Annotated in this window: 50 protein-coding genes and 1 pseudogene (2 of these 51 only partly in view); 31 read left to right on the top strand and 20 right to left on the bottom strand. The window is 73.2% G+C overall.

The features are described from left to right. Nucleotides 1-642, bottom strand: the start of a protein-coding gene (locus tag ABZW10_RS23900; RefSeq protein WP_355369212.1) for a PQQ-binding-like beta-propeller repeat protein. Its footprint begins 1128 nt before the window's first position; the window shows 642 of its 1770 coding nt (coding positions 1-642); its start codon is at nucleotides 640-642; its stop codon lies off the left edge, out of view. Nucleotides 643-1098: 456 nt separating this feature from the next. Here ABZW10_RS23900 and ABZW10_RS23895 point away from each other — a divergent pair, with 456 nt between their 5' ends. From ABZW10_RS23895 to ABZW10_RS23885, 3 genes are all read left to right on the top strand, one after another. After that, the gene (locus ABZW10_RS23895; RefSeq protein ID WP_355369210.1) at nucleotides 1099-2283 is read left to right on the top strand and encodes an ROK family transcriptional regulator; all 1185 of its coding nucleotides are present in this window, start codon (nucleotides 1099-1101) and stop codon (nucleotides 2281-2283) included. A gap of 236 nt (nucleotides 2284-2519) precedes the next feature. Further along, a complete protein-coding gene (gene dxs, locus ABZW10_RS23890) occupies nucleotides 2520-4424 on the top strand; it encodes a 1-deoxy-D-xylulose-5-phosphate synthase (RefSeq protein WP_355369208.1) in 1905 nt (634 codons plus the stop codon). 134 nt (nucleotides 4425-4558) lie between these two features. Further along, the gene (locus tag ABZW10_RS23885) at nucleotides 4559-6100 is read left to right on the top strand and encodes a glycosyltransferase family 39 protein (RefSeq protein ID WP_355369206.1); all 1542 of its coding nucleotides are present in this window, start codon (nucleotides 4559-4561) and stop codon (nucleotides 6098-6100) included. A 66-nt stretch (nucleotides 6101-6166) separates the two neighbouring features. Here ABZW10_RS23885 and ABZW10_RS23880 read toward each other — a convergent pair whose 3' ends face one another. From ABZW10_RS23880 to ABZW10_RS23860, 5 genes are all read right to left on the bottom strand, one after another. Next, complete coding sequence (locus tag ABZW10_RS23880) at nucleotides 6167-8296, bottom strand: 3-hydroxyacyl-CoA dehydrogenase NAD-binding domain-containing protein (RefSeq protein ID WP_355369204.1); 2130 nt, start codon at nucleotides 8294-8296, stop codon at nucleotides 6167-6169. Nucleotides 8297-8298: 2 nt separating this feature from the next. Beyond that, nucleotides 8299-9543, bottom strand: coding sequence for an acetyl-CoA C-acyltransferase (locus ABZW10_RS23875; RefSeq protein ID WP_355369202.1), 1245 nt, complete (start codon nucleotides 9541-9543; stop codon nucleotides 8299-8301). A 267-nt stretch (nucleotides 9544-9810) separates the two neighbouring features. After that, complete coding sequence (locus tag ABZW10_RS23870) at nucleotides 9811-11064, bottom strand: HRDC domain-containing protein (protein WP_355369200.1); 1254 nt, start codon at nucleotides 11062-11064, stop codon at nucleotides 9811-9813. Between the two features lie 166 nt (nucleotides 11065-11230). Further along, nucleotides 11231-11947: a response regulator transcription factor gene (locus ABZW10_RS23865; RefSeq protein WP_355369198.1), complete on the bottom strand. Its 717-nt coding sequence runs from the start codon at nucleotides 11945-11947 to the stop codon at nucleotides 11231-11233. Nucleotides 11948-12265: 318 nt separating this feature from the next. After that, a complete protein-coding gene (locus ABZW10_RS23860) occupies nucleotides 12266-12928 on the bottom strand; it encodes a DUF3000 domain-containing protein (protein WP_355369196.1) in 663 nt (220 codons plus the stop codon). A gap of 259 nt (nucleotides 12929-13187) precedes the next feature. Here ABZW10_RS23860 and hemE point away from each other — a divergent pair, with 259 nt between their 5' ends. Then, nucleotides 13188-14201, top strand: coding sequence for a uroporphyrinogen decarboxylase (gene hemE / locus ABZW10_RS23855; RefSeq protein ID WP_355369234.1), 1014 nt, complete (start codon nucleotides 13188-13190; stop codon nucleotides 14199-14201). Between the two features lie 68 nt (nucleotides 14202-14269). Here the strand turns inward: hemE and ABZW10_RS23850 are convergent, their stop codons facing one another. Both ABZW10_RS23850 and ABZW10_RS23845 read right to left on the bottom strand, forming a co-directional pair. Beyond that, the gene (locus ABZW10_RS23850) at nucleotides 14270-15340 is read right to left on the bottom strand and encodes a DUF4349 domain-containing protein (protein ID WP_355369194.1); all 1071 of its coding nucleotides are present in this window, start codon (nucleotides 15338-15340) and stop codon (nucleotides 14270-14272) included. Between the two features lie 174 nt (nucleotides 15341-15514). Next, on the bottom strand, nucleotides 15515-15955 hold the full coding sequence (locus tag ABZW10_RS23845; RefSeq protein WP_355369192.1) for a DUF523 domain-containing protein: 441 nt from the start codon (nucleotides 15953-15955) through the stop codon (nucleotides 15515-15517). Nucleotides 15956-16010: 55 nt separating this feature from the next. Here ABZW10_RS23845 and ABZW10_RS23840 point away from each other — a divergent pair, with 55 nt between their 5' ends. From ABZW10_RS23840 to hemQ, 3 genes are read left to right on the top strand one after another with little or no spacing between them, the layout of a single operon-like run. Next, nucleotides 16011-16607, top strand: a complete 597-nt coding sequence (locus ABZW10_RS23840; RefSeq protein WP_355369190.1) for a Uma2 family endonuclease — start codon at nucleotides 16011-16013, stop codon at nucleotides 16605-16607. A 34-nt stretch (nucleotides 16608-16641) separates the two neighbouring features. Next, the gene (gene hemG, locus ABZW10_RS23835; protein WP_355369187.1) at nucleotides 16642-18075 is read left to right on the top strand and encodes a protoporphyrinogen oxidase; all 1434 of its coding nucleotides are present in this window, start codon (nucleotides 16642-16644) and stop codon (nucleotides 18073-18075) included. Beyond that, nucleotides 18072-18797: a hydrogen peroxide-dependent heme synthase gene (gene hemQ, locus ABZW10_RS23830; protein WP_355369185.1), complete on the top strand. Its 726-nt coding sequence runs from the start codon at nucleotides 18072-18074 to the stop codon at nucleotides 18795-18797. The genes hemG and hemQ overlap by 4 nt, the downstream gene beginning before the upstream one ends. Before the next feature lie 57 nt (nucleotides 18798-18854). Here the strand turns inward: hemQ and ABZW10_RS23825 are convergent, their stop codons facing one another. From ABZW10_RS23825 to ABZW10_RS23815, 3 genes and pseudogenes are all read right to left on the bottom strand, one after another. Continuing rightward, nucleotides 18855-19631, bottom strand: a complete 777-nt coding sequence (locus tag ABZW10_RS23825; RefSeq protein WP_355369183.1) for a TIGR04222 domain-containing membrane protein — start codon at nucleotides 19629-19631, stop codon at nucleotides 18855-18857. A 100-nt stretch (nucleotides 19632-19731) separates the two neighbouring features. Further along, complete coding sequence (locus tag ABZW10_RS23820) at nucleotides 19732-20823, bottom strand: TIGR04222 domain-containing membrane protein (protein WP_355369181.1); 1092 nt, start codon at nucleotides 20821-20823, stop codon at nucleotides 19732-19734. A gap of 93 nt (nucleotides 20824-20916) precedes the next feature. Next, nucleotides 20917-22328 (bottom strand): annotated as a pseudogene (locus tag ABZW10_RS23815) (DUF692 domain-containing protein). Between the two features lie 268 nt (nucleotides 22329-22596). On the opposite strand from ABZW10_RS23815, the gene ABZW10_RS23810 reads away from it, so the two are divergent. The 8 genes from ABZW10_RS23810 to ABZW10_RS23775 all read left to right on the top strand — a co-directional run bounded on the left by ABZW10_RS23810 (nucleotide 22597) and on the right by ABZW10_RS23775 (nucleotide 30263). Beyond that, nucleotides 22597-23547: a GNAT family N-acetyltransferase gene (locus ABZW10_RS23810; protein ID WP_355369179.1), complete on the top strand. Its 951-nt coding sequence runs from the start codon at nucleotides 22597-22599 to the stop codon at nucleotides 23545-23547. A 145-nt stretch (nucleotides 23548-23692) separates the two neighbouring features. Continuing rightward, a complete protein-coding gene (locus ABZW10_RS23805; RefSeq protein ID WP_355369177.1) occupies nucleotides 23693-24439 on the top strand; it encodes a hypothetical protein in 747 nt (248 codons plus the stop codon). A gap of 132 nt (nucleotides 24440-24571) precedes the next feature. Next, the gene (locus tag ABZW10_RS23800) at nucleotides 24572-25576 is read left to right on the top strand and encodes an MBL fold metallo-hydrolase (protein ID WP_355369175.1); all 1005 of its coding nucleotides are present in this window, start codon (nucleotides 24572-24574) and stop codon (nucleotides 25574-25576) included. Between the two features lie 78 nt (nucleotides 25577-25654). Continuing rightward, nucleotides 25655-27607 (top strand): ATP-binding protein, encoded by a 1953-nt coding sequence (locus tag ABZW10_RS23795; protein WP_355369173.1) that lies wholly within the window; start codon nucleotides 25655-25657, stop codon nucleotides 27605-27607. An 11-nt stretch (nucleotides 27608-27618) separates the two neighbouring features. Continuing rightward, a complete protein-coding gene (locus tag ABZW10_RS23790; protein ID WP_355369171.1) occupies nucleotides 27619-28071 on the top strand; it encodes a roadblock/LC7 domain-containing protein in 453 nt (150 codons plus the stop codon). After that, entirely contained in the window at nucleotides 28068-28430 is a 363-nt protein-coding gene (locus tag ABZW10_RS23785) for a DUF742 domain-containing protein (protein WP_355369169.1), read from the top strand. The genes ABZW10_RS23790 and ABZW10_RS23785 overlap by 4 nt, the downstream gene beginning before the upstream one ends. 61 nt (nucleotides 28431-28491) lie before the next feature. Beyond that, nucleotides 28492-29049 (top strand): ATP/GTP-binding protein, encoded by a 558-nt coding sequence (locus ABZW10_RS23780; RefSeq protein ID WP_355369232.1) that lies wholly within the window; start codon nucleotides 28492-28494, stop codon nucleotides 29047-29049. Continuing rightward, a complete protein-coding gene (locus ABZW10_RS23775; RefSeq protein ID WP_355369167.1) occupies nucleotides 29046-30263 on the top strand; it encodes a cytochrome P450 in 1218 nt (405 codons plus the stop codon). The genes ABZW10_RS23780 and ABZW10_RS23775 overlap by 4 nt, the downstream gene beginning before the upstream one ends. Nucleotides 30264-30322: 59 nt before the next feature. Here the strand turns inward: ABZW10_RS23775 and msrB are convergent, their stop codons facing one another. The 4 genes from msrB to ABZW10_RS23755 all read right to left on the bottom strand — a co-directional run bounded on the left by msrB (nucleotide 30323) and on the right by ABZW10_RS23755 (nucleotide 33637). Continuing rightward, nucleotides 30323-30727: a peptide-methionine (R)-S-oxide reductase MsrB gene (gene msrB / locus ABZW10_RS23770; RefSeq protein WP_355369165.1), complete on the bottom strand. Its 405-nt coding sequence runs from the start codon at nucleotides 30725-30727 to the stop codon at nucleotides 30323-30325. Nucleotides 30728-30748: 21 nt separating this feature from the next. Further along, complete coding sequence (gene murC / locus ABZW10_RS23765; protein WP_355369230.1) at nucleotides 30749-32131, bottom strand: UDP-N-acetylmuramate--L-alanine ligase; 1383 nt, start codon at nucleotides 32129-32131, stop codon at nucleotides 30749-30751. Between the two features lie 135 nt (nucleotides 32132-32266). Then, nucleotides 32267-32728, bottom strand: a complete 462-nt coding sequence (locus ABZW10_RS23760) for an indole-3-glycerol phosphate synthase (RefSeq protein WP_355369163.1) — start codon at nucleotides 32726-32728, stop codon at nucleotides 32267-32269. A 141-nt stretch (nucleotides 32729-32869) separates the two neighbouring features. Continuing rightward, a complete protein-coding gene (locus ABZW10_RS23755) occupies nucleotides 32870-33637 on the bottom strand; it encodes a pyrimidine reductase family protein (RefSeq protein ID WP_355369161.1) in 768 nt (255 codons plus the stop codon). A 76-nt stretch (nucleotides 33638-33713) separates the two neighbouring features. On the opposite strand from ABZW10_RS23755, the gene zapE reads away from it, so the two are divergent. From zapE to ABZW10_RS23730, 5 genes are all read left to right on the top strand, one after another. Next, nucleotides 33714-34769 carry a cell division protein ZapE gene (zapE, locus tag ABZW10_RS23750; protein WP_355369159.1) on the top strand — a complete coding sequence of 352 codons (1056 nt, stop codon included), beginning with the start codon at nucleotides 33714-33716 and terminating at the stop codon, nucleotides 34767-34769. 4 nt (nucleotides 34770-34773) lie between these two features. After that, the gene (locus ABZW10_RS23745; protein WP_355369157.1) at nucleotides 34774-34929 is read left to right on the top strand and encodes a hypothetical protein; all 156 of its coding nucleotides are present in this window, start codon (nucleotides 34774-34776) and stop codon (nucleotides 34927-34929) included. 44 nt (nucleotides 34930-34973) lie between these two features. After that, entirely contained in the window at nucleotides 34974-37073 is a 2100-nt protein-coding gene (gene uvrB, locus ABZW10_RS23740) for an excinuclease ABC subunit UvrB (RefSeq protein ID WP_355369155.1), read from the top strand. Nucleotides 37074-37367: 294 nt separating this feature from the next. Continuing rightward, nucleotides 37368-37949, top strand: a complete 582-nt coding sequence (locus ABZW10_RS23735; protein WP_355369153.1) for a TerD family protein — start codon at nucleotides 37368-37370, stop codon at nucleotides 37947-37949. A 247-nt stretch (nucleotides 37950-38196) separates the two neighbouring features. After that, the gene (locus ABZW10_RS23730) at nucleotides 38197-39180 is read left to right on the top strand and encodes a TerC family protein (protein ID WP_355369151.1); all 984 of its coding nucleotides are present in this window, start codon (nucleotides 38197-38199) and stop codon (nucleotides 39178-39180) included. A 75-nt stretch (nucleotides 39181-39255) separates the two neighbouring features. On the opposite strand, the gene ABZW10_RS23725 is transcribed toward ABZW10_RS23730, so the two are convergent. Both ABZW10_RS23725 and ABZW10_RS23720 read right to left on the bottom strand, forming a co-directional pair. Then, entirely contained in the window at nucleotides 39256-39909 is a 654-nt protein-coding gene (locus ABZW10_RS23725) for an MBL fold metallo-hydrolase (RefSeq protein ID WP_355369149.1), read from the bottom strand. Between the two features lie 58 nt (nucleotides 39910-39967). Beyond that, on the bottom strand, nucleotides 39968-40735 hold the full coding sequence (locus ABZW10_RS23720) for a maleylpyruvate isomerase family mycothiol-dependent enzyme (protein ID WP_355369147.1): 768 nt from the start codon (nucleotides 40733-40735) through the stop codon (nucleotides 39968-39970). 290 nt (nucleotides 40736-41025) lie between these two features. On the opposite strand from ABZW10_RS23720, the gene uvrA reads away from it, so the two are divergent. The 11 genes from uvrA to ABZW10_RS23665 all read left to right on the top strand — a co-directional run bounded on the left by uvrA (nucleotide 41026) and on the right by ABZW10_RS23665 (nucleotide 54217). Then, nucleotides 41026-43998: an excinuclease ABC subunit UvrA gene (gene uvrA, locus ABZW10_RS23715; RefSeq protein WP_355369145.1), complete on the top strand. Its 2973-nt coding sequence runs from the start codon at nucleotides 41026-41028 to the stop codon at nucleotides 43996-43998. A 143-nt stretch (nucleotides 43999-44141) separates the two neighbouring features. Beyond that, a complete protein-coding gene (locus tag ABZW10_RS23710) occupies nucleotides 44142-44597 on the top strand; it encodes a Rieske (2Fe-2S) protein (protein WP_355369143.1) in 456 nt (151 codons plus the stop codon). Nucleotides 44598-44648: 51 nt separating this feature from the next. After that, complete coding sequence (uvrC, locus tag ABZW10_RS23705) at nucleotides 44649-46700, top strand: excinuclease ABC subunit UvrC (RefSeq protein WP_355369141.1); 2052 nt, start codon at nucleotides 44649-44651, stop codon at nucleotides 46698-46700. Nucleotides 46701-46899: 199 nt separating this feature from the next. Continuing rightward, entirely contained in the window at nucleotides 46900-47730 is an 831-nt protein-coding gene (gene rapZ, locus ABZW10_RS23700) for an RNase adapter RapZ (protein ID WP_355369228.1), read from the top strand. 240 nt (nucleotides 47731-47970) lie between these two features. After that, on the top strand, nucleotides 47971-48942 hold the full coding sequence (yvcK, locus tag ABZW10_RS23695) for a uridine diphosphate-N-acetylglucosamine-binding protein YvcK (RefSeq protein ID WP_355369226.1): 972 nt from the start codon (nucleotides 47971-47973) through the stop codon (nucleotides 48940-48942). Continuing rightward, complete coding sequence (gene whiA / locus ABZW10_RS23690) at nucleotides 48933-49913, top strand: DNA-binding protein WhiA (RefSeq protein ID WP_209411690.1); 981 nt, start codon at nucleotides 48933-48935, stop codon at nucleotides 49911-49913. Before yvcK ends, whiA begins: the two co-directional genes overlap by 10 nt. A 335-nt stretch (nucleotides 49914-50248) precedes the next feature. After that, nucleotides 50249-51253, top strand: coding sequence for a type I glyceraldehyde-3-phosphate dehydrogenase (gap, locus tag ABZW10_RS23685; protein ID WP_355369138.1), 1005 nt, complete (start codon nucleotides 50249-50251; stop codon nucleotides 51251-51253). Between the two features lie 151 nt (nucleotides 51254-51404). Further along, complete coding sequence (locus ABZW10_RS23680) at nucleotides 51405-52607, top strand: phosphoglycerate kinase (RefSeq protein ID WP_355369136.1); 1203 nt, start codon at nucleotides 51405-51407, stop codon at nucleotides 52605-52607. Nucleotides 52608-52614: 7 nt separating this feature from the next. Next, the gene (gene tpiA, locus ABZW10_RS23675; RefSeq protein ID WP_355369134.1) at nucleotides 52615-53400 is read left to right on the top strand and encodes a triose-phosphate isomerase; all 786 of its coding nucleotides are present in this window, start codon (nucleotides 52615-52617) and stop codon (nucleotides 53398-53400) included. 87 nt (nucleotides 53401-53487) lie between these two features. After that, entirely contained in the window at nucleotides 53488-53724 is a 237-nt protein-coding gene (gene secG, locus ABZW10_RS23670) for a preprotein translocase subunit SecG (protein WP_355369132.1), read from the top strand. 157 nt (nucleotides 53725-53881) lie between these two features. Beyond that, a complete protein-coding gene (locus tag ABZW10_RS23665) occupies nucleotides 53882-54217 on the top strand; it encodes an RNA polymerase-binding protein RbpA (protein WP_207811681.1) in 336 nt (111 codons plus the stop codon). A 65-nt stretch (nucleotides 54218-54282) separates the two neighbouring features. Here the strand turns inward: ABZW10_RS23665 and pgl are convergent, their stop codons facing one another. The 3 genes in view from pgl to zwf are tightly spaced (each overlapping or abutting the next) and all read right to left on the bottom strand, a layout consistent with a single transcriptional unit that may run on beyond the window. Next, nucleotides 54283-55071, bottom strand: coding sequence for a 6-phosphogluconolactonase (gene pgl / locus ABZW10_RS23660; protein ID WP_355369131.1), 789 nt, complete (start codon nucleotides 55069-55071; stop codon nucleotides 54283-54285). Beyond that, nucleotides 55068-56177, bottom strand: coding sequence for a glucose-6-phosphate dehydrogenase assembly protein OpcA (gene opcA / locus ABZW10_RS23655; protein WP_355369130.1), 1110 nt, complete (start codon nucleotides 56175-56177; stop codon nucleotides 55068-55070). The genes pgl and opcA overlap by 4 nt, the downstream gene beginning before the upstream one ends. After that, nucleotides 56174-57513: the 3' portion of a glucose-6-phosphate dehydrogenase gene (zwf, locus tag ABZW10_RS23650; RefSeq protein ID WP_355369224.1), read on the bottom strand. 208 nt of this gene lie beyond the right edge of the window; only the last 1340 of its 1548 coding nucleotides appear in the window; its start codon lies off the right edge, out of view; it ends in the stop codon at nucleotides 56174-56176. Before zwf ends, opcA begins: the two co-directional genes overlap by 4 nt.

Raw genomic sequence — 57513 nt, 5'->3', positions numbered from 1 at the left:
GGCCGCCCAGCCCAGGTTGTAGGCGCCGGCCTTGCCGCCGCCCCCGCCGCCGGTGGTGCCGCCGGTGGCGGTCGTCGGCGGTGCGCTGATGCTGTTGCTGACGTCCGGCGTGGTTCCGCCGCCACCGGTGACCTGGCCGCCGGTGGTGCCGCCGGAGGCGGCCGGCGGGTCGTCCTTCTTCTTGTTGTCGTCGGTGAGCAGCACGACCAGCGCGGCGACGATGGCGATCGCCAGCACGCCGCCGATGATGCCGCCCCAGAGCATCACGGGGTTGCGCTGCTTCGGCGGGGCCGGCACCGGGGCGCCCGGGTAGCCGTAGCCGCCCTGCTGCGGGTAGCCGTACCCGGCCGCGCCGCCGTCGGCGGGCGGCGGGGCGGCGTAGCCGTACGGCTGCTGGCCCGCGGCCGGGGCGCCGAACTGCGGCTGGCCGGGTGCCGGGTCGTACGGGCCGACCGGTGCCGGTCCCTGGGCGGCTCCCTGCGCGGGGAAGGCGGGGGCGGTGGGCGCGTACGCGTAGCCGCCCGCCGCCGCGGCCGGCGGAGCGGGCGGAGCCGCCGGCGGGGCGGGCGGAGCGGCCGGGGCCGCCGGCGCGGCCTGGCCGGGGACCGCCGCCCCGTCGAGCTGTGTCTGCTGGTCCGCCACGGCCGCCGGGTCGACGCCGCCCGGCTTGCGTCCGAACGAGACGCCCCGGTTGTCCGGTCCGCCGCCGGGAGCTTCGCCAGCCCCCGGTATGGGGTGATCCCCTGCCATCTGATGCCCCGTCTTGTCTGGAAGCGTCCCGTGACCGGCGCACGTCCGTGTCCGGCGGGACGGGTGAGATTGGGCACCATCGTACGGGGGGCCGGTTTTCGGACCGGCGGCGGAACCCGCGACCCCGTCCGCCCCCGTGCCGACCTGGGGCGATGTCAACCCTCCGGCACCCCCGCCGACCTGGCCCGGGCCCGCCCTCCGCCCCCGCCGGCCGCTGTCGTGCCCCGGGCGTGCTCACCGGCCCTCCGCCGTCCCTCCGCCGTGCCTTCACCAAGAGACAGGCCCTAGGCTTCAGGACTTGAAGGGGACGCCCGGTGGAGGGGTCCCGCGCCCTTGGGAGGGTGGATCATGTCGACGGACACTCCGGGTTCGCAGTCCTCGCTGCACCGGGCCAACCTGGAGCGGGTGCTCCGCGCGGTGCGGATGGCCGGCTCGCTGACCCAGGCCGAGATCGCCCGCGGGACCGGCCTCTCGGCGGCCACCGTGTCCAACATCGTCCGGGAACTGAAGGAGAGCGGCACCGTCGTGGTCGCCGACACCTCCGCCGGCGGCCGGCGTGCCCGCAGCGTCTCGCTCAGCGGGGACGCGGGCATCGTGGTGGGGATCGATTTCGGCCACACCCATCTGAGGGTCGCCGTCGGCAATCTCGCCCACCGGGTGCTCGCCGAGGAGAGCGCCCCGATGGACGTCGACGTGTCCGCCGCGCAGGGCTTCGACCGTGCCGAAGCCCTGGTCGAGCGGCTGCTCGCGGAGGCCGGCTTCCGCGCCGACAAGGTGATCGGCGTGGGCCTGGGCGTCCCCGGCCCGATCGACGTGGAGACCGGCGCGCTGGGCTCCACCGCGATCCTGCCGGGCTGGACCGGCATCGCCCCCGGCCGCGAGCTGGCCGAGCGGCTCGGCCTGCCGGTGCACGTCGACAACGACGCCAACCTCGGCGCGCTCGGCGAGCTGGTCTGGGGCGCCGGCCGGGGCCTGAACGATCTCGCCTACATCAAGGTGGCCAGCGGCGTCGGCGCCGGCCTGGTGGTCAACGGGCACATCTACCGGGGGCCGGGCGGCACCGCCGGAGAGATCGGCCACATCACCCTGGACGAGGCCGGCCCGGTCTGCCGCTGCGGCAACCGGGGCTGCCTGGAGACCTTCGTCGGCTCCCGCTACCTCCTGAACCTGCTCACCCCCACCCTCGGCACCGGGCTCACCCTGCCCCGGGTGGTGGAGCTGGCCCACGAGGGCGACCTCGGCTGCCGCCGGGTGATCGCCGACGCCGGCCGGCAGATCGGCACCGGCGTGGCCACCCTGTGCAATCTGCTCAACCCGCGCCGGGTGATCCTCGGCGGCGACCTCGCCGAGGCCGGTGAGCTGGTGCTCGCGCCGATCCGCGACTCGGTGGCCCGCTACGCGATCCCCAGCGCCGCCCGCCAGCTGTCGGTGGTCCCGGGCACCCTGGGCGGCCGCGCCGAGGTCCTGGGCGCGCTCGCGCTGGTGATGAGCGAGGCCGGCGACTCCAGCGCGCTCGCGATCGCCCGCCCCTGACCGCCGTGGGCCGGTCCCGGGGCCCCGCCGTCCGGCCCGGCCGCGGCGCACCGACACGCCGGGTGCGCCCGTCCACTCGAAGGAGTGACCGCCGAGGTGACTGGCGCGTACCGGCCGTCGGTACCGGACACCCCGCCCGGTGTTCGGTAGGCGGACATTAGACTCGACCGGTCGACACCGGGCGGCGACGCCCGTCGGGCCCCCGCGGTCCGCGAACACTGAACGAGGAGGAACGGGTGGCCCTGCTGACCCGCATTCGGGGACCGCGCGATCTCGACCGGCTCACGCCCGGACAGCTGGCCGCCCTGGCCGAGGAGATCCGGACCTTCCTGGTGACCGAGGTCTCCAAGACGGGCGGCCACCTCGGCCCGAACCTCGGCGTGGTGGAGCTCACCATCGCGCTGCACCGGGTGTTCGACTCCCCGCGCGACCGCATCCTCTTCGACACCGGCCACCAGAGCTACGTCCACAAGCTGCTCACCGGCCGCCAGGACTTCTCCGGCCTGCGGACCAAGGACGGCCTGTCCGGCTACCCCTCGCGCGCCGAGTCCGAGCACGACGTGATCGAGAACTCGCACGCCTCCACCGTCCTCTCCTACGCCGACGGCCTGGCCAAGGCCAACGAGCTGCTCGGGAAGAACGACCCGGTGGTGGCCGTGATCGGCGACGGCGCGCTGACCGGCGGCATGGCCTGGGAGGCGCTCAACAACATCGCCGACGCCAAGGACCGCCCGCTCGTCATCGTCGTCAACGACAACGAGCGCTCCTACTCGCCGACCATCGGCGGCATGGCCAACCACCTCGCCACCCTGCGCACCACCCAGGGCTACGAGCGCTTCCTGTCCTGGGGCAAGGACGCGCTGCAGCGCACCCCGGTGGTCGGCCAGCAGCTCTTCGAGACCCTGCACGGCGCCAAGAAGGGCCTCAAGGACTTCATCGCCCCGCAGGGCATGTTCGAGGACCTCGGCCTCAAGTACATCGGCCCGATCGACGGCCACGACCTCACCGCCCTGGAGTCCGCGCTCACCAAGGCGCGCGGCTTCGGCGGCCCGGTGATCGTGCACTGCCTCACCGAGAAGGGCCGCGGCTACCACGCCGCCGAGAACAACGACGAGGACCGCTTCCACGCGGTCGGCGTGATCCACCCGGAGACCGGCCTGCCGATCAAGAGCTCCGGTGGCCGGAGCTGGACCTCGGTCTTCGCCGAGGAGATGGTCGCACTCGGCCACGAGCGCGAGGACATCGTCGGCATCACCGCCGCGATGCTCCACCCGGTGGGCCTGGCGCCGTTCGCCGAGGCCTTCCCGGACCGCATCTTCGACGTCGGCATCGCCGAGCAGCACGCCGTCACCAGCGCCGCGGGCCTGGCCACCGGCGGGCTGCACCCGGTCTTCGCGGTCTACGCGACCTTCCTCAACCGCGCCTTCGACCAGGTCCTGATGGATGTCGCCCTGCACAAGCTGGGCGTCACCTTCACGCTGGACCGGGCCGGCGTCACCGGCGACGACGGTGCCTCGCACAACGGCATGTGGGACATGTCGATCCTCCAGGTCGTCCCCGGCCTGCGGCTCGCCGCCCCGCGCGACGCCGACCAGCTGCGCGCCCAGCTGCGCGAGGCCGTCGAGGTCAAGGACGCCCCGACCGTGGTCCGCTACTCCAAGGGCACGGTCGGCCCGGCCGTCCCGGCGGTCGGCAAGGTCGGCGGCATGGACCTGCTGCGCACGAACCCGGACGCCGAGGAGGGCCGCCGGGCCGACGTGCTGATCGTCTCGGTCGGCGCGCTCGCCCCGATGTGCCTGGAGGTGGCCGACCTGCTGGCCGCCCAGGGCATCAGCTCGACCGTGGTGGACCCGCGCTGGGTCAAGCCGGTCGACCCGGCGCTGCCCGGCCTGGCCGCCGAGCACCGGGTGGTCGTCACGGTCGAGGACAACGGCCGGGCCGGCGGCGTCGGCGCGGCCGTCGCCCAGGCGCTGCGCGACGCGGACGTGGACCTGCCGCTGCGCGACTTCGGCATCCCGCAGGAGTTCCTGGACCACGCCTCGCGGGCCGAGATCCTCGCCGAGATCGGCCTCACCGCCCCGGACCTCGCCCGCCGGGTGGCCACCCTGGTCTCGCGCCTCGACGTCGCCGTCGACGCCTGACCGCCTCCCGCACCTCTTCACCCCCGGCCCGTGTGTGACAGCTCTGCAACAGTCACACCGGGCGGGGGCTGATAATCGCACCAAAGGCGGGACCGGCGCTGCCGGAGCCGATCTCGCCCGGTAGGTTGTCATCCGTGCCGACCCCCACCCGATCCCGCCTGACCGCGCTCGCCGAGCGCCTTCCCTTGGGGGTACCCCCGGCCGACGGCTGGGAGCGCGTGAAGACCGGCTACTGGACGCGGCTGGTGCCGCTGCTGGCGCTGGTCGCCCTGCTCACCCACCTGCCGTCCTTCATCCGCCCGGTCTGGAGCCCCGACGAGGGCTTCCTGGCCACCCAGGCCCGGATGCTCGCCGACGGCGGCGTGCTCTACGACACCGTGGTGGACCGCAAGCCGCCGCTGCTGCCCTGGCTCTACCAGGCCTGCTTCGCCGTCTTCGGCTCCGCCTCGCTCTGGCCGCTGCGCACCCTGGCGGTGGTCGCCCACCTGGTCACCGCGATCCTGCTGGCCTCGATCGCCCGCGGCCGCTGGGGCAACCGGGCCGGCGTCGGTGCGGGCCTGCTCTACCTGCTGGTCTCCATCGGGCTCTCCCCGGAGGACACCCAGGCGGCGACCTTCGAGGTCTTCATGCTGCCCGCCATGGTGGCCGCCTTCCGCTACGCCGAGCGCCGCCGCTGGCTGGCCGCCGGCATCGCGGTGGCCCTCTGCTCGCTGACCAAGCAGACCGGCGGCGCGGTGCTGCTGCCGGTGCTCTGGATGCTCTTCCAGGACGCCCGCCGGCGCGGCGTGCGCTGGATCCCCGCCCTGCTCAAGATCGGCTTCGGGGTCACCCTGCCGATAGCGCTGGTCGCGGTGATCCTCACCAAGCCCAAGGGCTTCCTGTTCTGGGTGGTCACCGGCAGCGGCGACTACGCCACCGTCGGCGGCGCCTGGCTGCAGATGCTCGGCCGGGCGCTCGGCAACTCGGCGATCCTGCTCGGCGCCGGCCTCGGCTTCCTGCTGCCGGTCGGCCGCCGGCTCTGGCTGAAGCACCGGCACCGCCCGCTGCCGGTCGCCGGCGAGGAGCACGGCTCCACCACCGACCTGTGGGTGTGGCTGCTCTCCTCGGTCGTGGCGGTCAGCATGGGCTTCCACTTCTTCGGCCACTACTACCTCCAGCTGATGCCCCCGCTGGTGCTGCTGGGCACCGGGGCGATCGCCACCTCGGCCGTCCGCTGGAAGCCCGTGCTGGTGTACACCACGGCCGCCGCCAGCGTCTTCTGGGGCCTGGCGCTGGCCTGGCCGGGGGAGCGGCTGGACCGCACCACCGAGGTCGCCACCGCGGTCGCCGCGCAGACCACCCCCAAGGACACCGTGCTGGTCTGGGGCATGCACCCGGAGCTGTACTGGCTGGCCGACCGCAAGCCCGCCACCCGCTACCTCACCGCGGGCTTCCTGACCAACTACAGCGGCGGCAAGGACGGCAGCCCCAACGTCGGCGAGCAGTTCTCGATGGCCAACGCCTGGCAGACCTTCGACCAGGAGATCGCCAAGAGCCTGCCCGAGGTCGTCGTCGACGACTCCGGCCTCGCGCCGTACCAGCCCGGCATGATCCCGAAGATCGAGAACCTGCTGGACACCCACTACGAGATGGTCGGCGTCTTCGCCGACACCGTCGTCTACCGCCTCAAGCGCTGAGCGGCCCCGGGCACAACGCAAAGGGCCCCGGTGACCATCCGGTCACCGGGGCCCTTCGTCGTTCGCCTAGGCGGGCACGGAGGCCGTACCCGGGGCGAGGAAGCGCTTGCCGTTCACCCGCTCCGAGACGCCCTCACGGTCCAGGTACGGGGTGATCCCGCCCAGGTGGAAGGGCCAGCCGGCACCGGTGATCATGCAGAGGTCGATGTCCTGCGCCTCGGCGACGACACCCTCCTCCAGCATCAGGCCGATCTCCTGCGCGACGGCCTCCAGGGCGCGGCCGAGGACCTGCTCCTCGGTCAGCACGGTGTCGCCGAAGGAGAGCAGCTCCAGCACCTCGGGGTCGAGGACCTGCTGGCCGTCCACCCAGGTGTAGAAGCCGCGCTTGCCGGCCTTGACCACCTTGCCGAGGTTCTCGGAGACGGTGAACCGCTCCGGGAACGCGCCGTGCAGGGTCTCCGAGACGTGCAGGGCGATGGCCGGGCCGACCAGCTCCAGCAGCACGATCGGGGACATCGGCAGGCCGAGCGGCTCGACGCCCTTCTCGACGGTGGCGATCGGGGTGCCCTCGTCGATGATGTTCTGGATCTCGCCCATGAAGCGGGTCAGGATCCGGTTGACCACGAACGCCGGGGCGTCCTTGACCAGCACCGAGGTCTTCCGCAGCTTCTTCGAGACGCCGAAGGCGGTGGCCAGCGAGGCGTCGTCGGTCTTCTCGCCGCGGACGATCTCCAGCAGCGGCAGGATCGCGACCGGGTTGAAGAAGTGGAAGCCGACGACCCGCTCCGGGTGCTTCAGCTTCGAGGCCATCTCGGTGACCGACAGCGAGGAGGTGTTGGTCGCCAGCACGCAGGTCGGCGAGACCACGTTCTCCAGGTCCGCGAAGACGGTCTGCTTGACGCCCATCTCCTCGAACACGGCCTCGATCACGAAGTCGGCGTCGCCGAAGGCCGCGGCCTTGTCCAGCGAGCCGGAGACCAGGCCCTTGAGGCGGTTGGACTTGTCCTTGCCGATCCGGCCCTTCTCCAGCAGCTTGTCGATCTCGGCGTGGACGTAGCCCACGCCCTTGTCGACGCGCTCCTGGTCGATGTCGGTGAGGACCACCGGCACCTCCAGCCGGCGGGCGAACAGCAGCGCCAGCTGCGAGGCCATCAGACCGGCGCCGACGACGCCGACCTTGGTGACCGGGCGGGCCAGCGACTTGTCCGGGGCGCCGACCGGGCGCTTGGCGCGGCGCTGCACCAGGTTGAAGGCGTAGATGCCGCTGCGCAGCTCGCCGCCCATGATGAGGTCGGCCAGCGCCGCGTCCTCGGCGTCGAAGCCGGCCTGCAGGTTCTCGTCCTTGACCTGGGCGATGATGTCCAGCGCCCGGTAGGCGGCCGGGGCCGCCCCGTGCACCTTGGCGTCGGCGACCAGCCGGCCCCAGGCGACGGCGTCGTCCCAGGCCTTGCCGCGGTCGATCGCCTCGCGCTCGACGACCACGTCGCCCTTGAGCACCCGGGCCGCCCAGAACAGCGACTGCTCCAGGAAGTCGGCCGGCTCGAAGATCGCGTCGGCGATCCCCAGCTCGAACACGTCCTTGCCCTTGAGCTGCTTGTTCTGCGCCATCGAGTTCTCGACGATCACCTTGACGGCCTTGGCCGGGCCGATCAGGTTCGGCAGGATGCTGCAGCCGCCCCAGCCGGGGACGAGGCCGAGGAAGACCTCGGGCAGCGAGAACGCCGGGACGCCCGCCGACACCGTGCGGTAGTCGCAGTGCAGGCCGACCTCGACGCCGCCGCCCATCGCCGCGCCGTTGTAGAACGCGAAGGTCGGGACGGGCAGCGCGGCGATCCGCTTGAAGACCTCGTGGCCGCCCTTGCCGATGGCCAGCGCGTCCGCGTGCGCCTTGAGCAGCTCGACGCCCTTGAGGTCGGCGCCGACGGCGAAGATGAACGGCTTGCCGGTGATCGCGGCACCGACGATGGCGCCCTCGGCGGCCTCCGCCTCGACCTGGTCCAGCGCCTCGTCCAGCTTGAGCAGCGAGCCCGGGCCGAAGGTGGTCGGCTTGGTGTGGTCGAAGCCGTTGTCCAGGGTGATCAGGGCCAGCCGGCCGGCCTGCAGCGGCAGGTCCAGGTGACGCACGTGCGCGGTGGTGACGACCTCGCCGGGGAAGAGCTCGGCGCCGCGGGTCAGCAGCTCAGTCGTGGTGCTCATGCTCACTTACCACCCTCGAACTCGGTCTTCTGGGTCGCGTCGCTCCAGTGGGGGTTCTCCCAGATGACCGTGCCGCCCATGCCGAAGCCGATGCACATCGTGGTGAGGCCGTAGCGGACGTCCGGGCGCTGCTCGAAGCGGCGGGCCAGCTGGTTCATCAGGCGCACGCCGGAGGAAGCCAGCGGGTGGCCGAACGCGATCGCGCCGCCGTACGGGTTGACCCGCTCGTCGTCGTCCGCGATGCCGTAGTGGTCCAGGAACGCCAGCACCTGGACGGCGAAGGCCTCGTTGACCTCGAACGCGCCGATGTCGTCGATGGTCAGGCCGGCCTTGGCCAGCGCCTTCTCGGTGGCCGGCACCGGGCCGATGCCCATCACCTCGGGCTCGACGCCGGCGAAGGCGTACGAGACCAGGCGCATCCTGACCGGCAGGCCCAGCTCCTCGGCCACGTCCTCGGCGGCCAGTAGCGAGGCGGTGGCACCGTCGTTGAGACCGGCCGAGTTGCCCGCGGTGATGTTGCCGTGCGGGCGGAACGGGGTCTTGAGCCCCGCCAGGTTCTCCATCGTGGTGCCCGGGCGCATCGGCTCGTCCACGGTGGCCAGGCCCCAGCCGGTCTCGCCGACCTCGGGGTTGGTGTTGCGGATCGAGATCGGCACCAGGTCGGGCTGGATGTCGCCGTTGGCGTACGCCTTGGCGGCCTTCTCCTGCGAGCGCACGGCGTAGGCGTCGCAGCGCTCCTTGGTCAGGTGCGGGAACCGGTCGTGCAGGTTCTCCGCGGTCATGCCCATGAACAGGGCGGACTCGTCGACCAGCTTCTCGGAGACGAAGCGCGGGTTCGGGTCGACGCCCTCGCCCATCGGGTGACGGCCCATGTGCTCCACGCCGCCGGCCACGACCACGTCGTACGCGCCGAAGGCGATGCCGCCGGCGGTGGTGGTCACGGCGGTCAGCGCGCCGGCGCACATGCGGTCGATCGCGTAGCCGGGGACGGACTTCGGCAGGCCGGACAGCAGCGCGGCGGTGCGGCCGATGGTCAGACCCTGGTCGCCGATCTGCGTGGTGGCCGCGATGGCGACCTCGTCGATGCGCTCGACGGGCAGGTTCGGGTTACGACGCACGAGCTCCCGGATGCACTTGACGACCAGGTCGTCGGCGCGCGTCTCGTGGTAGATGCCCTTCGGGCCGGCCTTGCCGAACGGGGTGCGGACGCCGTCGACGAAGACGACGTCCCTCACGGTACGAGGCACGGGGGCTCTCCTCCCAGGGACCAACGGTTCAGGTGGGCAGGCTGCCGCTCACCATCGCACGAGGGGATGTGAGCGGCGCCGCTTCCCCGCCATGCTACCCGCCGGTAACCACCCTGCCCAGGCCCGTCCGGCGACTCTCGCGATGTGTCCCCGGACACGTTCCGCTCCGCGAGCGCCGAACGGAACGCCGCGGGGAACGCCGCGGGGAACGCCGAAGGGGATGCCGCCCGACCGGGCGACATCCCCTTCCTCCTGCTCCTCCGCCGCTCAGCCCTGCTGCGCCGCCGTCTCCGCCGCCTTGGCGAAGGCGGTGGAGATCACCGGGGCGACCAGGTCCGCCTGCCACTGGCGGGCGCCCAGCCGACGCAGCGCCGCGGCCACGTTCGCCGCGGAGGCGTCGGCCGGCGGCTCCCAGGACACCCGGCGGACCAGGTCCGGGGTGATCAGGTTCTCGGCCGGCAGGTGGTGGTGCTCGGCCAGCTCGCTCACCGCGGCGCGCGCCCCGCTCAGCCGGGCAGCCGCGACCGGGTCCTTCTCGGCCCAGGCGCGCGGCGGCGGCGGGCCGTCGTGCGGTGCGGCGGCCGGCGGCAGCTGGTTCTCCGGCACCTCCCGCCCGCGCTGGACGGCTGCCAGCCACTGCTCCAGCTGGCGCCGGTGCACCCGCGGTCCGAAGCCCTGGACGGACTGCAGCGCGGCGATGTTGAGCGGCATGGCCAGCGCGGCGTTGACGATCGCGGCGTCCGACAGCACCCGGCCCGGCGAGACGTCGCGGTCCTGCGCCATCCGGTCGCGGGCCAGCCACAGCTCGCGCACCACGACCAGCTGGCGGCGCCGGCGCACCTTGTGCAGCTGTGAGGTGCGGCGCCAGGGGTCGGTGCGTGGCGCCGGGCGGGGGGCCGCGGCGATCGCCGCGAACTCCTCCAGGGCCCAGTCGAGCTTGCCCTGGACGTCCAGCTCCCGTTCGAGTGCGTTGCGCAGCTCGACCAGCACCTCGACGTCCAGAGCGGCGTAGCGCAGCCACGGTTCGGGCAGCGGGCGGGTGGACCAGTCGACCGCGGAGTGCTCCTTGGCCAGGCTCAGCCCGAGCACGCTCTCGGTCATCGGCCCGAGGCCGACCCGGGCGAAGCCGGCGATCCGTCCGGCCAGCTCGGTGTCGAACAGGCGCCCCGGTCTCATGCCCACCTCGGCCAGGCAGGGCAGGTCCTGGGTGGCGGCGTGCACCACCCACTCGGTGTCCGCGAGGGCCGCGCCCAGTGCGCCGAGGTCGGGGCAGGCGATCGGGTCGATCAGCGCGGTACCGGCGCCCGCGCGGCGCAGCTGGATGAGGTACGCCCGCTGGCCGTAGCGGTAGCCGGAGGCCCGCTCGGCGTCGACGGCGACCGGTCCGGTTCCCGCCGCGAAGGCGGCGATGGTGGCGGCCAGCGCCTGCTCGTCCGCCACGACCGGAGGGATCCCCTCCTTCGGTTCGAGGAGCGGGACCGGGGCTGCTTCTTCTGGGATGGCTGCTACGGCGTCGGTCACTCCCCAAGGGTACGACGGTCCCCGCGACCGGGAGTGTTGTCGGACTGGTCAGACCGATGACGGGGGCCGCGGGTTCGTCGTCGCGGCGGCGAACCGGGCACTCCTCAGCGCGCTGCGGCGGCCACGGAGGAAACGTTCCTCCATGGCCGCCGCAGCGGCGGGCTGCTCAGTGGATGATGCCGGTGCGCAGCGCGACCGCGACCATCCCGGCGCGGTCGCCGGTACCGAGCTTGCGGGCGATCCGGGCGAGGTGGCTCTTCACGGTGAGCGCCGAGAGGCCCATCGCGACGCCGATCGCCTTGTTGGACTGGCCCTCGGCCACCAGTCGCAGCACCTCCACCTCGCGACCGGAGAGCTCGCGGTACGCGGCCTGCTGCGCACCCGGCGCGCCGTGCGCCCCGGGAGCGCCCGGCGCACCGTGCGCGCCCGGCATGCCCGGCATCCCGGGCCGGCGCATCCGCCCGGCCAGTCCGGCGGCACCGAGCGGCAGGCCGGGTCGGCCCGGCATGGCGACATTGGTGCGGGTGCCGGTGACCACGTAGCCCTTGACCCCGCCGGCGAGCGCGCTGCGCACGGCGCCGATGTCGTCGGCTGCGGAGAGCGCCAGGCCGTTCGGCCAGCCGGCGGCGCGGGTCTCGGCCAGGATGGTGAGTCCGGAGCCGTCGGGGAGGTGGACGTCGGCGACGCAGATGTCGCGCGGGGTGGAGACCCGGGGGCGGGCCTCGGCGATCGAGGACACCTCGATCACGTCCCGGACGCCGAGCGCCCAGAGGTGACGGGTGACGGTGTTTCGGACGCGGGGATCGGCGATGACCACCATGGCGGTGGGCTTGGTCGGGCGGTAGGCGACCACGTTTGCGGGGTGCTCAAGAAGGACCGACACCAGGCCTCCTGCGGGAGTGGCGGACGGAACCCCGAGGGGGCGGTCGGAGTGTTCCGCGTTCGGAAAGGGTCACAGTCTGCTTCGGCAGCATCCGTGCCCGGCTTTAGCGAAAGATCACGATCTAGTGAGTCACAATACGGACAAATCGCGCAGATGACTGAGGCGACATGCTTGGAAATCGCACAAAATCGATCAGATCCAGCGCAAAGCGGTCAGTTCCGAACGATTTGTTGACGAAGAGCCGCCCTGAAGTCACACGCTGTCAGCCTTGGGAGTGGCGGCGCGCCGACCGGTGACGCCAGGGCCGGGCGCCACTCCTCAGTGCGAACGGGGGCGTCGCCGCGCCGGCATCGGGACCACTCCACCGAGTGACGTGACGTCCGCGGGGGAGTACGGGGTCGGGGAGGCCGGCGGCAGGCCCGCGCTGATGCAGAGCAGGTCCCCCCAGGCCGCCAGGTGCCGCTCGAAACGGCCGTCGGCCGGCGTCCAGGACGCCCGGATCTCGATCTCGGTGCTCGACGCGCGGTCCGCCAGCCCGCCGAAGTACTGCGAGGCGCACAGGCTCACCGTGCCGGACGGCTCCGCGTACCCGGCGCCGTGCGCCTGCAGCGCGTCCAGCAGCCAGGCCCAGCCGACCTCGGAGAGCATCGGGTCGCCGGCCATCTCCGGCTCCAGCTCGGCCCGGGTCATGGTGACCACCCGGAAGTCCCCGTTCCAGGCCTCCTGCCCGGCCGGGTCGTGCAGCAGCACCAGCCGGCCGTCGGCCAGCTCCTCGCCGTCCACCTCGACGGTGGCGGTCAGCGCGAAGGAGAACGGCGCCAGCCGGCGGGGCGCCGGGGCGGGGGAGAGGACGACCTCGGGGCGCAGCCGGGCCTCGGAGAACGCCTCCACGGCAGCCCGGAACTCGCTCGGCGCCGCCTCCCGACCCGTTCCGCCACCTGCTCCGCCACCCTGTGCGGGGTGCCCTCCGACCGCTGCCATGACCCGAAGACTAGGTCGAAAACGCGGGTAATCGCCGCAACTTCTTCCCGCGCGGCGCGCCGGAGCGGCAATCCGGCCAGATCTTGGAGGAACCGACGAGGCCGACGGGGCGGACGGGTCCGGGCCGCGTGCGAAGATTTGGAGCGTGAGCGAGACGACGGCAGACACCACGGCAGCCACCCCGGCAGTCCCCCCGACCGGCGCCACCCCCGGTCAGCAGCCCGACGCGCGCCGCGGCGCCGCGTACGACTCGGCGTTCCTGCGCGCCTGCCGGCACGAGCCGGTACCGCATACCCCGGTGTGGTTCATGCGTCAGGCCGGCCGCTCGCTGCCCGAGTACCTGAAGGTCCGCGAGGGCATCCCCATGCTGGAGTCCTGCATGCGGCCCGAGCTGGTCAAGGAGATCACCCTCCAGCCGGTGCGCCGGCACAAGGTGGACGCGGCGATCTTCTTCAGCGACATCGTGGTCCCGCTCAAGGCGATCGGCATCGACGTCGACATCAAGCCCGGCATCGGCCCGGTCATCGCCGACCCGATCCGCACCGCCGAGGACCTGAAGCGGCTGCGCCCGCTGGAGCCGGACGACGTCCCCTACATCACCGAGGCGGTCGGCCTGCTCGTCGACGAGCTCGGCTCCACCCCGCTGATCGGCTTCGCCGGCGCCCCCTACACGCTGGCCAGCTACCTGGTCGAGGGCGGCCCGTCCAAGAACCACGAGAACACCAAGGCCATGATGTACGGCGCGCCCGAGCTGTGGGCCGCCCTGGTCGACCGGCTGGCCGACATCACCTCCGCCTTCCTGAAGGTGCAGATCGAGGCCGGCGCCTCCGCCGTCCAGCTGTTCGACTCCTGGGTCGGCTCGCTCGCCCCGGACGACTACCGCCGCTCGGTCATGCCGGCCAGCACCAAGGTGTTCGACGCGGTCGCCGGCTACGGCGTGCCGCGGATCCACTTCGGCGTCGGCACCGGCGAGCTGCTCGGCCTGATGGGCCAGGCCGGCGCGGACGTGGTCGGCGTCGACTGGCGGGTGCCGCTGAACGTCGCCGCCGAGCGGGTCGGCCCCGGCAAGGGCCTGCAGGGCAACCTCGACCCGGCGGTGCTGTTCGCGCCGACCAGGGCCGTCGAGACCAAGGCCCGCGAGGTGCTGCACGCCGCGCAGGCGCTGGGCACCAGCGGCCACATCTTCAACCTCGGCCACGGTGTGCTGCCCACCATGGACCCGGACGCGCTCTCCCGCCTGGTCGCCTTCGTGCACGAGGCCAGCGCCCGCTGACCCACCGCGACGGCGGCGGGCCCCGTCCGGGAGACCGGAGGGGTCCGCCGCCGTCGTCGTACCGGGTGTCAGGGCGTCCGTGACTCCTGGTCCTGATCCTGCTCGTCGTCCCGCGCGGGTTCCCGCCCCGGCTCCTGTTCGGCACCGGGCGGGGACGACGGCGGCGGCGGCGCGAAGCCCGGAATCGGCTCCCGATCCCGATCCCGACCGCGCTCACGTGCCGTCCGCACCCACCGGCGGCGCACCACCCACACCGCCGCCGCCACCGGCACCACCACCAGCAGGAACGGCAGCAGCGCGGCCACGGCCACGAACAGCCCGCGCACGATCAGGAACAGCACGTGCCAGCCGCCGCCCAGCGCCGAGCCGACCTCGGCCCAGAAGCCGTCGTCCTCCTCCGGAGCCGGCGCCTCGGGCTGGGCGGTGCTCGGCTTCGGGCGCACGTCCAGCGTGACGGTGGACAGCGAGGTCCGCGCCGACAGCTCCTTCACCTGCTTCTGCAGCGACTCCAGGTCCGCCTCCCGGCGGCTCAGCTCGCTCTCCAGACTGACGATCTCGGACAGCGACTTCGCCTGCGCCATCAGCGCCCGCACCCGGTCCACGCTGGCCTGCTGGCTCTGCATCCGGCTGTTGACGTCCGCGACCTGCTGGGTCAGGTCCTCCGCCTGGCTGCGCCGGGACACCACCTCGCCGAGCGCGGCCAGCTGGTCCAGCGTCTGCTGGAACGCCGCCGACGGCACCTTCACCGTGAGCTGCCCGCTCTGCACACCGGTCGCCGTGGGCTCGCCACCGGTGCCGGTGCCGGTGCCGCTCGCCGTCTCGCTCGCCACGTAGCCGCCGGCGGCGAGCGCCAGCGCGCGGGCCCGGTCCAGCGTCTCGTCCACCTTGGCCACCCACACCGTCAGCTGCGCCGAGTACGCGATCTGCCGGGCGTCCACCACCGGGGCCGCGGCGGGCTGCCCGGTCGCCGCGGCCTGGGGGGCCGCCGCGGAGGCAGCCGAACCCGGTCCGCCCAGCGGGGCGTCCCCCTTGGCCGCCTCCCCGGCCGCGGCCTGCGCCGGGGCCGCCGCCGCGCGGTCCGCGGCGCCGTCGCCGGAGCCGGCGCTGCACCCCGCCGCCAGCGCCGCGGTCACCGCCACCGCCGCCAGTGTCCCCGCTCTTCGCCGTCCTCTTCCCACCTTGGGGCCCTCCCGCGTCGACCGTCCGGCGTCCCCCCTCGGGACGCTCGGACCATTCGACGGGAGGCGGCCCGGATCGGATCCCCTCGGGACATCGCAGCTTGATCACGTATCGGCTGCGGGCCGGACAAGGCGTCAGACGGCCTCCACCTCGATGCCCGCGCGCCGCAGCAGTGCCGCCGTTACGCCGTCCCCCGGCCGCAGCGTCCCGCCGAACGTGCCGTCGTACACCTGCCCGCACCCGCAGGACGGGCTGCGGGCCATCAGCAGCGCCCGCCGCGCCCCCGACGCCTCGGCCGCGGCGAGCGCCGCCCGCGCCCCGGCGACGAACTCCCCGGTGCAGTCCGCGCCGGTCGTGTCCACCACCCGCGCCCGCCCGTCCAGCACGTCCGCCCCGTCCCCGCCGACGATCTCCGCCGCCGGCCGCGGCGTCGGCAACCCGCCCGCCCCCTCCGGGCACACCACGACCCCGCGCCCCTCGGCCACCAGTTCGGCAACCGCCCGCGCCGCCTTCGCCCGCCCGTCGTACCGACACGGCACCCCGGCCAGACACGCACTCACCAGCACCTTCTCCATGCCGCCGAGCCTAACGAGGTCCGACGGCCACCCGGCGACTCGCTACCGTGGGCCCATGGGTGAGCTGTCGGACCGGATGTACGCACCCCATGCAGAGGGGTGGTTCGCCGACGACCTCGATCACCTGCCTCAGGCGCCGCGCCACACTGAAGTGCTGGACGGAGCGCTGGTCTTCAGGACCTCCCCGCAGCGCTCGTGGCACAGTCGAGCGGTCACCGGCCTGACCGCACTCCTGGAGGAACTCGTGCCGGAGGGCTTCCTGGCCGAGCGCGAGATGACGATCAAGCTGGACGCGCGTCATCGGCCCGAGCCCGATCTGGTGGTCGCGACAACCGACTACGACCCCGACCGGACGTATTTCGCAGCGGCCGACGTGGCGCTCGTCGTGGAGGTGGTCTCCCCCGAGTCCGCCCACCGTGACCGCGTCGTCAAGCTCCGGAAGTACGCCGAGGCCGGGATCCCGCACTACTGGGTGATCGAGGAGGAGGAGGGACTGCCGGTGGTGCACACCTACGAGCTGGATGCCAATGTGCCGGCCTACGCCCCGGCCGGGATCTTCCGGAAGCGGCTGGAGCGGCCGGTGCCGTTCCCGCTGGACATCGACCTCGACGCGCTCGTCCCCGCCCCCGGGGCGAAGCGTGCAGCGGATTGAGGCAAAGGTGTAAAGACCTGCGAGACTGCGAAGCATGGCGCAGGCACATGTCGTGGTGATCGGCGGCGGTATCGCGGGACTGACCGCTGCCGCCGTGCTCGGTGGGGGTGCGGGGGAGCCCGCGCGGGCGCGGGTGACGCTGGTGGAGGCGTCGGAGCGGCTGGGCGGGAAGCTGTGGGGCGGCGAGGTCGGCGGGGTCCGGGTGGACCTCGGGGCCGAGTCGATGCTGGCGCGGCGGCCGGAGGCGGTCGAGCTGGCGCGGGCGGTCGGACTCGCGGAGCAGTTGGAGCCGCCGACCACCGCCAAGGCCGCGATCTGGACCAGGGGCGCGCTGCGTCCGCTGCCGGGCGGGCAGGTCATGGGTGTTCCCGGGGACCTCGCCGCGCTGGCGGACTCCGGGGTGCTGAGCCCCGAGGGTCTGGAGCGGGCCCGGCACGAGGCGGTCGGCGAGGCGGTCGCGGACGACGTCGCGATCGGCCGCTACGTCGCCGACCGGCTCGGCCGCGAGGTGGTGGACCGGCTGGTGGAGCCGCTGCTGGGCGGCGTCTACGCCGGGCACGCCGACGAGATCTCGCTGCGGGCCGCGGTGCCCGCGCTGCTGCCGCTCGCCCGGGGCGGCGGGTCGCTGCTCGACGGGGTGCGCGAGCTGGCCGGTCGGCCGAAGAGCGACACCCCCGTCTTCCAGGGCCTGCGCGGCGGCCTCGGCACCCTGCCGGCGGCGGTCGCCGCGGCCTGCGCGGAGGCCGGCGTCGAGCTGCGCACCCGCACCGAGGTGACCGCGCTGCGCCGCACCGCCGACGGCTGGCGGGTGACCACCGGCGGCGGCGACACCCTGCACGCGGACGCCGTCGTGCTGGCCGTGCCGGCGCCCGCCGCCGCCCGGCTGCTGCGCGCCGACGCGCCGGCCGCCGCCGCCGAGCTGGACGGCGTCGAGTACGCCGGGATGGCGCTGGTCACCCTGGCCTTCCGCCGCGCCGACCTGTCCGAGCCCCCGGCCGGCAGCGGCTTCCTCGTCCCGCCGGTGGACGGCCGCCGGATCAAGGCGTCGACGTTCTCCTCCAACAAGTGGGGCTGGCTGGAGCGCTCGGCCCCGGACACCTTCGTGCTGCGCACCTCGCTGGGGCGGCTGCACGAGGAGGAGCCGCTGGAGCTGGACGACGGGGAGCTGGTCGCCCGCTCGCTGGCCGACCTGGGCGAGGCGATCGGTCTGACCGCCCGCCCCTACGACACCGCCGTCACCCGCTGGCGGGCCGGACTGCCGCAGTACCCGGTCGGCCACCTGGACCGGGTGGCCCGGATCCGGGCGGCCGCAGACCGGGTCGGCGCGCTGGCGCTGTGCGGGGCGGCGTACGACGGCGTGGGCATCCCGGCGTGCATCGCGAGCGCCCGGGCGGCCGTCGCCGGGCTCGACAGAGTGTTGACCCCGCTGACCGGGGCGAACGTCACGGAGAGGACAATGGGCGCATGACTGAGACCGTTGAGCAGCAGGCCGCCGAGCAGCCCGCGAAGAAGAAGGCGCGCGACCTGAACCAGGTCATCCGCTACACCATGTGGTCGGTGTTCAAGCTCAAGGGCGCCCTGCCCGAGGACCGCACCGGGCTGGCCGCCGAGGTCGACGAGCTGTTCGCGCAGCTGGCCGCCAAGGACGTCCTGGTGCGCGGCACCTACGACGTGTCCGGTCTGCGCGCCGACGCCGACATCCTGGTCTGGTGGCACGCCGAGGACTCCGACGACCTGCAGGAGGCGTACAACCGCTTCCGCCGCACCGGCCTGGGCCGGCTGCTGGAGCCGGTCTGGTCGAACATGGCGCTGCACCGCCCGGCGGAGTTCAACAAGTCGCACATCCCGGCGTTCCTCGCCGACGAGCGCCCGCGCGACTACGTCTGCGTCTACCCGTTCGTCCGCTCCTACGAGTGGTACCTGCTGCCGGACGCCGAGCGGCGCGCGATGCTCGCCGAGCACGGCCAGATGGCGCGCGGCTACCCGGACGTGCGGGCCAACACCGTCGCCTCGTTCGCGCTGGGCGACTACGAGTGGCTGCTCGCCTTCGAGGCGGACGAGCTGCACCGGATCGTGGACCTGATGCGCGACCTGCGCCCGTCCCGGGCCCGGCTGCACGTCCGTGAGGAGGTGCCGTTCTTCACCGGCCGCCGCAAGCCGGTCGCCGAGCTGCTCAACGGCCTGGTCTGAGCGGCGCGGTAGGCGAGGGAGGGGTCCCGTCCGCACCGGACGGGACCCCTCCCTGCGTCAGTGGCGGCGCAGGGCGGCGCGCAGCCGGGCGTCGGGGAGGGCGGCCGGGCCGTTCATGGCGACGGCGGTGAGCAGTTCGCGCTCGTCGTCGTCGGTCAGCCCGTGCTGGCGCGGCGGGCGCACCTCGCGGAGCACCTCCTGGCCGACCGGCGAGGCCCAGCGGGTGTAGGGGTAGACGTCGACCCGGGCCATCAGCAGGGTGCCCGAGGTGAGCACCAGCGGCAGCGAGAACCAGGCCAGCGGGGTCAGCGCGTCACCCTCCAGCAGACCGCCGGCGACCAGCGCGAGGGCCAGCAGCACCAGGGAGAGCAGCAGCGCCTGCCGGACCTGCCGGACCACCAGCACGGTGTGCCGCTGGACGGCCGCCGGGGTGGCCAGCCCGGCCAGCGACAGCCGGCTGCCGATCTCCAGCACGGTGGGGTGGGCGGCCATCGCGGCCCGCAGGTCGTCGGTGCGGCACTGGCCCTCCGGGCCGACGGTGGCGATCACCGCCCGCTCCAGCCGGCTGCGCCCGCGCGGGTCGACGACGGTGGTCCAGCCGGTGTGGGCGAGGTGCAGCCGGCCCCGGGAGGCCATCAGGACGAGGGCGAGTTCGACGACCCGGTCCGGTCCGCCGGCCAGGTAGGCGGTCTCGTACAGCCCGATGCCGACCGCCTCGGGCGGTCGGGGGCCCTCCTGCCCGGAGAACACGTCGGCGGCGGCGGTCATCCGGACCAGCCGGATGCAGGAGAGCACCGCGGCGACGCAGGCCGGGAGCAGGAAGAGCAACCACATGGGCTTGTTGTAGACCCGGCCGCGCCGCACGCGGTACGTGTTCCCGGTCCGCGATACCGAACTGTGACGTCCGTCGGGGCGTCCGCCGGGGGCGCGGTGGTCAGGAGCCGCAGCCGCCGCCGCAGCTGGAACCGCAGCTGGACGAGGAGGAGGACCCGCAGCCGGAGGACCCCGAGGAGCAGCTGGAGGACGACGAGGAGCCGCCTCCGCAGCCGCTGCTCCCGCCGCAGCTCGAACCCGAGGAGCCGGAGCCGGAGTCGGACGGGCCGGAGTCGGAGGACGAGCCGCACCAGACCGCCGGGCTGCTGCCGCAGCCGGAGGACGAGGAGCCGGAGGACGACGAGGAGGACGCGGACGGCGAGCCGGCGGCGGACCAGCCGGCCGCCCTGACCGTCTGGTCGGCGGCGGCCGAGGCGAGCAGCGCCTGCTGCAGCTCCTCGTCGGCGAACTCGGCGGCGCCGACGGCGGCCAGGCCGCCGAGCGCGATGGCGCCGAGCAGTGCGGCGTCGGCGTTGCGGGCCCCGTGCCGGGGTCGCCACGGCGTGCCGTTGTCCATCAGGCCGAGCTGGCGGCGCCCGGCCGGGGTGATCCGGCCCTTGGGCGGCCGGGTGCCGAGCAGCGCGAGCAGGCCGACGACGAGCAGCAGCGGCGGGATCCACAGCGCGGGACCGTCGTCGCCGGACCCGTCGTGTGAGGCGAGCGGGTAGGCGAGGGCGGTGAGGGCCGCCGTGAGCAGCAGCGCGAGCCAGATGGACCGGTGCGCGGTCCTCGCCCGGCGCAGCCGGACGGGGTTGCGCAGCAGGCCGCGTCCGGCGAGCTCGTCGCCGATCGCCTGGACGCTGGGCGAGCGCATCACGGCGAGGCGCAGCGGGTCGAGGCCGAGGCTGCGGGACGGGCCGACCGCCTCGACGATCGCGCGCTCCACGGTGTCCTGCGGGCGGTCGGTGGTGACGGTGACCAGCCGGGAGCGGCTGACCACGACGTGGCCGGCCCGGTGCATCCGGACCAGTGCGGTGTCGAAGACCCGGCCGGGGCCGCCGGCCAGGAAGGCGGCGTGGAGCAGCGGGAGGCCGCGGCCGGGCAGGCCCTGGGGGTTGGGGACGCGCAGGGCGGCCTGCCGGGCCCGTGAGGCCCACAGGACGGTGGCGGCCAGGGCGGCGGCGGGGATCAGGTAGTAGGCGTCGTGCCACATGGGCGGTTCCCCCGGTCGGTGAGACGTGGTCCGGGCGCGCGCGGCGCCGTGGTTCGGGCGGTTCTGGGGTGCAGGGGTGCGGCGGGACGCCGCTCAGGCGTCGCGGCCCGGGCGCAGGGCTCGCCGCAGGCGGGCGAGCGGGCCCGGCGGGCGTTCCGGGGCCGGGTCGAGCCACCGCGCCAGCGAGCGGCGGACGTCGGCGTCCGGCCCTCCCGTGCGCGGTCCTTCCGTGCTCGGGCCTTCGGCGAGCACCCAGGCGGCGAAGGCCCGGGCGTCGGCGCGGTAGCCGCCGGTCTGCGGATGGCTGCGGGTGTAGGCGAGGAACAGCGGGCCGTACTGCGCACCGAGCAGACGGGGCAGGTCCGGGGCGACCTTGGCGGCGGTGTCGCGCCGCTTGGCGGCCAGACCGGCGGCCTGCGCGCGCACCTGCGCGGGGTCGAAGCCGGGCGGCACCGGGCCGCCGGCCACCAGGGCGGTCAGCAGTCCGGTCTGCCGGGCGGCCAGCCGGGCGCGGGCGGCGTCGGTGTCGGTGCCCGGGTCGGTGCCGGTGTCCGGCTGGGTGCCGGTGTGCGGGGCGGCGGTCATCGGGGAGCACCGCCGTCCAGCACCCGCCGGATGGCGTCGAGTTCGGCCGCGAGCTCGGCGGGCGGCGGGAACGCGGCGTCACGCTCCAGCAGCACCCCGGGCGGGGCGACCCGCGCGCACAGCTCGGCCAGCACCTCCAGCACGGGTTCGGTGACCGGGTGGGCGTGGGTGTCGTGCCAGACGCCGTCGACCAGGGTGCCACCCGCGACGTGCACGTAGGCGAGCGCCTCCAGCGGCAGGCGGTCCAGCTCGGCGGCCGGGTCGATGCCGAGGTTGACCCGGTTGGTGTGCAGGTTGGCGACGTCGATCAGCAGCCGTACGCCGGTGCGCTCGACCAGCTCGGCGAGGAACTGGCCCTCGGTCAGCTCGTCGTCCGGCCAGGCCAGCTGGGCGGCGATGTTCTCCAGGGCCAGCGGCACCGGCAGCCGGTCCTGGGCGATCCGGACGTTCTCGGCGATCACCCGCAGGGCGTCGCGCGAGCGGGGCACCGGCAGCAGGTGGCCGGCCTCCAGGCCGCCGGCCCGGACGAACGCCAGGTGCTCGCTGACCAGCGGCGAGCCGAGCGCCCCGGCGGTCTCGGCGAGCCGGTCGAGGCGGGCCGGGTCGGGCCGGTCGGCGCCGCCGAGGCCGAGCCCGACGCCGTGCGGGACCACGGTGAGGCCGCGCTCGCGCAGGATCCGCAGGGACTCGGGGAGGTGGCCGGCGCAGACGTTCTCGGCGACCACCTCGACCCAGTCCAGGCCGGGCTGCCGTTCGACCACGGTGTCGATCTCGCTGCGCCAGCCGAGGCCGATGCCGAGCCGGCGCGCGGTGCCGGCCGCCCGCGCGGTACCGGTGGTGTGGGCGGTGCCGCTGGTGTGAGCGCCGCCCGTCGTCGGTGCGGGCGTGCGGGGTGCGGGGTGCAGGGCGGGGGAGGTCATCGGTGCGCCCCCTTCGGAGGGCCGGGTGGGAAGGCCGTCGGTCGGCCGGGCCTCGTCGCCGGGGCCGCCGGGCCGTGCTGGTGAAGCATGTCCCCGGGCGGCTCGGCTGCCAAGCCTGGTCCGGTCATCTCAGAGCATTACTTGAGCTTGGCGTGGCGTCAATGAGTGATCCGTACCGCCGGGCCGCGGCATCGCCGCAGGTCGGGGCGGTCCCGGCCGGAAAAACCAGGGGCGGACGGTCCGTCTGTGGGGCTACCGTGACCTCCCTATGACACTTCTGACGATTCGTGACTTCCGACCCGAGGACGCCGAGGCCGTCGCGGCGGCCCACCGCGCCGGGCGCGAGCACCTGGTGCAGACGCCCGAGATGCTCGTCTGGCGCGAGGCCCGGCCGCCGAAGGGCTCCCACTACCGCACCTTCGTCGCCGAACTGGACGGCCGGGTGGTCGGCGCGGTCCGCTGCGGGGTGGTCGTCGGCACCACGACCACCGGCGTCGGCCACGCCAACGGCAGCGTTCTGCCCGGGTACCGGCGGCGTGGGGCCTTCACCGCCCTGCTGGCCGCCGCCGAGCGGCACCTGGCCGGGCACGGCGTCGTCGAGCTGCACAGCTGGGTGGACGACGAGCCCGGCTCGCGCGCCTTCGCCGAGGCCCGGGGCTTCACCGCCGGCCGCACCGCCCACTTCGCGGTCCGGGACCTCACCGTGCCGCTGCCGCCCGCCCCGCCGCTGCCGGCCGGTGTGGAGCTGCGCCCGGCGAGCGACTTCGCGGCCGATCCCCGCCCGGTCTTCGAGGTCGAGGCGGACGCGGCGCTGGACGAGCCGGGCGAGATCGTGCTGGACGCCGTCGAGTACGACGACTGGCTGGCGGGGGAGTGGAACCGCCCGGACCTCGACCGCGGGCTGACCGTGGTCGCCGTGGCCGACGGCCTGCCCGTCGCGTTCAGCGCCGTCAGCACGGACGGCGCGGACCGCTACCTGTCGGCGTTCACCGCCTGCCGCCGGGCGTACCGGGGGCGGGGGCTGGCCAAGCTCGCCAAGCGGGAGTCGCTGCGCCGGGCCCGCGCCGCCGGTCTGCGGTGGGCCTACACCGCCAACGACGCCACCAATGCGCCGATGCTCGCGATCAACGCCTGGCTGGGCTACGAGCGCTGCGCGAGCGAACGGAAGTACATCAAGCGCCTGGACGGCGGCGCGGCCGGAGGTGATGACGGAGCGTGACGAGACGCTGAGCCGTACGGGTGAATTCGGGGCGTCCACCGGCGTGGGCGCTGGATGGGGCCCGGAATGCGTGCGTTCCCGGGGCCTCACGGGGCATCACCTCCGCGCCGTCTGTTCGTGCCCGAGTCTTCCGCGCGGGGGTGCCATGGAGATCCTGCTCCAGATCCTGGTCGGGTTCGTCCCGGCCGTGATCGGCTTTCTCGCCGCCCGCTCGCTCGCCCGTACCCGGCTCTTCCTGCGTTACGGCTTCCTGCGGGTGCTGCTCGGGCCGTACGGCCGGGTGCAGATCGTCACCCCGAGCGTCGAGGCCGCCGAGTTCGCCTACGCCAAGGACGGCTGCCGGCTCACCAGCCGGGGCCCGCGGAACGTGCTCTTCATGCCGATGGCCGAGGCCCGGGCCATCGCCCAGCTCATCGACCTGCTGCGGAAGATCAACCGCAAGGCCACCATCGAGCTGGTCACCGCGGGCGCGCAGGACCCGAGGATGCCGACCTTCTCGATCGGCGGGCCGGCCGTCAACGCCTACTCGGCCGGCGTACTGGCGGCCGGCTTCCCGGACTTCCGGCTGGAGCACCCGCATGCGGCCCGGGCCCGCTGGGGCGGGATGATCTTCGAGGCGCAGTACAACGCGGCTGACGAACTGGTCCGCGACCACGGCTTCGTGTTCGTCACCCGGACCGGCCGGCAGGCGCCCTGCGTGGTGCTCTGCGGGGTCTTCGCGTTCGGGTCGGCGATGGCGGTGGAGGCCCTGGCGGCGGCCGGCCGGCAGTCCCCGCTGGCCGCGCTGTTCCGTTCCGGGGAGAAGGGGTTCGTCGCCGTCGAGGGCCGGGTGATCGGCCTGGACACCGTGGACGTGACGGTCGAGGTCTGCCGCATCCTGCCCTCGGCCTGAGCGTGCGGGGGCAGGATTCGGCCGCCACGGACAGGGGTGAACCGGACAGTCCGGGAGGATCCGGGACAGGAAGTGGCCGGATTCATCAGGCTTTTGCTCCACTACTGTCACATCATCGGCATAATCGCGCCCATGACGATCAACCGTGCGAATGTGAGCGCGATTGCCGAGGACCTCTACGTCTGGCTCCCGCCGAAGCGAGGATGGGGCCTGGCCAACTGCGGACTGCTCGCCGGCCCGCGGACGGCGCTGTGGATCGACACGCCCTACGACCCCTCGCTCGCCGCCGAGTTCCTCGCCGAGAGCCGCAAGCGGCTGGCCGACGGCGTCACCGTCGACCGGATCGTCGTCACCCACGCCAACGGCGACCACCTCTGGGGCGCGGGCGTGCTGCCGGACGCCGAGGTGATCGCCACCCGCGAGGCGCTGGAGCACATCCACTGGGAGCCGACGCCCCAGCAGACCCACGGCCTGGTCGTCGGCAGCGACCCGGACTCGCCGCTCGGCGACTACCTCCGGCGCCACTTCGGCCGGTTCGACTGGTCGCACACCGAGCCCGTCCACCCGGACACCGTCTTCCACGGCGAGCTGGAGCTGCGGGTCGGGGAGTACCCCGTGCAGATCACCGGCCTGCCCTCCGCCCACACCGGCGGCGACCTCATCGTCCACCTCCCGCGGCAGCGCGCGGTGTTCAGCGGCGACGTCATCTTCGGCTCCACCGCCGCGCAGCCCGGCGACCACCCCTCGCACTGGGCCGGTCCGCTGGAGAACGTCATCGCCGCCTGCGAACAGATCCTGGCCACCGGCGCCGAGATCATCGTCCCCGGCCACGGCCCGGTGCTCGACCGGGCCGGCGTCCGCGAGCACATCGCCTACCTCGACTACGTCCGCGAGCGCGCGCACGCCCTGCACCGGGCCGGCCTGCCCGCCCTGGACGCCGCCCGGCGGATCATCGCCGAGCAGCGCCACCCCGAGCTCGGACTGCCCGAGCGGCTGGTGCTCACCGTCGCCGCCGAGTACCGGCACCTGGAGGACAGCGCGGTACCGAACATCCTGGAGGCGATGAGCCAGGTGGCCCTGGTCGCCCGGGAGCTGGAGGAGGACGCCGAACGGCGCGCCCCCCGCCCGCGCGCCTGAGCCGGCCGCGGCCTCCGAACCGCCCGTACCGCCCCGCCCCGAGTCCGTTCTTCGTACAAGGAAACTCCGAGGACGTCGATGACGCAGCTGCTGGTCCCGGCCCTGGCGCTGATCGCGCTCGCCGCGCTCGCCGCCGCCGGGTGGCTGGCCCGCGGCCGCTCCCGCGCGCTGGCCCGGGCCGCCGCCGCCGAGGCCTCGACCGGCCTGGCCGAGGAGCGCGCCCGGGTCGCCGAGGGCCGGGCCGGCCGCTCCGAGCAGCAGGCCCGCGAGGCGCGGGCCGAGGCGCAGCGGTCGGCCGAACAGGCCCGCGGCGCGGCCGAGAGCGCGCTCGCCGCCGAGGACCGTGCCCGGCGGGCCGAGCACCGGGCGGCCGAGGACGGGCAACGGGCCGCCGAGGCCGACCTGGTGGCCGCCGAGGCGCAGCGGCGCGCCACCGGCGCCGAGCGGGACGCCGCGGCGGCCGAACGCCGCACCGCCGCCCTGCTCGCCGAGATCGGCCACCTCGCCACCGAACGCGTGGTCGCCGCCGCCCTGCGCCTGAGCCACCCCAACGCGCCGATCGCCGGGCCGCTCGACGCCGCCGCCGTCGGCCCGGACGCCGTCCAGGCCCTGCAGGCGGTGCTGGACGCCGCCTCCGCCGCCGTCACCGACGAGCGGGAGCGGGTCGACGCCGCCGCCCGCGCCGGGATGCGCGGCGCCACCTCCAAGATCCAGACCCTGCTCTACCAGATCCAGAGCCTGGTCCAGCAGCTCCAGCACGACAACGACGACCCCCGGCTGCTGGAGGTCGACTTCCGCAACGAGGTCGCGCTGCGCCGGATCCAGACCGTCGCCGTGCTCTGCGAGGCCTGGCCGGGCCTGGCCCGCACCGACTCGCCGCTCGCCGAGGTGGTGGTCGGCGCGCTCTCCCGGGTGCCCGGCTACGCCCGCATCAAGGTGGCCAACCACCTGCGCGAGGACCGGCTCGCGGTGGTCGCCCGGGCCGCCGAGCCGGTGGCCATCGCCGTCGCCGAACTGCTCGCCAACGCCACCGCGTACTCGCACCCGGAGACCGACGTCCCGGTCACCGTCCAGCAGGGCGGCCGGGGCGCCCTGGTGATCGTCGACGACAGTGGCATCGGCATGGAGGAGGACCAGCTGCGCCGGGCCCGCCGGCTGCTGGCCGGCCCGCCCGAGGTGCTGCTCACCGAACTCGGCAACCCGCCCAGGACCGGGTTCGCGGTGGTCGGCAAGCTGGCCCGGCAGTACGGCTTCTCCTGTCACGTCGAGCCCTCCCCGTACGGCGGCATGCGCGCGCTGGTGCGGATCCCGGCCGGGCTGCTGACCGTCGTCGACGAGGAGCAGCCGCTCTCGGTGCTCACCCCGCTGCCGCTGCGCCCCGGCTCCGCGCCTGCCGCGCCGCCCGCCCCGGGCCCGACGGGCGGCCGCGTCCGCGACGGCGTCCCGGCCATCCGGGTCGTGCCGCCGGTGCCGGACGAACAGGACGACCCGGTGGTGCCGGACGAGCCGGTGTCGGACGCGCCGCCGGTGCACGCCGTCCCGCCGGTGCACGCCGTCCCGCCGGTGCACGCGGTCCCGCCGGTGCGCGCCGTCCCGGACGGGCCCGCCCCGGCGGACGACGGCAGCGGCCTGCCCAGCCGCCGCCGGCGCCGGCCGCTGACGCCCGGCCCGCAGCCCCAGGCCGCCTCCGCCGGGGCACCGGCCCGGGGGCCGGCCGCCGTCCGCCCACTGCGCACACCCGAGCAGGCCGCCGCCCGCTGGCAGGCGCTCCAGCACGGCACCGGCTCGGGCCGCGCCGCGGTCGCCGAGGCCGCGGCCACCGAGGCCGGGACCGGGACCGGGAAGCCCGGGACCGACGCGACCGTCACCGAGGCCACCGGCACCCGTACCGAATCCGCCCCCCACCCCCCGTCCCCCGCGGCGACCGGCCCCGCCGGCGCCGACCGGGCGGCCCCGCCCCGCCCCGACGCCGCCCGCACCGGCGCCGGCCCCGCGGACGCGTCCGGCCGCCGCACCACCCAGACCCCCTGAGGAGCCGCGCCGTGAGCAGCACGCCCAGCCCCACCCGCACCACGCCCAGCCCGTCCGACACCGACGGCATCGCCTGGGTGCTGACCCCGCTCCTGGAGCTGCCCGGTGTCGTGCACGCGCTGATCGCCACCGGCGACGGCCTGGTCGAAGCCGCCTCCGACGGCCTCGCCCGCGCCTCCGCCGAGCGGGTCGCCGCGATGACCGCCACCGTGCACGCCGCCGCCAGGGCGTTCACCACCGCCTTCACCGACGCCGAGCAGCCCCGGCTGGCGCAGACCGTCGTCGAGTCCGAGCTGGGCTTCGCCGTCGTCGTCCCGGCCGGCGAGAACACCTCGCTCGCGGTGTTCACCACCCCCGACGCCCAACTCGGCAACGTCGCCTACCAGATGCAGGTCCAGGTCGCCGCCCTGGGCCGGGCACTGGCCAGCCCGGCCCGGCGGCAGGACGCCCCCGCCCGGTCATGACCGCCACTCCCCGCAGGCGGATGGTGCCTGCCTACCTGGTCACCGGCGGCCGCACCCGCCCGGGCGGCGACGGCTTCGAACGGCTCACCGTGCTGTTCGCGACCGGCGCCGACCGCCCGGCGGCGCTCGCGGAGCTGGAGGCGGAGCACCACCGGCTCTGGGACCTCTTACGACCCGGCGCGCTCACCGTGGTCGAGGCCGCCGCGCACCTGCGGCTGCCGGTCAGCGCCACGGTCTTCCTCGCGGCCGATCTGGTCGAGGCGGGCTGCCTGCACGCCCGCGCGCCGATCCCCCGCGCCCAGCAGACCGACCGCTCCCTCGTCGAGAGGCTCCTCGTTGGACTCCGCACTCTCCGGTAACCCGCCCGGCCCGGGGCGGCCGGACCGGGTGGGTTACCTGCCCGACCCCGAGCAGACGCTGATGAAGCTGGTGGTCGCCGGCCCGTTCGGCGTCGGCAAGACCACCTTCATCCGCACCCTCTCGGAGATCCCGACCCTGCACACCGAGGAGGCGATGACCGAGACCGGCGCCCCCGTCGACGACGTGGCCGGCCTGCCCGGCAAGACCACCACCACGGTCGCGGTCGACTTCGGCCGGCTCACCCTGCCCGGCGAACTGGTGCTCTACATGTTCGGCACCCCCGGCCAGCGCCGGTTCTTCCCGCTCTGGCAGGACATCGCCCGCGGCGCCATCGGCGCCCTCGTCCTGGCGGACACCCGCCGGCTCGCCGACTCCTTCGAGATCATGGACATGGTCGAGGAGCAGGGCCTGCCCTACGCGGTCGCCGTCAACCGCTTCCCCGACTCGCCGGTGCACCCGGCCGCGGTCCTGCGCAGCCACCTCGACCTGCACCCCAGCACCCCGCTGGTGCTCTGCGACGCCCGGGAGCGCGGCTCCAGCCTGGACGCCCTGATCGCGCTCACCGAGCACGTCCTGCACGGCCTGCCCGCCTCCGCACCGGCCCCGGAGCAGCCATGACCACCGACCCCGCGCACCCCCCGGCCGCGCTGCACGGCCCGGCCTTCGCCGCCGACCCGCAGGCCGTCTACGAGCGGCTGCGCCGCCAGGGCCCGGTCGCCGAGGTGGAGATCGCACCCGGCGTCACGGCCCTGCTGGTCATCGACTACCAGGCCGCCCTGGACCTGCTGCGCGACACCGACACCTTCTCCAAGGACTCCCGCGCCTGGCAGCGGACCGTCCCGCCGGACTCCCCGCTGCTGCCGGTGCTCGGCTACCGGCCGACCGCCCTGTTCAGCGACGGCGCGACGCACGCCCGCTACCGGCAGGTGATCACCGACGGCCTGGCCCTGCTGGAACCGCACCTGCTGCAGCGCCGGGTCGCCGAGGTCGCGCACCGGCTGATCGGCGCCTTCGGCGGGACCGGCTCCGCCGACCTCATCGCCGACTACGCCCGCCGGCTGCCCGTGCACGTCCTCACCACCGGCTTCGGCGTGCCCGACGAGCACCGGGAACGGCTGGTGGCCGGCATCGTCGGCTCCATCGAGTCCACCCGGCAGGCGGTGGCCGCGTACACGGACCTCGTCGAGGTGGTCACCGGGATGGTCGCCGAGCGCCGCGAACGCCCCCGGCACGACCTCACCTCGTGGTTCCTCACCCACCCGGCCGGGCTGGACAACGACGAGGTGGTCCGGCAGATCACCCTCACCATGATCGCCGGCAACGAGCCGACCACCAACCTCATCGGCAACGCCCTGCTGCGCCTGCTCACCGACGCCCGCTACGCCGGCTCGCTGTTCGGCGGGGCGATGACGGCGCACCAGGCGATCGACGAGGTGCTCTGGCACGAGCCGCCGCTGGCCAACCTCTCCGCCCACTACCCGCGCGTCGACGTCACCTTCCACGGCCGCGCCATCCCGGCGGGATCGCTCGTCCTGGTCTCCTACGCGGCCGCCAACTCCCAGGCCGCCCCGCCCGCCGCCACCGCCGACGGCGTGGACACCGCTGGGCTGCGCAGCGGCGGCTCCGCCCATCTGGCCTGGGCGGCCGGCCCGCACGCCTGCCCGGCCCGCGACCCCGCCCTGCTGATCGCGATCACCGCGATCGAGCAGCTGACCAGCCGGATCGGCGACCTCGAACTCGCCGAGCCCGCCGACGCCCTGCACCGGCGTCCCGGCCCCTTCCACCGTGCCCTGGTCCGCCTCCCGGTCCGCTTCACCCCGGTCGCCGGATAGCGCGGGGCCCGGGCACCCCACGGGTACCCGGGCCCCTCCACGCGTTCACGCGTTCCTCGTCACTCCGCCGGCTTCAGCGTGAGCGAGACCGAGTTGATGCAGTACCTCTGGTCGGTCGGCGTGCCGTAGCCCTCACCCTCGAAGACGTGGCCGAGGTGCCCGCCGCAGCGGGCGCAGCGGACCTCGACCCGGCGCATGCCGAGCGAGGTGTCCTCGATGTACTGGACGCGGTCCCCGGCGAGCGGCGCGTAGTAGGACGGCCAGCCGCAGTGGCTGTCGAACTTGGTCTCCGAGCTGAACAGCTCGGTGCCGCAGGCCCGGCAGCTGTAGACGCCGACGGTCTTGGTGTCGGTGTACTCGCCGGTGAACGGGCGTTCGGTGCCGGCCTCCCGCAGGACGTGGTACTCCTCGGGGGAGAGTTGGGCGCGCCACTCGGCGTCGGTCTTCTCGATCTCGTAGCTCATGACGGCTCCCGGTCGGGTGACTCAGACGTTGGTGGCAACGTTCGACAGGTGCCCGAGGATTTCCGGACCCAGGTTGGTGACGTCCCCCGCACCCATGGTGAGCAGCAGGTCGCCCGGGCGGGTCAGGGCGGCCAGCACCGCGGGGGCGGCCGCGAAGTCGTGCTCGGCGGTCACCTCGGCGCCGGCCCGGCGGGCGGCGTCGATGATCAGCTCGCTGGTGACGCCGGGGATCGGGTCCTCGCGGGCCGGGTAGATGTCGAGCACCACGGAGGCGTCGGCCAGCGCCAGCGCGGCGCCCATCTCCTCGGCGAGCTGCTGGGTGCGGCTGAACAGGTGCGGCTGGAAGACCACCAGCACGCGCCCCTCGGTGGCCTCCCGGATGGCCTCCAGGTCGGCGGTCATCTCGGTCGGGTGGTGGGCGTAGGAGTCGATCACCTGGACGCCGCCCGCCTCGCCCTTGAGCTGCAGGCGGCGGCGCACGCCGGTGTAGGCGCCGAGCGCCTTGGCCAGGTCGGCGGCCGGCACACCCAGGGCGACACCGGCGGCCAGCGCGGCGACCGCGTTGTGGGCGTAGTGGCGGCCGGGCACCGAGACGGTGAAGCCCAGCTCGGCGCCGTCCAGCAGTACGGTGACCTCGCTGGTCATGCCGCGCGGGACGACCGACAGGACGCGCAGGTCGGCGTCCTCGGCGGCGCCGACGGTGACCACGTTCAGGTCCGCCCGGCCGCGGACGCGGCCGGTCAGCTCGCGGGCGCCGTCGTGGTCGGCGGAGACGACCAGGGTGCCGCCGGGGACGATCCGGCCGACGAACGTCTCGAAGGACTCGTGGATCTCGTCGATCGAGGCGTAGTTGGCGTGGTGGTCCAGCTCCACGTTGAGCACGATCGCCACCTCGGGCGCGTACTTGTGGAAGCTGCGGTCGCTCTCGTCGGCCTCGGCGACGAAGATCTCGCCGGTGCCGTGGTGGGCGTTGGAGCCGGGCGCGTCGAGGTCGCCGCCGATCGCGTAGGACGGGTCCAGGCCCAGCTCGCCGAGGGCGACGGCGAGCATGCTGGTGGTGGTGGTCTTGCCGTGCGTGCCGGCCACGGCGAGCGCCCGGCGCCCGCCCATCAGCGCGGCCAGCGCGTCCGAGCGGTGGACGACCGGGATGCCGCGCTCGCGGGCGGCGGCCAGCTCCGGGTTGTCGGCGCGGATGGCGCTGGAGACGACGATGCTGCTCGCGCCGTCCGGCACGTGCTCGGCGGCGTGCCCGATGTGCACGGTGGCGCCGAGCGCGCGCAGCGCGCGGACGGTCTCGGACTCCTTGGCGTCGCTGCCGGAGACGCCGGCCCCGCGCACCGCGAGGATCTTCGCCAGACCGGACATCCCGGCGCCGCCGATGCCGATGAAGTGCGGGGCGTGCAGGTCGTGCGCGGCGTCGTTCAAGGCGGGGCTCCGTACGGGCGGGGGGTCAGGGGAGGGCGGACGGCGTGCGAATCGTCCTCGCGGGCCGGACCGCGCCGGACCGCAAGGACGATTCTGCACCACTTCGGGGTCGCGTCAGGAGTCGCTGGCGAACAGCCGCAGCACCGGCACGCCCACCTTGTGGCGCGCCTGGGAGGCCCAGTCGCGGTGGAAGAACTCCTCCACGAAGTGCGGGGAGGTGAGCACCACCACCTCGTCGGCCTGGTGCTCCTCCACCACGGCGCGCAGCCGCTCCAGCGGCGACTCCTCGACCAGCTCGCCGACCGCCTCGGCACCGGCCCGCCTCAGGTGGCGCAGGCTGTGCTCCAGCGACTCGGTGGCGACCGTCGGCCCGCTCTCCGACTCGTCGTGCTCGCGCACCACCTTGTCCAGGTGGCCGAGGGCGACGTCGTCCAGCGCCCGCAGCAGTTCGTCCTGCTTGCCGCGCGGCTGCATCAGGACGACGAAGGACACCTTCTCCTCGCTGTGGAGCGTGGTGACCAGCTCCACGTCCGCGTCGGAGAGCGCCTTCTCGATCATCAGTACCGTCTTGAACACGTGAATCCCTTCCAGTCGCCGGCCCCCGGGCTCCGGCTTCGCATCCCATACTGCCCGGCGGAAGCTTTCCGCACGCTGCCCACCCGGCACACGGGCCACGCGGAGGGGGCCGCAAGTGGGAGCGGGATCACGGTTCGGAGGTCACGGGGTGGGCGGACGCAGGTAGCGGGTGAAGAGGAATCCTTTCTGCTCGATCAATGAGACCAGCCGCATCCGCTGCACCTCGGGCATGCGCGCGCCGTGCAGGATGCGCGGCGCGTCGCCGCCCGTGACCAGCGGCGCCAGCGACAGGCACAGCTCGTCCAGCAGGTCCTCGGCGGCCAGCTGCCCCAGCAGCCGGGGCCCGCCCTCGGTCAGCAGCCGGGTCCAGCCCCGGTCGGCCAGCGCGGCGACCGCCGCCCGCAGGTCCACCGCGCCGACGCCGGCCGTGATCACGTCGGCCACCTCGGCGACCTCCGCCACGGTGGACGCCGGGGCGTCCTCGGTGGTGATCACCACAGTGCGCACCAGCGGCTCGGTGAACAGCGGCGCCGCGAGGTCCAGCTCCAGCGAGCGGCTGACGATCGCGATCACGGGCGCCGGCGCCTGCCCGGCCGCGCGGCGCGCCCCGGCGAAGTCGGCCCGCGCCCGGGCCGGCCGGTACCCCTCGGCGCGCACCGTCTCGGCACCCACCAGCACCACGTCCGACAGCGCCCGCAGCACACCGAAGATCCGCTTGTCGGCCTCGCTGGAGAGGCCCTCGGACAGCCCGTCCAGCCGGGCCCCGCCGTCCAGCCCGGCCACCATGTTGGCGCGCAGCCAGGGACGCCCGTGGTTCACCTGCCCGGGGTACGCGTAGACGGCGGCCAGCGCCTCCAGCGAACTCGGGTCGTCGAAGGTCTCCGCCACCGGGCTGATCAGCTGTTGCATGCCCCCAGTCTTCCACCGGGAGCTGCACCGGGTGCTCGTCCCGGGGGCCTCCCGACCAGGCGTACCCTTTATCACCGTGTCCGCACCTTCCCGCCCCGCCACCGCGACCGCGCCGATAGCCCTCACCGCCCGGCGCCCCGTCGTCCCCGCCGAGCGCCTGGTCGCCGAGATGGTGCCGCCGCCGCGCTTCTCCGACGTGAGCTTCGGGACGTACATCCCGGACCAGGCCCAGCCCAGCCAGTACGAGGCCGTGCAGGTCCTGGAGGAGTTCGCCGGCACGCTCAACAGCGGAAACGGTTCCGCCCCCAAGCGCAGCTGGTTCCGCCGCTCCGCCCCGGCCCCGGCCGGCCCGGCCGGCATCTACCTGGACGGCGGCTACGGCGTCGGCAAGACCCACCTGCTCGCCTCGCTCTGGCACGCGGCCCCCGGCCCCAAGGCCTTCGGCACCTTCGTCGAGCTGACCAACCTGGTCGGCGCGCTCGGCTTCCAGCAGGCCGTACAGACCCTGTCCGGGCACAAGCTGCTCTGCATCGACGAGTTCGAGCTCGACGACCCGGGCGACACCGTCCTGGTCTCCACCCTGCTCGGCCGCCTGGTGGAGAACGGCGTCAAGCTCTGCGCCACCTCCAACACCCTGCCGGAGAAGCTCGGCGAGGGCCGCTTCGCCGCCGCCGACTTCCTGCGCGAGATCCAGGGCCTGTCCGCGCACTTCCGCCCGATGCGGATCGACGGCCAGGACTACCGCCACCGCGGCCTGCCGGACGCCCCGCCGCCCTACCGGCCCGCCGAGGTCGACGCCGTCGCCGCCCGCACCCCGGGCGCCTCCCTCGACGACTTCGACGCCCTGCTCGCCCACCTCGCCGCCGTCCACCCCAGCCGCTACGGCGCCCTGCTGGACGACGTCACCGCCGTCTGCCTGCGCGACGTGCGCCAGGTCGACGACCAGTCCACCGCCCTGCGCCTGGTCGTCCTCGCCGACCGCATGTACGACCGCGAACTCCCCATCACCGCCTCCGGCCTCCCCTTCGACCGGGTCTTCCCCGAGGAGATGCTCCGCGGCGGCTACCGCAAGAAGTACCTGCGCGCCATCTCCCGCCTGGTCGCCCTCGCCCGGGACAGCGCCCGGAACTGAGGGCGTGACCTGCTTCCTGGCCGGGCGTTTCTCCCCGTGGCAAAGCGGGGTCGACCCCACCCTGCCGCTGATCGAGCGGCTGGCCGCCGCCTTCGACTCGGCGGTCCGCATCGACCCGGCGGGGGAGCCCGCCATCAGGTTCGAGGCCCACGCGGCCTGAGTGATCGGTGCTCGGTTGTCGGTGGTGGGTCGTACGGTGGAGGCGTGCGACCCATCACGAGTATTGAGCGGTCAGTGACGCCCTTCGAGGTCGTCAGTCCCTACCAGCCCAACGGTGACCAGCCGGCGGCGATCGCGGAGCTGGAGCGGCGGATCCGGGGCGGGGAGAAGGACGTCGTCCTGCTCGGTGCCACCGGTACCGGCAAGTCGGCCACCACGGCCTGGATGATCGAGAAGCTGCAGCGGCCCACCCTGGTGATGGCGCCGAACAAGACGCTGGCCGCGCAGCTGGCGAACGAGTTCCGCGAGCTGCTGCCGAACAACGCGGTCGAGTACTTCGTCTCGTACTACGACTACTACCAGCCCGAGGCGTACGTCCCGCAGACGGACACCTACATCGAGAAGGACTCCTCGATCAACGAGGAGGTCGAGCGGCTGCGCCACTCGGCGACCAACTCGCTGCTCACCCGCCGGGACGTGGTCGTGGTCGCGTCCGTCTCCTGCATCTACGGCCTCGGTACGCCGCAGGAGTACGTGGACCGGATGGTGCGGCTGAAGGTCGGCGAGGAGATCGACCGGGACGTCCTGCTCCGGCGCTTCGTCGACATCCAGTACACCCGCAACGACCTCGCCTTCACCCGCGGTACCTTCCGGGTGCGCGGCGACACCATCGAGATCTTCCCGGTCTACGAGGAACTGGCCGTCCGGATCGAGATGTTCGGCGACGAGATCGAGGCGCTGTACACGCTGCACCCGCTCACCGGCGAGATCATCAGCCAGGACGACTCGGTGTACGTCTTCCCGGCCTCGCACTACGTGGCGGGCCCGGAGCGGATGGAGCGCGCGGTCAACGGCATCGAGAAGGAGCTGGAGGAGACCCTCGCCCGGATGGAGAAGCAGGGCAAGCTGCTGGAGGCCCAGCGGCTGCGCATGCGCACCACCTACGACATCGAGATGCTCCGCCAGATCGGCACCTGCTCCGGCGTCGAGAACTACTCGATGCACTTCGACGGCCGCGAGCCCGGCTCCCCGCCGAACACCCTGCTCGACTACTTCCCGGAGGACTTCCTCCTGGTGATCGACGAGTCGCACGTCACCGTCCCGCAGATCGGCGCGATGTACGAGGGCGACGCCTCGCGCAAGCGCACCCTGGTCGAGCACGGCTTCCGGCTGCCGTCCGCGATGGACAACCGCCCGCTGAAGTGGGAGGAGTTCCTGGAGCGGATCGGCCAGACCGTCTACCTGTCGGCGACCCCGGGCGCGTACGAGCTGTCGCGCGGCGACGGCCAGGTCGAGCAGATCATCCGCCCGACCGGTCTGATCGACCCCGAGGTGATCGTCAAGCCGACCGAGGGCCAGATCGACGACCTGGTGCACGAGGTCCGCAAGCGGGTGGAGAAGGACGAGCGCGTCCTGGTCACCACGCTCACCAAGAAGATGGCCGAGGACCTCACCGACTACATGCTCGGCCTGGACATCCGGGTGCGGTACCTGCACAGCGACATCGACACGCTGCGCCGGGTGGAGCTGCTGCGCGAGCTGCGGGCCGGCGAGTACGACGTGCTGGTCGGCATCAACCTGCTCCGTGAGGGCCTGGACCTCCCGGAGGTCTCGCTGGTGGCGATCCTGGACGCGGACAAGGAGGGCTTCCTGCGCTCCGGCACCTCGCTGATCCAGACCATCGGCCGCGCCGCCCGCAACGTCTCCGGCCAGGTGCACATGTACGCGGACCGGATCACCGCGGCCATGGAGAAGGCGATCGAGGAGACCAACCGCCGCCGGGAGGTGCAGCAGGCGTACAACAAGAAGCACGGGATCGACCCGCAGCCGCTGCGCAAGAAGATCGGCGACATCCTGGACACCCTCGCCCGCGAGGACGTGGACACCGGCGAGCTGCTGTCCAGCGGCTACCGCGGTTCGGGCGGCGGCAAGGGCGGCAAGGCCCCGGTGCCGGCGCTGGGCGCCGAGCGCAAGCCGGCGAAGTCGCTGCCGGCGGCCGAGCTGGCCGAACTGATCCAGTCGATGACGGAGCGGATGCACGCCGCCGCGGTCGACCTTCAGTTCGAGGTGGCGGCCCGGCTGCGCGACGAGGTCAAGGAGCTGAAGAAGGAGCTGCGGCAGATGCGCGAGGCCGGTATCGCGTAGCGGCCCCGGAACGGCTCGCGGCCCCTTCCGCACTCCCTTCCGCGCCCCCTTCCACGACGGTGCCCGCCGGGCCCGGCCGGTGACGTCCCCGGTCAAGCCCGGCGGTGTCTCAGCCCTGCCACAAACGGGTACAGGGCGGACAGCTCGCCCGACCGCAGGGCCTAGGCTGGCCTGCGGCGCCGCTCCGGGACGGGCGGGCCGGAAGAGGGGGCCTCAGCCGGGGGACGGCAACGGGGTGTTCCACCGTGGAGCCGGCGCGGGTGCCCGCGCGGCCGGGCAGAGAGGACATGCGCCGTGTCGGTGAACCTTGCCAAGGGCCAGCGGGTCAGTCTGCAGAAGGGGCCGGGGGAGACGCTCACCATCGTCCGGATGGGCCTGGGCTGGAAGGCGGCGCCCCGGCGGGGCCTGTTCGGCAGCCGGACCCGGCAGATCGACCTGGACGCCTCGGCGCTGCTGTACGAGGAGCGGACCCCGTCCGACGTGGTGTTCTTCCAGCACCTGCAGAGCGCCGACGGCTCGGTGCGGCACACCGGGGACAACCTGGTCGGCGGGTCCGGCGCGGGGGAGGACGACGAGTCGATCCTGGTGGACCTGGTGCACGTGCCGCCGCAGATCACCCAGGTGGTGTTCACGGTCAGCTCGTACACCGGGCAGACCTTCGCCGAGGTGCAGAACGCGCACTGCCGGCTGGTGGACGAGTCGACCGGGCTGGAGCTGGCCCGCTACGAGCTGACCGGCGGCGGCCCGCACACCGGCCAGGTCATGGCGAAGGTGTTCCGGGACGGCAACGGCGGCTGGGAGATGCAGGCGATCGGCGCCCCGGCCAAGGGGCGGACCTTCCAGGACCTGCTGCCGGCCATCGAGCCGTTCCTCTGACCTCTGCGGTGGCCCTTCCGCGGTCGCGGCCCTGACGGGTCTTTACCTTCTTTACCTTTCTTTGGGGATGCTGTTACCCTTCTTGCAGCGGAGGGGAGTATTCCCACGCAGTCGTCCCGTCATCACGGGCGCCCGTCGCGGCGCCCCGGGGCGCTGGTCCGCGGGTGCGCCGGCGCGCGTCCGACGGGCGGAAGAGACCTCCGGCAAGTGACGATGACTGTCTCGCCTACCTGCCGGAGGAGCAGTAGTGGACGTTTCCGTAAGCCTTTGGGTCGGCACCATCGCGGTGCTGTTGGCCCTGATCGTGGCCGATTTCTTCATCGGCGGCCGCAAGCCGCACGAGGTGTCGATCAAGGAAGCCGGCATCTGGACCACGGTCTGGGTGGTGCTGGCGGCGATCTTCGGCGGTTTCCTCTGGTGGCACTCCGGCTCGACGCCGGCCGGTGAGTTCTTCGCCGGCTACATCACCGAGAAGTCGCTCAGTGTCGACAACCTCTTCGTCTTCATCCTGATCATGGGCAAGTTCGCGGTGCCGAAGATCTACCAGCAGCGTGTGCTGATGTTCGGTGTGATCATCGCGCTGGTGCTGCGTGCGGTCTTCATCGCCGGCGGCGCCGCGCTGGTCGCCCAGTTCTCCTGGGTGTTCTTCATCTTCGGCGGCTTCCTCATCTGGACGGCCTGGAAGCTGATCAAGGAGGCGCGGGCCGACGAGGAGGACGAGGAGTTCGAGGAGAACCGCCTCCTCAAGTCGATCGAGAAGCGCTTCCCGTCGACCGACAAGTACCACGGCACCAAGCTCTTCATCCGGGAGAACGGCCGCCGGCTGATGACCCCGATGCTGATCGTCATGCTGGCGATCGGCACCACCGACGTGCTGTTCGCGCTGGACTCGATCCCGGCGATCTTCGGCCTGACCCAGGACCCGTACATCGTCTTCACCGCCAACGCCTTCGCCCTCATGGGCCTGCGCCAGCTGTACTTCCTGATCGGCGGCCTGCTGAAGAAGCTGGTCCACCTCTCGTACGGCCTGTCGGTGATCCTCGGCTTCATCGGCGTGAAGCTGGTGCTGCACGCGCTGCACGAGCAGGGCGTGCACGTGCCGGAGATCGGCATCCCGTTCTCGCTGGGCTTCATCGTGGTCGTGCTCGCCGTCACCACCGTGACCAGCCTGATGGCCTCCAGGAAGGCAGCCCTGGCCGAGCAGGGCGAGCCCCAGAAGCTGGACGCCTGACCCCCCCCACCCCCCGAACCGGGCGGGCCCGCGACCGAGCAGTGGTCGCGGGCCCGCCCCTTGTGCGTCCGGGGGCTACCAGCCGCGCTCGCGCCACTCGGCGAGGTGGGGGCGCTCGGTGCCGAGGGTGGTGTCGTTGCCGTGGCCGGGGTAGACCCAGGCCTCGTCCGGGAGGGCGTCGAAGATCTTCTCGTTGACGTCCCGGAAGAGGCTCTCGAAGGCCGTCCGGTCGCCCCAGGTGTTGCCGACCCCGCCGGGGAACAGGCAGTCGCCGGTGAAGACGTGCGGGTGGCCCTGCGGGTCGTCGTAGACCAGCACGATCGCCCCGGGGGTGTGGCCGACCAGGTGCCGGACGGTCAGCGCGCAGCGGCCCACGGCGAGGGTGTCGCCGTCGGCGAGCGGCAGCGCGGTGGGGACGTCGATGCCCTCCGCGTCGTGCTCGCCGGCCGCGGTGCGGGCGCCGGTGGCGGCGACCACCTCGGCCAGCGCGTTCCAGTGGTCGCGGTGCCGGTGGGTGGTGACGACGGTGGCCAGGTTCTCGCCGACCGTCTCCAACAGCACCGGTGCGTCCGCCGCGGCGTCGATCAGCAGCTGCTCGTCGGTGTCGCGGCAGCGCAGCAGGTAGGCGTTGTTGTCGTAGGGGCCGACCGCCACCTTGGTGATGATCAGATGCGCCAGCTCGCGCACGTCCGGCGGCCCGCCGACCTTGACCGCTCCGTGGTACGTCATCCGTCCGCTCCTTGTCGGGCTACAGGGTTCGAGGTCATCCTCGCGCCTGGCGGGCCGCTCAGCCCAGCGGGGGGAGGGTGGGCAGTGCGGTGTCGGGGGTGCGGCGCAGGCCGTCGCCGTCGGCGCGGCCGGAGAGCCAGGCGAGCAGGGCGCGGACCGGGCCCTCGACGGTCAGGGCGGGGACGCCGGTGCCGATCACGGCGCGCTCGGCGGTGTCGTCGGCGAACAGCTCGACGGCGGGCAGGTCGGCGCCGGACAGCTTGCCGGCGAGCCGGCGGAACTCGGCGGCGGCGAACTCGGCCGGCCAGTGCGCGGGGGTGTAGCCGGCGTCCAGGTCGACGTGGTGGTACTCGACCTCCATCAGGCGCCTCCAGGGGATCTCGTACGCGGGGAAGCGGTAGCCCTGGCGGTGCCGGACCTCGGCGGCCCAGGCATCGGCGGGCAGCAGGGCGGCGGCCGCGGTGAAGTGCCCGCCGGTGGCGCTCAGGTCGGCGAGCTGGACGTCGGCCGGGCGGGGCGCGCCCTCCTCGATGCCCAGGTCGCGGGCCTCCTCGTTCGGGTACTGGGGGATGTCGGTGCCGGTGCGCGCGCCGTCCAGCAGGTTGACCAGGGAGTCGGCGTTGCGGGCGAGGTGGGCCAGGACGTGGCCGCGGGTCCAGCCGGGCAGGGCGGAGGGCTCGGCGACGGCGTCGGGCCCGAGCTCGGCGACGGTGTGCAGCAGGTGCCGGGTGCTCTCCTCGACGAGCGCCAGGTTGCGCGCGGCGCGGGCGGCGGCGGAGGAGGGGGCCGCGACGGAGCGGGCTGCGGCGGACTGCGGGTCGGTCATGGATCGGCCTTCCGTGGGGACGGCGCGTTGCCCGCACGGGGCTCCGCTCGTTGAAGGGGGCGACGCCGGGGACGCCGGGGACGACGCTACCCCCGTTCCCCGGCGCTGAGCAGGGGCTTTTGCGAACCGCACGGCAAGGCTCCGCAAGCCGTCCTCACTCGTTCGGGTGGACCCGGCTGGACAAGGTCGTTAATCGAACGCGTGAGCTAGTAGGCTGGCTGCCGCATCCTGGAAGAAGCACACCTTCGTTTCCCCCAGCCCTCTCGCCCCGGAGAAAGGCGCCAGAAGCAGTGGCCGACCGCCTCATCGTCCGCGGTGCTCGCGAGCACAACCTCAAGAACGTCTCGCTCGACCTGCCCCGCGACTCCCTCATCGTCTTCACGGGCCTCTCCGGCTCCGGCAAGTCCTCGCTCGCCTTCGACACCATCTTCGCCGAGGGCCAGCGCCGCTACGTCGAGTCGCTGTCCTCCTACGCCCGCCAGTTCCTCGGCCAGATGGACAAGCCCGACGTGGACTTCATCGAGGGCCTCTCCCCGGCCGTCTCGATCGACCAGAAGTCCACCAACCGCAACCCGCGGTCGACCGTCGGCACCATCACCGAGGTCTACGACTACCTCCGCCTGCTGTTCGCCCGGATCGGCAAGCCGCACTGCCCGCACTGCGGGCGCCCGATCGCCAAGCAGTCCCCGCAGGCCGTCGTCGACAAGGTGCTCGAACTCGCCGAGGGCACCCGCTTCCAGGTGCTCAGCCCGGTGGTCCGGGAGCGCAAGGGCGAGTTCGTCGACCTCTTCGCCGACCTCCAGTCCAAGGGCTACGCCCGCGCCCGGGTGGACGGCGAGACGGTCCAGCTCGCCGAGCCGCCCAAGCTCAAGAAGCAGGAGAAGCACACCGTCGAGGTGGTGATCGACCGCCTCACCGTCAAGGAGAGCGCCAAGCGCCGACTGACCGACTCGGTGGAGACCGCCCTGCGGCTGAGCGGCGGCATGGTCGTGCTCGACTTCGTCGACCTCCCCGAGGACGACCCCGAGCGCGAGCGGATGTACTCCGAGCACCTCTACTGCCCCTACGACGACGTGTCGTTCGAGGAGCTGGAGCCGCGCTCGTTCTCCTTCAACTCGCCGTTCGGCGCCTGCCCGGACTGCTCCGGCCTCGGCAACCGGATGGAGGTGGACCCGGAGCTGGTGGTGCCCGACGAGGAGCGCTCGCTGGACGAGGGCGCCATCCACCCGTGGTCCGGCGGCCACACCAAGGAGTACTTCCAGCGGCTGATCGACGCCCTCGCCGGCGAGCTGGGCTTCCGCACCGACATCCCCTGGGCCGGGCTGCCGGCCCGCGCCAAGAAGGCGCTGCTGTACGGGCACAAGCACCAGGTGCAGGTCCGCTACCGCAACCGCTACGGGCGCGACCGCTCCTACAGCACCGGCTTCGAGGGCGCGGTGCCGTTCATCCAGCGCCGCCACCAGGAGGCCGAGAGCGACTCCAGCCGCGAGCGCTTCGAGGGCTACATGCGCGAGGTGCCCTGCCCGACCTGCCGGGGCACCCGGCTCAAGCCGGTGGTGCTCGCGGTCACCGTCGAGGACCGCTCGATCGCCGACGTCTCCTCGATGTCGATCAGCGACTGCTCGGACTTCCTCGGCGCGATGAAGCTGAACGCCCGGGACAAGCAGATCGCCGAGCGCGTCCTCAAGGAGGTCAACGAGCGGCTGCGCTTCCTGGTCGACGTCGGCCTGGACTACCTCTCGCTGGACCGCGCGGCCGGCACGCTCTCCGGCGGCGAGGCCCAGCGCATCCGGCTCGCCACCCAGATCGGCTCCGGCCTGGTCGGCGTGCTCTACGTGCTGGACGAGCCGTCCATCGGCCTGCACCAGCGCGACAACCACCGGCTGATCGAGACCCTCGTGCGGCTGCGCGACATCGGCAACACGCTGATCGTCGTCGAGCACGACGAGGACACCATCAAGATGGCCGACTGGGTGGTCGACATCGGCCCCGGCGCCGGCGAGCACGGCGGCAAGGTGGTGCACTCCGGCTCGCTGAAGCAGCTGCTCGGCAACAAGGAGTCGCTGACCGGCCAGTACCTCTCCGGCAAGCGCTTCATCCCGATCCCGCAGGAGCGGCGCGCGCGTGACAGGAAGCGCCAGCTCACGGTGCACGGCGCCCGCGAGCACAACCTCAAGGACGTCACGGTCGGTTTCCCGCTGGGCACCTTCACCGCGATCACCGGCGTCTCCGGCTCGGGCAAGTCCACCCTGGTCAACGACATCCTCTACACCCACCTCGCCCGGGAGCTGAACGGCGCCCGCACGGTGCCCGGCCGGCACACCCGGATCACCGGCACCGATCTGGTGGACAAGGTGGTGCACGTCGACCAGTCGCCGATCGGCCGCACCCCGCGCTCCAACCCGGCCACCTACACCGGCGTGTTCGACCACGTCCGGCGGCTCTTCGCGGAGACCCAGGAGGCCAAGGTCCGCGGCTACCTGCCGGGCCGGTTCTCGTTCAACGTCAAGGGCGGCCGCTGCGAGAACTGCTCCGGCGACGGCACCATCAAGATCGAGATGAACTTCCTGCCGGACGTCTACGTGCCGTGCGAGGTCTGCCACGGCGCCCGGTACAACCGGGAGACGCTGGAGGTCCACTACAAGGGCAAGTCCATCGCCGAGGTGCTGGACATGCCGATCGAGGAGGCGCTCGGCTTCTTCGAGGCCGTCCCGGCGATCGCCCGCCACCTGCGGACGCTCAACGACGTCGGCCTCGGCTACGTCCGCCTCGGCCAGTCCGCGCCCACCCTCTCCGGCGGCGAGGCCCAGCGCGTCAAGCTCGCCTCCGAGCTGCAGAAGCGCTCCACCGGCCGGACCGTCTACGTGCTGGACGAGCCCACCACCGGTCTGCACTTCGAGGACATCAGCAAGCTCATCAAGGTGCTCACCGGCCTGGTGGACAAGGGCAACACGGTGATCGTCATCGAGCACAACCTCGACGTCATCAAGACCGCCGACTGGATCGTCGACATGGGCCCCGAGGGCGGCTCCGGCGGCGGCACCGTGGTCGCCGAGGGCACCCCCGAGGAGATCGCCGCCGTCGCGGAGAGCCACACCGGCAAGTTCCTGCGCGACATCCTGCCCGGCAACTTCGCCGACGCACCGGTCACCCCGGCCAAGGCCAAGGCCCCGGCCCGGGCGAAGGCCCCGGCCAAGGCCGCGGCGAAGACGCCGGCCAAGGCGAAGGCCCCCGCCAAGCGCGCCACGGCGGCGCGCAAGTAGCGCACGGCGCCCGGAACCCGCCGCGCCCGCATCCGCCCTCATCCGCCCGCCCCCGGCACCCCCGGGGGCGGGCGGATGAGGACGCATAGACTTCCGGGCGGCCCGCAGCCGCGGCGCCGCCGTCGAACCAGGAGCTCCCCGCCATGTCCGAGGCCCCCGAGAGCCAGGCCCCCGAAGGCCCCGCCCCCACCCGCCGCACCCTGCTCTGCGGAGCCGCGGCCGTCCTCGCCGCCGGCGGCACCCTCGCCGTCTCCGGCTGCTCCTCCTCCGCCTCCGACTCCGGCGCCGGTTCCACCGCCAAGACCCCGGTCGACGTCGGCCCCGCCTCCGCCGTCCCGGTCGGCGGCGGCACCGTCTACCGCGAGAAGAAGATCGTCGTCACCCAGCCCAGCGAGGGCCAGTACAAGGCGTTCAGCGCCAAGTGCACCCACGCCGGCTGCATCGTCGACCAGGTCAAGAACCAGAAGATCCAATGCCCCTGTCACGGCAGCCTGTTCGGCATCACCGACGGCGCCGTGCTGGACGGTCCGGCCCCGACCCCGCTGCCCGAGTACACCGTGGCGGTCGAGGGCGGCAACCTCAAGGTGACCCCCCGCTGAAGCAGTTGATCTCCCGCACGCGCCCCCGGCCCGAGTCGGTACGGTGGACCCATGGCTGACCCGTCCACCTACCGCCCGGCGCCGGGTGCGATCCCCGCCTCGCCCGGTGTCTACAAGTTCCGCGACGCCCACGGGCGGGTCATCTACGTCGGCAAGGCCAAGAGCCTGCGGCCCCGGCTCTCCTCCTACTTCCAGGACCTCGCCGGGCTGCACCCGCGCACCGCCACCATGGTCACCACCGCCGCCTCGGTGGAGTGGACCGTCGTCGCCACCGAGGTCGAGGCGCTCCAGCTGGAGTACTCCTGGATCAAGGAGTTCGACCCCCGGTTCAACGTCAAGTACCGCGACGACAAGAGCTATCCGGAACTCGCCGTCACCCTCGACGAGGAGTACCCGCGGGTCCAGGTGATGCGCGGCGCGCACAAGAAGGGCGTGCGCTACTTCGGCCCCTACGGCCACGCCTGGGCGATCCGCGAGACCGTCGACCTGCTGCTGCGCGTCTTCCCCGTCCGCACCTGCTCCAACGGCGTCTTCAAGCGCGCCCGCCAGGTCGGCCGCCCCTGCCTGCTCGGCTACATCGGCAAGTGCGCCGCACCCTGCGTCGGCCGGGTCTCGGCCGAGGAGCACCGCGCCCTCGCCGAGGACTTCTGCGACTTCATGGCCGGACGCACCGGCAACTACCTGCGCCGGCTGGAGACCGAGATGCAGGAGGCCGCCGCCGACCTGGAGTACGAGAAGGCGGCCCGGCTGCGCGACGACATCGGCGCGCTCAAGCGGGCCATGGAGAAGAACGCCATCGTCCTCGCCGACGCCACCGACGCCGACCTGCTCGCCGTCGCCGAGGACGAACTGGAGGCCGCCGTCCAGATCTTCCACGTCCGCGGCGGCCGGGTCCGCGGCCAGCGCGGCTGGGTCACCGACAAGGTCGAGGACGTCGACACCGCCGGCCTGGTCGAGCACGCCCTCCAGCAGCTCTACGGCGGCGGCAGCGAGTCCGTCCCCCGCGAGGTGCTCGTGCCCGCGCTGCCCGATCCCGTCGAGCCGGCGCGCGACTGGCTGAGCGGCCTGCGCGGCGCCCAGGTCGACCTGCGCATCCCGCAGCGCGGCGACAAGAAGGACCTCATGGCCACCGTGCAGCGCAACGCCCAGCAGGCGCTCGCGCTGCACAAGACCAAGCGCGCCTCCGACCTCACCACCCGCAGCCGCGCCCTCCAGGAGATCGCCGAGGCGCTCGAACTCGACAGCGTCCCGCTGCGCATCGAGTGCTTCGACATCTCCCACCTCCAGGGCGAGGACGTGGTCGCCTCGATGGTCGTCTTCGAGGACGGCCTGGCCCGCAAGAGCGAGTACCGCCGCTTCCAGATCAAGGGCTTCGAGGGCCAGGACGACGTCCGCTCGATGCACGAGGTGATCAGCCGCCGCTTCCGCCGCTACCTCCAGGAGCGCGAGCAGACCGGCGAGTGGGCCGTCCCCGAGGAGCCGGAGACGCCGGAGGACGGCCGGCACCCCGAGGACGGGCCGCGCACCGAGGACGGCCGCCCCAAGCGCTTCGCCTACCCGCCCCAACTGCTCGTCGTCGACGGCGGCCTGCCCCAGGTCGCCGCCGCCCGGCGGGCCCTGGACGAACTCGGCATCGACGACGTCGCCCTGTGCGGGCTGGCCAAGCGCCTGGAGGAGGTCTGGCTGCCCGGCGAGGACGACCCGGTCGTGCTCCCGCGCAGCAGCGAGGGCCTCTACCTGCTCCAGCGGGTCCGCGACGAGGCCCACCGCTTCGCGATCACCTACCAGCGCGGCAAGCGTTCCAAGCGACTCACCGCCGGAGAACTGGACTCCGTCCCCGGCCTCGGCGAGACTCGCCGTCAGGCGCTGCTCAAGCACTTCGGCTCGCTGAAGAAGCTCCGGGCGGCCACCGTCGACGAACTCTGCGCCGTCCCCGGCATCGGCCGCCGGACTGCGGAGACCGTTGCGGCGGCGTTGTCGTCCCGTACACCTGCCGCACCCGCCGTGAACACCGCCACGGGCGAGATCATCGAGGACGGCGCCGAAGAGCCGGCGCCCGCGGCGCCCGAGCCCGAGACCGCACCCATCCAGGAGACGCCATGACGGCCGACGCCGCCCGTCAGCCGGCGCGCCCCGAACCCACTCGTCCGAGTGAGCCGGGGAAGCACGCCCGCGCGACGCGCGTTTCCCACAGCAGAACCACCGAGAGCGGGGAACCGAAGTGACCGTGTCCGATTACGGCGGGACCGCCAGGCCCGAGGCCGGCGGCGAGAACACCCCGGAGCTGGTGATCATCTCCGGCATGTCCGGAGCGGGCCGCTCCACCGCCGCCAAGTGCCTGGAGGACCTGGGCTGGTTCGTGGTGGACAACCTGCCGCCGGCCCTCATCCCCACCATGGTCGACCTCGGCGCCCGCTCCCAGGGCAACGTCGCCCGGATCGGCGCCGTGGTGGACGTCCGCGGCCGGCAGTTCTTCGACGACCTGCTGACCTCGCTGGACGAGCTGGAGAAGCGCGGCGTGCGGCTGCGCGTCGTCTTCCTGGACTCCTCCGACGAGGCGCTGGTGCGCCGCTTCGAGAGCGTCCGCCGCCCGCACCCGCTGCAGGCCGACGGCCGGATCGTCGACGGCATCGCCCTGGAGCGCGACCTGCTGCGCGAGCTGCGCGGCGAGGCCGACCTGGTGATCGACACCTCCAACCTCAACGTCCACCAGCTGCGGGCCAAGCTCGACGCCCAGTTCGCCGACCACGACGAGCCCGAGCTGCGCGCCACCGTGATGTCCTTCGGCTTCAAGTACGGCCTGCCGGTCGACGCCGACCTCGTGGTGGACTGCCGCTTCCTGCCCAACCCGCACTGGGTGCCCGAACTGCGGGCCCGTACCGGCACCGACGCGGACGTCGCCGACTACGTCTTCCAGCAGCCCGGGGCCAACGAGTTCCTCAACGGCTACGCCGAGCTGCTGCGCATCATCACCGAGGGCTATCGTCGCGAAGGGAAGCGTTACATGACCCTTGCCGTAGGCTGCACCGGTGGCAAGCACCGCAGCGTCGCGATGTCCGAGCGCCTGACGAAGCGTCTCATCGCCGACGGTGTGGAAACGGTGCTCGTCCACCGTGACATGGGACGGGAGTAGCCGCCTCGCCCTGCCGGGCCGCCGGCGGAGGCCGGCGGCGGGCAACAGGAACGCGAGGTAGGTGTGACGGGATACGTGCCCGGGCGGCAGTTCCAGAACAGGACCGCCGACCGGAGTGGGGCCACGGCCCGGTCCATCGTGACCGGCCGGTCCCGCTCCGGGTCGGCCCGCACCGGCCCGTCCCGTCCCCATCCGGCGCCGCGGACCAGCCAGGCGGCCAGGACCAACCAGGCCCCGCGGATCACCGCGCTCGGCGGCGGCCAGGGCCTGTCCGCCTCGCTGTCCGCGCTGCGCCGGCTCACCACCGACCTCACCGCCGTGGTCACCGTCGCCGACGACGGCGGCTCCAGCGGCCGGCTGCGCGAGGAACTCGGGGTCCTGCCCCCCGGCGACCTGCGCAAGGCGCTCGCCGCGCTCTGCGGCGACGACGACTGGGGCCGCACCTGGTCCGAGGTGATCCAGCAGCGCTTCACCGGCACCGGCGAGCTGGGCGGCCACGCCGTCGGCAACCTGCTGATCGTCGCGCTCTGGGAGAAGCTCGGCGACCCGGTCGCCGCCCTGGACTGGGTCGGCCGGCTGCTCAACGTGCAGGGCCGGGTGCTGCCGATGTCGGCGGTACCGCTGGACATCGAGGCGGTCGTCCGCGGCCACGACCCGGCCTTCCCGGCCGAGCTGGCCGCCGTCCGCGGCCAGGCCAATGTCGCGGTCACCCCCGGAACCGTGCAGTCCGTCCGGCTCCTGCCGGACGAGCCGCCCGCCGTGCCGGAGGCGGTCACCGCCGTCCGCGAGGCGGACTGGGTGGTGCTCGGCCCCGGCTCCTGGTTCACCAGCGTGCTGCCGCACCTGCTGGTGCCCGAGCTGGCCAAGGCGCTCGTGGAGACCCGCGCCCGCCGCCTGCTCACCCTGAACCTGGCCCCGCAGCCCGGCGAGACGGAGGGCTTCACCCCGCAGCGTCACCTGGAGGTCATCGCCGACCACGCTCCGTCCCTCGCGGTGGATGCGATCCTGGTGGATGAGCGCGCCGTCACCGGCGGCGCCTTCGGCCAGGCGGACCTGGCCGGACTGGAAAAGGCCGCCGAGCGGATGGGAGCGGCCCTGGTGCTCGGCCGGGTCGCCCGTACCGACGGCACGCCGCGACACGACCCGGAGCTCTTGGCAGCCGCGTACGACCGGATTTTCCGGACACATGGAAGGATCGGGCCATGGCGATGACTCCAGCGGTGAAGGACGAAATCAGCCGGCTCCCGGTCACCCGGGCCTGCTGCCGCAAGGCGGAGGTGTCGGCGATCCTGCGGTTCGCGGGCGGGCTGCACATCGTGAGCGGCCGGATCGTGATCGAGGCGGAGCTCGACACCGGAGCCGCCGCCCGGCGTCTGCGCAAGGACCTGCTGGAGATCTTCGGACACTCCTCGGACCTGGTCGTGATGGCCCCCGGCGGCCTGCGGCGCGGCAGCCGGTACGTGGTCCGGGTGGTCAAGGACGGCGAACTGCTCGCGCGCCAGACCGGCCTCGTGGACGGCCGAGGCCGCCCGATCCGCGGCCTGCCCCCGGCCGTGGTCTCCGGCGCCACCTGCGACGCCGAGGCGGCCTGGCGCGGGGCGTTCCTGGCGCACGGCTCGCTCACCGAGCCCGGCCGCTCGTCCTCGCTGGAGATCACCTGCCCCGGCTCGGAGGCCGCCCTCGCCCTGGTCGGCGCCGCCCGCCGGCTCGGCATCCCGGCCAAGGCCCGCGAGGTGCGCGGGGTCGACCGGGTGGTGATCCGCGACGGCGACGCGATCGGCGCGCTGCTCACCCGGCTCGGCGCGCACGAGTCGGTGCTGGCCTGGGAGGAGCGCCGGATGCGGCGCGAGGTGCGGGCCACCGCCAACCGGCTGGCCAACTTCGACGACGCCAACCTGCGCCGCTCGGCCCGGGCCGCGGTGGCGGCGGGCGCCCGGGTGCAGCGCGCGCTGGAGATCCTCGGCGACGAGGTGCCCGAGCACCTGGCCGCCGCCGGCCAGCTGCGGATGCAGCACAAGCAGGCCTCGCTGGAGGAGCTGGGCGCGCTCGCCGACCCGCCGCTGACCAAGGACGCGGTGGCCGGCCGGATCCGCCGACTGCTGGCGATGGCCGACAAGCGCGCCTCCGAGCTCGGCCTGCCGAGCACCGAGGCCAACCTCACCGACGAGATGGCCCTCAACTGACGGCCGTCGACTGACGCCGGCCGTCGCCGTTCCGACGGTCCCGCCCGGTGCTTCCCCCTCCGCCGGTGTCCGCTTCCGCGGGCACCGGCGGAGCCGTGTCCGGAGGGTGGGACGGGGCCCCTGCCGAGGGTCCCGGACGGGGTCGGGACCAACTGCCCGGGAGGGCAAGGCCGGACGACCCGGATTGTTGTGAACACGCGCCACGCCAGGGGTTGCGCAGCCGCCTGATGTGCTCTACCCGGCCTCGGAGGGGTAGGGTCATAGGCGGTCGGGGACATCCCAAAATTCCACCCCGTCGGCATAGCGTCCGGCGTACCTAACGAGGAGATCGGTTCGTGACGATCCGGGTAGGCATCAACGGATTCGGCCGCATCGGCCGCAACTTCTTCCGTGCGGTTCAGGCCCAGGGCGCGGACATCGAGATCGTCGGTGTCAATGACCTGACCGACACCAAGACCCTGGCGCACCTGCTCAAGTACGACTCGATCCTGGGCACCTTCCCGGGCGAGGTGTCGCACACCGCGGACAGCATCACCGTCGACGGCAAGACCTTCAAGGTCGTCGCCGAGCGCGACCCGGCCAACCTCCCCTGGGGCGAGCTGGGCGCGGACGTCGTCATCGAGTCGACCGGCATCTTCACCAAGGCCGAGGCGGCGAAGAAGCACGTCGCGGCCGGCGCCAAGAAGGTCATCATCTCCGCGCCCGCCACCGACGAGGACATCACCATCGTCATGGGCGTGAACGACGACAAGTACGACGGTGACAAGCACACCGTCATCTCCAACGCCTCCTGCACCACCAACTGTGTGGCGCCGCTGGCCAAGGTGCTGAACGAGAGCTTCGGCATCGTCAAGGGCCTGATGACCACGGTCCACGCGTACACCAATGACCAGGTCACCCTGGACTTCCCGCACAAGGACCTGCGTCGCGCCCGCGCCGCCGCCCTGAACATCATCCCGACCTCGACCGGTGCCGCCAAGGCGACCGCGCTGGTCCTGCCGGAGCTCAAGGGCAAGCTGGACGGCACCTCGCTGCGCGTTCCGGTCCCGACCGGTTCGATCACCGACCTGGTCGTCACCCTGGAGCGCGACGTCACCGTCGCCGAGGTCAACGAGGCCTTCAAGAAGGCCTCGGAGACCACCCTCAAGGGCATCCTGCAGTACACCGAGGACCCGATTGTCTCCTCCGACATCGTGAACTCGCCGTTCTCCACGATCTTCGACTCGCTGCTGACGATGGCCCAGGGCAACCAGGTCAAGATCTTCGGCTGGTACGACAACGAGTGGGGCTACTCGAACCGCCTCGTCAACCTGACCACCCTCGTCGGTGCCGGGCTCTGACGTAGCGGGAGCTGACGTGAAGTAGGGGGGAGGGCCCGGAAGGCATGTGCGAAGCCGACCGGGCCCTCCGTCTGCGCACCCTCAACTCCCCATGGACGGCACAACGTTGTGTCGTCCCCTGCTCCACCATCTCGCCAGGAGACCGAAGACCGTGAAGACCATCGAAGATCTGGACGTCGCCGGTAAGCGCGTGTTCGTCCGCGCGGACCTCAACGTCCCGCTTTCCGACGGCACGATCACCGACGACGGCCGGATCCGTGCCGTCGCCCCGACCATCGCCAAGCTCGTCGAGCGCGGCGCGAAGGTCGTCGTCGCCTCCCACCTCGGCCGTCCCAAGGGCGCGCCGGACCCGCAGTTCTCCCTCGCGCCGGTGGCCGTCCGCCTCGGTGAGATCCTCGGCAGGCCGGTCGCCTTCGCGACCGACACCGTGGGCGAGAGCGCGAAGGCCACCGTCGCCGCCCTGGCCGACGGCGAGGTCACGCTGCTCGAGAACCTGCGCTTCAACGCCGGTGAGACCAGCAAGGACGACGCCGAGCGCAGGGCCTTCGCCGAGCAGCTGGCCGCCCTGGCCGACCTCTACGTGGGCGACGGCTTCGGCGCGGTGCACCGCAAGCACGCCTCGGTGTTCGACCTGCCGGCGCTGCTGCCGCACGCGGTCGGCGACCTGATCGCCACCGAGGTGGGCGTGCTCAAGCGCCTCACCGAGGACGTCGAGAGCCCGTACGTGGTGGTGCTCGGCGGCTCCAAGGTCTCCGACAAGGTCGGCGTGATCGAGAACCTGCTGAAGAAGGCCGACCGGATCCTGATCGGCGGCGGCATGGTGTTCACCTTCCTCAAGGCCCAGGGCCACGAGGTCGGCGTCTCGCTGCTGCAGGAGGACCAGATCCCGACCGTCCAGGGGTACCTGGCGGAGGCGAAGGAGCGGGGCGTCGAGTTCGTCCTGCCGACCGACGTCGTGGTCTCCACCGGGTTCCCGGACCTCAAGACCAAGGCCCCGGCCCCCCACTCGGTCGTCGCCGTGGACGCGATCCCGGCCGACCAGCTGGGCCTGGACATCGGCCCGGAGAGCCGCAAGCTGTTCGCGGAGAAGCTGGCCGACGCGAAGACGGTGTTCTGGAACGGCCCGATGGGCGTCTTCGAGCACCCGGACTTCGCCGCCGGCACCGCGGCCGTCGCGCAGGGCCTGCTCGACAGTGACGCGTTCTCCGTGGTCGGTGGCGGGGACTCCGCCGCGGCCGTCCGCATCCTGGGCTTCGACGAGACGAAGTTCGGGCACATCTCGACCGGCGGTGGCGCGAGCCTGGAGTACCTGGAGGGCAAGCAGCTCCCCGGTCTCACCGCCCTGGAAGGCTGAATCTCGCATGACTGAGCGTCTCCCGCTGATGGCGGGCAACTGGAAGATGAACCTCAACCACCTCGAGGCCATCCAGCACACCCAGAAGCTGGCCTTCGCGCTGGCCGACAAGGACTACGAGTCGGTCGAGGTGGCCGTGCTCGTGCCGTTCACCGACCTCCGTTCGGTGCAGACCCTGGTCGACGGCGACAAGCTGAAGATCAAGTACGGCTCGCAGGACATCTCGCAGCACGACGGCGGTGCCTACACCGGCGAGGTCTCCGGCCCGATGCTGGCCAAGCTGAAGTGCACCTACGCGGTGATCGGCCACTCGGAGCGCCGCCAGTACCACGGCGAGAACGAGGAGATCGTCAACGCCAAGGTCAAGGCCGCCTACCGCAGCGGGATCACCCCGATCCTGTGCGTCGGCGAGCCGCTGGAGGTCCGCAAGGCCGGCACCCACGTCGAGCACACGCTGGCCCAGCTCGACGGTGCCCTGCAGGACGTCCCGGCCGCGCAGGCCGAGTCCGTCGTGGTCGCCTACGAGCCGGTCTGGGCGATCGGCACCGGCGAGGTGGCGACCCCCGAGGACGCCCAGGAGGTCTGCGCCGCCATCCGCGCGCGGCTCGCCGAGCTGTACGGCGCCGAGCTGGCCGGCAAGGTCCGGGTGCTCTACGGCGGTTCGGTGAAGTCGTCGAGCGCGGCCGGCCTGATGGCCAAGCCGGACATCGACGGCGGCCTGATCGGCGGAGCCTCGCTGGACGCCGAGGAGTTCGTCAAGATCGTGCGGTACCGTGAGCAGGCAGTAGGCTAACGCCGCCGCAGCAACGTAGGCTTTGGGGCCGGACCACCCGTCGTGGTCCGGCCCCTTCGCCGAAGATACGAGAGAGTTGGTCCCGTCGTGGTTATCGGGTTCTCGATTGCCCTGATCGTCTTCAGCCTGCTGATGATCCTGCTGGTGCTGCTGCACAAGGGGAAGGGCGGCGGTCTGTCGGACATGTTCGGTGGCGGCGCGATGTCCACCGGCGGCGGCTCGGCGGTGGCCGAGCGCAACCTGGACCGCATCACGATCATCGTCGGCCTGGGCTGGTTCGCCACCCTCGTGGTGCTCGGTCTGGTCCTGAAGTACAAGGGCTGACATATCTCTGACGCCCCGTCGCCCCGCGGCCTATCCTGGAAAGGTCCGGGGCGGAGCCGGTGGGTGGCGCATGCTTAACCCCTGCTTACACTAGGACGACTTTCGCCCCCGACGCGCGTCACGCGCGTCGGCGCACCAGCACGCAGGGAGTCAGACCGTGGCAAGTGGCAACGCCATCCGTGGCAGCAGGGTCGGAGCCGGCCCGATGGGCGAGGCGGAGCGCGGCGAATCCGCCCCCCGCAACCGGATCTCCTTCTGGTGCGCGAACAAGCACGAGACCCGCCCGAGCTTCGCGGCCGAAGCGGTGATCCCGGAGACCTGGGACTGTCCGCGCTGCGGCTTTCCGGCCGGCCAGGACGAGCACAACCCGCCCGCGCCGTCCCGCAACGAGCCGTACAAGACGCACCTCGCCTACGTCCGCGAGCGGCGCACCGACGCCGACGGCGAGGCGATCCTCGCCGAGGCGCTGGCCAAGCTCCGCGGCGAGATCTGAGCACAGCGAAGGACGAAGGGCGCCACCCCCGCGGGGGTGGCGCCCTTCGACGTTCACCGGAACCCTCAGGCCGAGGCCGGGGGGTACAGCTGGGGCGGCAGCTGGGAGGCCGCGGCGCGGTCCAGCAGCCACAGGGTGCGACCGGTGCCGTGCGCCCCGGAGGCGGGCGCCTGGAGCTCGCCGGGGCCGGACAGGGCCACCGCCACCGCGCCGGCCTTGTCCTCGCCGGCCGCCAGCAGCCAGACCTCGCGGGCGGCACGGATGGCCGGGAGGGTGAGCGAGATCCGGGTCGGCGGCGGCTTCGGCGCACCGCGCACGCCGATCACCGTCAACTCGGTCTCCCGCACGCCCGGGTGCTCCGGGAAGAGCGAGGCGACATGGGTGTCCGGGCCGACGCCGAGCAGCAGCACGTCGAAGGCCGGGACGCCGCCCCGGTCGCCGGGGCCGGCCGCGGCCGCCAGCTCCTGGGCGTAGCGGGCCGCCGCGGCGTCGACGTCCGAGCCGTCGGCGCCGTCCGCGGCGGGCATCTCGTGCACCCGCGCCGGGTCGAGCGGGACGGCGTCCAGCAGCTCGGCGCGGGCCTGCACGGCGTTGCGCTCCGGGTCGGCGGACGGCAGGAACCGCTCGTCGCCCCACCACAGGTCCAGCCGCGCCCAGTCGACCGCGTCGCGCGCCGGGGAGGCGGCGATCGCGGCCAGCAGGGCGTTGCCGTTGCGTCCGCCGGTGAGCACCACCGAGGCGGTGCCGCGGGCGGACTGGGCGTCCACGATCCGGGTGATCAGCCGGGCCGCGGCCGCCTGGGCCATCAGCTCCTTGTCCCGGTGGACGACCAGCTGCGGGGTGGCCGCCGTCATGCGTCCGCCTTCTTGGTGGTGCGCTTGCCGGCGGCCTTCTTCGTGGTGGCGGGGGCCGCCTCGGCGGTCACCCGGGTCGGGTTGGCGACCTGCCCGCCCTCCGGGGCGGCCTCGTGCGTGGCCGCCTCCTCGGCGGCCTCGGCGGCCACCGCGCTCGCGACCGCCTGCTCGGCGTTGTCCGGCTCCTTGAGCCGGTCCACCGGCGTGCGCACGGCGGCCGCGTAGATGTCGTCCGGGTCGAGCCGGCGCAGCTCCTCGGCGATCAGCTCCGAGGTCTCGCGCCGCTTGAGCGCCACCTGGCGGTCCGGCGAGCCGGGCATGGAGAGCGTGCCCATCAGGCCGTCCGGGCGGTCCAGGGTGATGTCCCCGTCCTTGGTGCGCAGGTGCACCGCGGTGATGCCCGGGCCGTTGGTGACGACCCGCTCGACCGGCACGTGCAGCCGGGTGTGCAGCCACAGGCCGAGCAGTTCGACGCTGGGGTTGTACGACTCGCCCTCGACCACCGCGGCGGTGATCGTCGACGGCCGCTGGTCCAGCGCGGCGGCCAGCATGGAGCGCCAGCCGGTGATCCGGGTCCAGGCCAGGTCGGTGTCGCCCGGGGTGTAGCTCTCGGCCCGCTGGGCGAGCTGGCCGACCGGGGACTCGGCGGTGACCGCGTCGGTGATCCGGCGCTGGGCGAGCGCGCCCAGCGGGTCCTGCGCCGGGTGCCGCGGCGCGTTGTCCGGCCACCAGACCACCACCGGGGCGTCCGGCAGCAGCAGCGGCAGGACGACCGACTGGGCGTGCGCGGCGAGTTCGCCGTGCATGCGCAGGACGACCGTCTCCCCGGAGCCGGCGTCGGAGCCGACCAGGACCTCGGCGTCCAGCCGGGTCTCGGCGCGGGCCCGGGGCGAGCGCCCGGCGCGCTTGATGACCGCCAGGGTGCGCGAGGGGTGCTCGCGGGAGGCGTCGTTGGCCGCCTTGAGGGCGTCGTAGGCGCTGCCCTCGTCGGTCACGATCACCAGGGTGAGCACCATGCCGGCGGCGGTGGAGCCGCTGGCCCGTCGCGCCTCCATGAGCGCTGCGTTGATCTTGCCGGACGTGGTGTTCATCAGGTCGATCTTCATGGCCGGCGCCAGCTCCTGCCGTCTCGTGCGAGCATCTCGTCCGCCTCGGCCGGGCCCCAGGTGCCGGCCGCGTACTCGGCGGGCCTGCCATGGGTGTCCCAGTACTTCTCGATCGGGTCGAGGATCTGCCAGGAGAGCTCGACCTCCTGGTGACGCGGGAAGAGGTTGGCGTCACCGAGCAGCACGTCGAGGATGAGCCGCTCGTACGCCTCCGGGGAGGACTCGGTGAAGGACTCGCCGTAGGCGAAGTCCATCGTGACGTCCCGGACCTCGAAGGAGGTGCCCGGCACCTTGGAACCGAACCGCACGGTGACGCCCTCGTCCGGCTGCACCCGGATGACCAGGGCGTTCTGCCCCAGTTCCTCGGTGGCGTAGGAGTCGAACGGCAGGTACGGGGCGCGCTGGAAGACCACCGCGATCTCGGTGACCCGGCGGCCCAGCCGCTTGCCGGTGCGCAGGTAGAACGGCACGCCCGCCCAGCGGCGGTTGTTGATCTCCAGCTTGATGGCCGCGTAGGTGTCGGTCTTGGAATCGGGGTCGATGCCGTCCTCGTCGAGGTAGCCGCCGACCTCCTCGCCGCCCTGCCAGCCGGCCGTGTACTGGCCGCGCACGGTGTGCCGGCCGAGGTCGGCCGGGAGCTTGACCGCGCTCAGCACCTTGAGCTTCTCGGCCACCAGCGCCTTCGGGTGGAAGGACGCCGGCTCCTCGATGGCGGTGAGCGCCATCAGCTGCAGCAGGTGGTTCTGGATCACGTCCCGGGCCGAGCCGATGCCGTCGTAGTAGCCGGCCCGGCCGCCGATGCCGATGTCCTCGGCCATGGTGATCTGCACGTGGTCGACGTAGGACCGGTTCCAGATCGGCTCGAACATCTGGTTGGCGAAGCGGAGCGCCAGGATGTTCTGGACGGTCTCCTTGCCCAGGTAGTGGTCGATCCGGAAGACCTCGTCCCGGGGGAAGACCTCGTGGACGATCCGGTTCAGCTCCTGGGCGGACTCCAGGTCGTGGCCGAACGGCTTCTCGATGACGGCGCGCCGCCAGGAGCCGTTCGGAGGGTCGGCCAGGCCGTGCTTCTTGAGCTGCTGGACGACGGTCGGGAAGAACTTCGGCGGGACGGACAGGTAGAAGGCGAAGTTGCCGCTGGTGCCCTGGGCCTTGTCCAGCTCCTCGATGGTCGCGCGGAGCTTGTCGAAGGCGTCGTCGTCGTCGAAGGTGCCGTGGACGAAGCGCATGCCCTTGGCGAGCTGCTGCCAGACCTCCTCGCGGAAGGGGGTGCGGGCGTGCTCCTTGACGGCGTCGTGCACCTCCTGGGCGAAGTCCTCGTCGTCCCACTCGCGGC

This window comes from Kitasatospora sp. NPDC004723, assembly GCF_040609255.1.
In the GTDB taxonomy this organism is placed as follows: Bacteria; Actinomycetota; Actinomycetes; order Streptomycetales; family Streptomycetaceae; genus Kitasatospora.
Note: the sequence above shows the minus strand (reverse complement) of the source record. Positions and strands in the feature narration are given on the sequence as shown.

Coding starts and splice junctions, on each gene's coding strand:
- ABZW10_RS23710 (WP_355369143.1), top strand. CDS start 44,142: ATGTCCGAGGCCCCCGAGAGCCAGGCCCCCGAAGGCCCCGCCCCCACC.
- ABZW10_RS23755 (WP_355369161.1), bottom strand. CDS start 33,637: ATGCAACAGCTGATCAGCCCGGTGGCGGAGACCTTCGACGACCCGAGT.
- uvrC (WP_355369141.1), top strand. CDS start 44,649: ATGGCTGACCCGTCCACCTACCGCCCGGCGCCGGGTGCGATCCCCGCC.
- ABZW10_RS23795 (WP_355369173.1), top strand. CDS start 25,655: ATGACGCAGCTGCTGGTCCCGGCCCTGGCGCTGATCGCGCTCGCCGCG.
- msrB (WP_355369165.1), bottom strand. CDS start 30,727: ATGAGCTACGAGATCGAGAAGACCGACGCCGAGTGGCGCGCCCAACTC.
- ABZW10_RS23895 (WP_355369210.1), top strand. CDS start 1,099: ATGTCGACGGACACTCCGGGTTCGCAGTCCTCGCTGCACCGGGCCAAC.
- ABZW10_RS23720 (WP_355369147.1), bottom strand. CDS start 40,735: ATGACCGACCCGCAGTCCGCCGCAGCCCGCTCCGTCGCGGCCCCCTCC.
- ABZW10_RS23780 (WP_355369232.1), top strand. CDS start 28,492: ATGAAGCTGGTGGTCGCCGGCCCGTTCGGCGTCGGCAAGACCACCTTC.
- ABZW10_RS23800 (WP_355369175.1), top strand. CDS start 24,572: ATGACGATCAACCGTGCGAATGTGAGCGCGATTGCCGAGGACCTCTAC.
- rapZ (WP_355369228.1), top strand. CDS start 46,900: ATGTCCGGAGCGGGCCGCTCCACCGCCGCCAAGTGCCTGGAGGACCTG.
- opcA (WP_355369130.1), bottom strand. CDS start 56,177: ATGAAGATCGACCTGATGAACACCACGTCCGGCAAGATCAACGCAGCG.
- hemG (WP_355369187.1), top strand. CDS start 16,642: ATGGCGCAGGCACATGTCGTGGTGATCGGCGGCGGTATCGCGGGACTG.
- whiA (WP_209411690.1), top strand. CDS start 48,933: ATGGCGATGACTCCAGCGGTGAAGGACGAAATCAGCCGGCTCCCGGTC.
- ABZW10_RS23725 (WP_355369149.1), bottom strand. CDS start 39,909: ATGACGTACCACGGAGCGGTCAAGGTCGGCGGGCCGCCGGACGTGCGC.
- tpiA (WP_355369134.1), top strand. CDS start 52,615: ATGACTGAGCGTCTCCCGCTGATGGCGGGCAACTGGAAGATGAACCTC.
- hemQ (WP_355369185.1), top strand. CDS start 18,072: ATGACTGAGACCGTTGAGCAGCAGGCCGCCGAGCAGCCCGCGAAGAAG.
- ABZW10_RS23805 (WP_355369177.1), top strand. CDS start 23,693: ATGGAGATCCTGCTCCAGATCCTGGTCGGGTTCGTCCCGGCCGTGATC.
- ABZW10_RS23860 (WP_355369196.1), bottom strand. CDS start 12,928: ATGGCAGCGGTCGGAGGGCACCCCGCACAGGGTGGCGGAGCAGGTGGC.
- ABZW10_RS23820 (WP_355369181.1), bottom strand. CDS start 20,823: ATGTGGCACGACGCCTACTACCTGATCCCCGCCGCCGCCCTGGCCGCC.
- ABZW10_RS23810 (WP_355369179.1), top strand. CDS start 22,597: ATGACACTTCTGACGATTCGTGACTTCCGACCCGAGGACGCCGAGGCC.
- ABZW10_RS23845 (WP_355369192.1), bottom strand. CDS start 15,955: ATGGAGAAGGTGCTGGTGAGTGCGTGTCTGGCCGGGGTGCCGTGTCGG.
- ABZW10_RS23825 (WP_355369183.1), bottom strand. CDS start 19,631: ATGTGGTTGCTCTTCCTGCTCCCGGCCTGCGTCGCCGCGGTGCTCTCC.
- pgl (WP_355369131.1), bottom strand. CDS start 55,071: ATGACGGCGGCCACCCCGCAGCTGGTCGTCCACCGGGACAAGGAGCTG.
- ABZW10_RS23775 (WP_355369167.1), top strand. CDS start 29,046: ATGACCACCGACCCCGCGCACCCCCCGGCCGCGCTGCACGGCCCGGCC.
- ABZW10_RS23880 (WP_355369204.1), bottom strand. CDS start 8,296: ATGAGCACCACGACTGAGCTGCTGACCCGCGGCGCCGAGCTCTTCCCC.
- ABZW10_RS23840 (WP_355369190.1), top strand. CDS start 16,011: ATGGGTGAGCTGTCGGACCGGATGTACGCACCCCATGCAGAGGGGTGG.
- ABZW10_RS23785 (WP_355369169.1), top strand. CDS start 28,068: ATGACCGCCACTCCCCGCAGGCGGATGGTGCCTGCCTACCTGGTCACC.